Origin of the sequence: Pedobacter sp. ok626, from assembly GCF_900100435.1 — a bacterium.
In the GTDB taxonomy this organism is placed as follows: domain Bacteria; phylum Bacteroidota; class Bacteroidia; order Sphingobacteriales; family Sphingobacteriaceae; genus Pedobacter.
The window spans coordinates 1-57,671 of sequence record NZ_FNEX01000022.1; the positions used below are offsets into that span (position 1 = coordinate 1).

Sequence of the window (57,671 nt, forward strand, 5' to 3'; positions counted from 1 at the left end):
ATTTCTATGTTTTCATTTCAGTTTATACAAAAAACATTTGCTGGTAACCTGCTCATCAATAGTAAAAGCTTCAATCCTGTTGCTGTATTCAGAGCAGTAATCGCGGATGGCACAGTAGATCAGGAACACACCAAAGAATGGGATGATATGTCAGTTGTGAGGGATTCTGAATTTTTTAATAGCCCTAAAATGGCACTTAAAGCGATTGAGCGGGAACATGAAAAAGTAAAAAGCGGAGCAGATTTCCCTAAGTACATTCAAGCGATCAAAAAGTTAGGCGTAGAAGAATTTGTGACCTATGTATCTGATAGCCACACCCAGTACTTTAGAAATAATGGTCCTCAGATAAGCTCCAAGGCAAAGTATGAACCTTTAGTCGTCGCTGCTGTAAGTCATAAGAAAAAGTTTACGAAGTATTTGAATATGCATCAGGCGGGGCAAACAGACTACCTCAGTTTTTGCAGGCATTGTGCAGAAACAGGAATTGATAGGTGGATAGTGAATTTATCATTGAGGACTTGCACTTATTATGATCAGAAAAGTCAGCTCATCCTGACAGAATCGATCCCTAATTCCGAATTCCCATCTGGTGTTCCATTTGCCGAACCTGGTTTATAGCTTTGCGGATGATATTGCTTTGGAGGGTTATATTATTTATTTTAAGCTCAAGGCTTTCTCTTTTTTTAGACGAGGTTTTCACCAGCAATTAGGCTGTTTGATCATCTCCAGGAAATTGATATAGATGAATGATTAATGACACAAAAGATTGATGGCAAATAGTTATTTGCATTAAAATATAAGCGGATCTGGAAAAAGAAAAAGGATAATAACAGTGCATGGGGTCTATCAAATTCTCAGTCAGATAACAGATTATTTAATTCTAATGCTTGTACTTCTGCCACCCCTTCCAAAACTGTTAAAAGCCCGAAAAGTAAGTAATCCCTTTTTGCTGATTGGGAAAGAATACATAGGGCTCTTTAAATCTGGTTCGGTGCCATCCGTAGTATAACGGATTGTGAAACCTGGAAGCTGTATATTAGCCATCACTTTATCAGCAATTACCTTCAGGCCTACAGCAGGAATCCGGTAATTAAAACCACCTGCATAATGATCTAGCCTGGGTAAGTCACGCTGGCCCAGTCGACGAACAAAACTGCCCCATGCCTTCTGGTACAAAGCTTCGCTTTTTTTTGCATCCGTCTCAATATCCCAGTCGGGCCTTGCCGCCCATGCGCGTTCCGCAAAACCCAGTAATTTAGGAAGTAACATATATTCCAGCTCATCGGCTCCATGAATTTTCTCCGACCAGATCTGGGACTGCAGACCAACAATATTAGATTGTCCAAATTCAGTCAGTCGTTCTTTCCCTTTAAGAATTTCTATAAAATCCAGACGGCTGTAAAAACCGCTTCCCGGCGCATTTTCCGGATCTGGACCAGAACCATATGCTGGTCTGAGATGATTATTTTCATCAATGGTATGCCCTCTTTTAGCACCAACAGCAGTAAGCTCCGGCAAGGAAGGTATTTCCAATCTCCATCCCTCATCATCACTGAAATGGAAATGTAAAGTATTCAGTTTATATAAAGCCAAAAGATCAATCAGCTTGAAAATTTCCTTTTTAGTCTGAAAATTTCGGGCTACGTCCAGCATAAACGAACGGTAAGAAAAACGAGGTTGATCTTCCACCTCCGCAAAAGGAACAGCTACACTTGAAACCAGATTGACAAATTAATCTGGAACGATGAAAGACAGGATTTCGTTTCTAAACATTAAATGTAAGTATAAAGAGTACCCTTGCCTGGCTTAGTTAATGTTATGTTACGGATAACAAATCACAAAAATTTAACACCACTTTAACAAGACCACTTTAACTTTATGACATAACTATTTGGTTAGTATTTATAAGTTTAGTTTATAATGAAAAGCTCGTATGGGTTGGAGCTTTTTACATTAATGTTTTTTAATATGAAAATAAACACTCTTTTCATTGTATTTGTTGTGATTGCTTTAATAGCACCTATCATTTATTTGCTTCACACTATCCGGACAGCCAGCCACTATCAGGAAGAGGAGATGCTCTGGATCTAAGTTTCCGAAGCTATCGCTAGCCGGAGCATCGGCTTCTTTAAGCGGATATTCACTTTCTTAGCGAATTGTTAAGGCTTTCGAATTTAACGGGAACAAGCAACTGAACCATTCATTTACGTCGGTCTGTTTTTTATCGAGACTCCAGTTATATTTGAGATCATATTTCGATTGAAAAAATAAACGGGTTAATTAACACTCGTATTGGTGGGCTTTTATTGAGGCAGACTTTTAAGTTCGAACCGAAAGTGAACTGATAAGTTAAATTTCCTTAGGGTTGTTTTCATCAAACATTGCCAGTATTAAAGTCAATTCCTTTCGCACAATCTAAAAATCACGATCATAAAACCGACTTAAACACGGTTTGTATCGTGTTTGTCCGGCTTTAATTCGGACTGTATCGTCTCTTTTTCAAATTTCTTTTTATCTTTCCTGTTCCTGCGGATCAGAAAAATGATCAGTCCGGCTACTGCAACCAGTACCAGCACTGCAATAGGGTAATTGATTTCCTTCATCAAATCATTAATTTACAAACCATTACAAAAATACGCAACAAAATTGAATCGGTAGATTCTACGCTATAATTTAACACAAAAATAATGTAGGGTTTATCATCTTTCTACTACCTCCCATTCAAGTTCAAGGAATCTCAAGCGCTTTCAAGATTTCCCCCAGTACATTCAAGCGATCAAAAAATTAGGAGTGGAAGAATTTGTGACCCACGTATCCGACAGCCATACCCAGTACTATGGGCGTAATGGCCATCAACTCAGCTCCAAGGCAAAGTATGAACCTTTAGTCGTCGCTGCTGTAAGTCATAAGAAAAAGTTTACGAAGTATTTGAATATGCATCAGGCGGGGCAAACAGATTGCCTTAGCTTTTGCAGGCATTGCGCAGAAACAGGAATCGATAGATGGATAGTGAATTTATTATTGATGACCTGCACTTATTATGATCAGAAAGATCAGCTCATCCTGACAGAATTGATCCCCAATTCTGAATGAAAGATCTGTAGTAGTCTAACCAAAAATAATCAGCCACAACTATACAAATAAACAAACTTGTGGCTGAATAAGGTCTTTTGAAATTGATATAAATGAATGATTAGTGACAGAAAAGATTGATGGCAAATAATTGACGATTTAAAGAACAAGGGATTTATATAATTTGTAAGACTATGTTTGGTGATCATCTCCACTTCTATTGGACTATTTTTAACAGCTTGTACCCAAAGTCAAATAATAAAACAACAAGTAAAAGAACACCCCGAAAATTGCTTTTCATATTTTTCATAAACTATAATTTCTTTTTTCTATCTCTGGAAACTTATATCATGCCCCTGTGTGTGCTAAAAACTCATGTTGGCTTCATGATTTGTTATTTTAATATTCTTTTAAATTGCTTAACCAAACTTACCAACCCTTAATCTTATATTTTTAAGCAATGATTGAAAGATGCTTACCAACGAGCGAACAGGTCTCTACAGTGAGTGGACTTCAGCAGCAGCAGGCAGTGCAAAATGAATTGAAATTGAAGCACCAATATCAGCTTTCTGAAAGTGAGTTAAAAGCCATCAGATCACAAATGAATCCTCATTTCATCTTTAATGTACTCAATTCCATTGAGGCCTATGTAATGGATAACGAGAAAAGAAAAGCTTCCCGACTCATCCAAAATTTGCTTCATTGAGTAAAAACATAAAGAGTATTGCGTCCCCATTAAATCCATAACTAAATAATTAAGGCCTTCAGAAATTAATCTGAAGGCCTTAATTTAAATTCTATTATCCGATATAAAAACTTTCAGATAATCTTCCCATGTTTTTCCCACGGTGGAAAGTTATGTGTTTTCGGAGATACAAGACTCGAACAACATCATTGATGACATCCGCAACGCGGCTGGTTTAGAAGACGACTCATTTAACCCGCTTCCACCCGTTTTAACATGGCTTTAGTTCTTACAATCTTTAAAGCCAGCAAGGATTTTGCTGACTTTTTATGTCTTTGCCAACTCGAACGCGAGCCGATATGAACTGATACGAGCTGATAGTGAGCCGATAATTATAACAGATTATAATAGGAGACTGGCAGATGTTCATAGGCATGTGTCGAAGCTGCTAATATTGTATAGTTACTTACTAATATAAAAAACCAAACGCCCATAATGGTAAAGCATCATTAACTGTGAATGCAACATCATCAATAACCCGGTATCCATTTTCGACTCCCTGTAATTGTTTCAAGGTTTTATTTTTACCCCCTATTTCGAATGTCCATTTACCATTTACCACAAAATCACCATTCTTAGTATAACTTAGCCTATACCCCGCCGATAACTGGCTTGCAAAAAAAGTTTCCCGCAAATTACCTTCATTCGGATCAATATTGGTCAGTGCATATGCAAGGTTCGTATTGTTAAGATATATTTTCTCTGGCTTTTGAAGCGTTACAATACTGATCCCGGAGTAATAGAGCTGCCTGATTAGTTGTGCCCGTTCCAGAAATGACAAATAATTATTAATCGTATTTCGGTGAACGCCACTCTTTTTAGCCAACTCAGTAATATTAGGTTTGTAGGGAACATTAGCTGCCAGCACATAGAATAATTGCAACATTTTACGTGCATTACGGATATCGAAATCATGTAATTCAGCCATGTCATATTCTACAATAATACGGATCAATTGCTGTATGCGGTCTGAAAGGCTTTCCTGATCCTCAGCAAAGAAGGGGTAATAACCATGTCTCAGATAGTCGTTAAAATACTGCAATGGCCTAAACTCAACAGGAAACACTTTTTGCCATTCTTTATCCGGATTAAGCAATTCATCAATAGTAAAAGGATCAATCGTTAATATTCCGCTTAATGAAAGGTATTCCCTATAAGAAAGCCCATGCAAATCGTACATAAGTGCCCGCCGGCTCAAGTCTGCTTCTTCCCTGGCAATATCAATGATTGAAGAGCCCGTAAAAACAATTTTAAGATCTGGATAAAAGTCATATAAATTTTTAATATGCCTCGACCAATCCGGATATTTATGAACTTCGTCTAAAAAAAGGAATTTCCCCCCACCTCTATAAAACTCCTCAGCCGTTTCAACCAATGAATTTGTCGTAAAATAGAGATCGTCTAAAGTAAAATATGCAGCTTCGGTAGGCCTTAAATTCAATTCCTTTAAATACTGAAGTAAAATTGTAGTTTTTCCAGTACCCCTTGCGCCCTTTATCCCTATTAAGCGGTTGTTCCATTTTATTTTGCTATACAAATACCTTTTAAATCCAAGTTTTGCCTGATTAACCAATGATTGCGATCTTTGCAGTAGTACTTCCATTAGATTTTTTTATGCTAAAATAAAATTTTCAATCAACATTGCATACTTAAAAGTGCAATATTGATAAAAAACTGCACACGTTAGTATGCAAAACACACAAAACCTCATCCTTTAATACGGGATAGCTCCTATTACGTTCAATAAAATCGAGTAGGAAGGAACCTTCTTGAGAATCAATTCACAGTTCATAAAAAAAAGCCTCCAGAAATTAATCCAAAGGTCTTCTTTTAAATTTGACTATCCATTATAAAATATTCGGATAATCTTCCCATGTTGTTCCCAAGGTGGGAAAGTTATGTGTCCCCGACGAGATTCGAACTCAAAAAAATTCATTGATGATTTGAAGAAAATTGCAAACTTGAATACATTCACAGAATTGCCATATGATAGTCACAGATGCCCCCTTAGCTTATAGTTCAATGTATTATTCTTATTTTTAGCGTTTAAATAAAAACAAGGGAGGTGATAAATGCCAGTTAAGATTCCGAATAATCTGCCAGCGATTGAGCTTTTAAAGAAGGAAAATATATTTGTTATGAGTGATCTGAGAGCAGATACTCAAGATATTCGCCCAATGCGTGTGCTTATCCTTAACCTGATGCCTCTTAAAATATCTGCTGAAACGGATTTTGTTCGTTTATTATCCAACAATCCCCTACAGGTTGAAGTAGAATTTTTAAGACTCGATTCTCACACTTCTAAGAATATATCTGAAGAACATCTGGAAATGTTCTATAAAGGTTTTGGCGAAATAAAGAAAAACTTCTATGACGGTTTGATCATTACCGGCGCTCCTGTAGAAATGCTGGAATTCGAGGAAGTAAGCTATTGGAATGAGATCACACAAATCTTCGACTGGGCCAGAAAACACGTTACCTCAACGCTCTATATTTGCTGGGCGTCTCAGGCTGCACTATATCATTTTTATGGGGTAGAAAAAAAACCATTAAACGAAAAATTATCCGGGGTTTTCAAGCATACTGCCACTGAAAAGGGGCACTCTTTGTTAAGGGGCTTCGACGACGAATTCTTTATTCCTCATAGCAGGCATACCACAATATTGAAATCGGATTTGGCTGATAAGGCAGATCTTCATATCCTGTCAGAATCTTCGGATGCAGGAATAGCCATTGTATTTTCCCGAGGCGGGCGTGAATTTTATCTTACAGGTCACTCAGAATACGCTCCGCTAACCCTTCACGAGGAATATGTCAGAGACCGGGAGAAAGGTCTTGATGTACCTGTACCGAAAAACTATTACCGGGACAATAATCCAGAGAATGCGCCATTGGTATGTTGGACAAGTCATGCGAATTTACTCTTCAATAATTGGCTCAACTACTTTGTGTACCAGGAGACCCCTTATAATCTAGAGGACGTAGGTAAATTGGGAGAGATTGTTCAAAATGGTTAGATTTTCACGATGACTGGATTATATTACTGTTTTGTTCATTTCGGTGTATGCCAGGGGCGATACAAGCGAAAACTGATATGCGCTGGTTTTTGAGTCAATATCTGTTGCTTCTATATAAATACTCGTAGTTATAGAATCATATCATAAGTACATTTTTTTACTTCTACAATTAGCCGTCATACCTAACGAATTTCTTGTCATAAAAATCTGTCAAAGTCTACAGGATATTCGCATCGGATTTATGAAAAAACAATCATTACAGATATACATCCAAAATCCACGAATATTGGCGCATAAGGCGCGAATATAAAGTCACAGTTTTGTGAGTGATTTATAATGCTGAGTATTACAGAAAATAAGGAATATGACATCATCTACCTATGAATACATCCTTATTCATTTAATTCACCAAAAAAAACAAAAACTATGAAAAAATTATGTGCTGCGTTACTATTCTCTTTTATAGGAATAAGCGCTTTTGCAAGTGATTTGACACCTAAAGTTAAGGGTGCAACACTAGAGGTAAAAACAACCTTGAAAAAAGACAAAATTGAAGTATCAACAGCGAAAGAAGCGGTTGGAAAACTTAAACGTGTACAAGTGAGGGTTGACTGGATGGATGAATGTGGCAATACAATGGCTATATATGTATCAGCACCACAGGGTACACCCTATGGTGACTATTGGATGGCAGCTGCCAACCATGCAATAAATATTATGAATAATAATGGTGGTTGTTTATATTAATTCGACCGTTAGATTCCTGGGGTGCTTTTAACCCCCTTATTTTTTATCCCTTATAATAAAACTGATGCGTAATTACATCAAGCTTATTGCAGCTGCACTACTTTTGTGCAGCTGTTATGCTTTTAAATATAAAAACATAACTGAACCACCTACCGGAGTTGCTTATTATCACTTTTTTCATATCCGAGATACAACAAATACAGGTACTTTATGGGAAGAAGATTTCCTAATGCCTTTTAATGCGTACCAAAGCTTTTATACAAGCTCTACCAAGATGACCCAGGATTCAATCCAGATGGCGAAGATAGAAGCAGCTATGAAAACCGGGAGCAGTACAGTAAATATGGGTACTTTATTACGAACGACCAGTGATAACATTTACCTGAACGAAAAGGAAAGCACACTATATATAAACAAGAACTTTAATCGAAACAACTACCTGATAAAAGAAGCTTTAGAAAAAATAAACTGGAAAATTGAACAGGAAACCATAGAAATATTGGGCTATACCTGTCAGAAAGCTACTGGTAAGTGCAAAGGCAGACAATATACAGCCTGGTTTACTACCGATATACCTGCAAGTCTTGGTCCATGGAAATTACACGGACTACCAGGTTTAATTTTAGAAGCGTATGATGCAAGTCAGAGAATAAAATTCACTTGTACAAAAGTGGTTACAAGTGGCAAAATACCAGCTTCAGTATCATTGGAATTACCTTCAGATGCTACAGCAACTACTACCTCAGCATATAATCAAATGGAGAAAGCCAGCAAAAATGGCTTTGGTATGGATGTCATGAATTCAAGTGGTTTAACCATTGATAATGTAGTTGTAGATAAAAACGGACCTGGTACAACACGCAAGAAATTCACAGTGAATTTCCCGTTGGAATTAACCAAATAAGCTTTGTGCAAAAAAAAACTATTTTACTTATCTTTTTAATATTTTCTACTCTTTTACTTTATGCTCAAAATACCATAACCATAAATGGAATCGTAAAAGACAGTATTGGAACCCCTGTTGGCTCTGCCTCTGTAACCCTTATCAATGAAAATGGCGCAGGAATTTCTTTTACAAAAACAGATCAGCAGGGCTTATTTAATACTGAATTCCAAGGAAATAAAGAGCATCTTTCTCTAAAAATCACGGCTATAGGTTATCAGCAACTTGTGGTCCCGCTTTCCACTATCGCTCATTATCCTTATATCGCAACACTAAAAAAAGCTTACAATCAATTATCAGAAGTTACCGTAAAATCAAAAAGTAAGATATCTCTATCCAGCGATACATTAAAATATAATGTCAGTGCATTCAAGGATAAAAACGATAGGGTAATTGCGGATTTGATCGGTAGACTTCCGGGCATTCAGGTAGATGACAATGGTGCCATTAGCTACAATGGGAAACGCATAACCAGTGTGTATGTAGATGGTGATAATCTTTTGGATGGGAAGTATAGAACTGCCACCAATAATGTGCCTGTTGATGCTGTAGAACAGGTTCAGGTGATAGAAAGAGATCAACCAATCAAAGCTTTGAATGGTTATATGGTAGCCAATAACATTTCGTTAAATTTAAAACTTGCCGATCATGCCCGTACTATTACCATCAACACCGGTTTTTTAGGTTTGGGCAACAAGGCCTATGTTGCAGAATTGAATAATCTTATTTTTAAAAAGAAAATTAAGAGCATAAACAATTTAAAAGTAAATAACATTGGTCAGAATCTACAATCAGAGCATGCGAATATCGGGGTATCTTTCAACAGCAGTGAGATTGGTTTAAAAACCCCAAGACCATACCTTTCTATGATGAGTGAGCGAACTCCCACTCTAGCCGAGAAATATCACCTCATAAATAATGATAACGCAGGGAATATCAATGCACTTTATAAACTTAAATCCGACTGGGACTTACGCTTAAATATTGCTGCCATGGAACTAAAAAGAAATTACAATTACAACAATTCGGTTAATTACTTCTTGCCGAATGCTGATACCGTTCGTTACAATGAAATACAGCATACCATTGAAAAACTAAGCCAATGGCAAATTGGTGCCCAAATCGAGAAAAACAGCAATTCGATATATTTAAAATCTAACACAAAACTAAATCTCCCCAAATGGGATCAAAGTGGCGGCACAAGCCAAAATAACGTAGCATTTAAGCAGATACAGCCAACAAATCAACTGTCCCTGAGCAATGAAACTAATCTTACAAAGGCAATGGGTGTAGATCATGTATTACAGTACAACTCCGTGCTACAGTTCTATAAAATGAACGAAAATCTAAAGATTTCTCCGGGAGTTCAGCAAGCCATTGTTAATGATAGCATTGGCTATTTGATGCTTAGTCAGCAAGTCAGAACAAAAAACCTGTTTATAAATCAATCTGCTACTTATAAAACAAAATTTGATCATTTTATCTTTTCTGCATCGTTAGGCGCATATTATGAACACAATACACTTAACAGTGATTTATACAAAACCGACAGCTTAAACATAATCAGCACAGTTGGCAAACACTTTGAAAATGATGTCGTGTTTGAAAATATAGGGCTCTCCGGAAAAGCGGCACTAATTTACAAGCTGCAAAGAGGTTCCTTAAGCCTGGAAACTACTCCTACCTACAGCTTAATAAAGTACAATACACTTGATGCTGTAAACGCTAAAAAAAACACCTATTTTCTGTTTAACCCAATAATAGAATTCCGTAACAAAATAGGAAAATACAGTGAGCTTGATTTTAGATACAGCCGACAAACCAGCTTCGGTGAAATTACTGATATTTATCCTGGTAATATATTGGTAAGTTACAGGCAATTTAGCTCGAATGACATACCCTTGCCTAAAACAGATCTACACGTTATTGGAGCCAGATATGCTTATCGTAAACCCATAAAAATGTTATTTTACTTTATTTCCTTAAACTACGATAGAACCGGGCAGAATTTTATAAATTCTTATGTTATTGATAGTGGTGTTACCAAAGCTATTGCCATAGATTATAAAAATGTCACAAACAAGTATGCCTTTATTGGAAATATTTCGAAATATCTATTTTCAATTGCTACTAGTATTTCAGCAAGCGGGAATATAGGATTGCAACAAGGAAACAGTCTGTACAACAACGAAATTTCCCCTTTCAATGCTTACAGCATGAATTTATCGCTAACAGCGAGAAAAAAAATATTATCTAAAATAACGATTTCACTTACTGGAGATCTGGGAAAATTTATCAATGAACAAAATACATTGGATGATCCGGTGATAAAGAGCATCACCAGGTTAAGCAAACTAAAAACAGAATGGCAACACAATTTAAGCGACCAAGTAGGTTATACAATTGCTTATAATTTTACTTCTTATCAGCAGGCATTAAGACAAATGGTAAATAATAGCTTCTTGGATTTGAATTTAAAGTACAGTCCTGCCAAGTGGAAAAGCTTTTTTGAGCTTCAGTGCATAAATTTGATCAATCAGAACCTTTATCAACAAATCAATTCGGATTCAAATCAATTATCGACATTTCAATTACCCCTAAGACCACGAACACTCTTGTTAAAGTACTCGTTTACCTTTTAAGATGGGAAATATTCATTCTCCATGAGTTTTCGCATTGAATATTTCATTGAAGCGTTCAGTGTTAACACCATTTTCCCCTTTCCAACCACCTAAAGGCAAAATAATGTCTGAACGATGTGATGTTGTCAACTTTTTACTTGCTTCCCATAATTCTTTTATGCTTGAAAATTTTTCATATTTAGGACTGATAAATTTATTGGGCAAAATTCCACATTCTGCAAGTGTTTGTAAAATCCCATAACGCTTATATTTGTCAGTTTGCTCTAGAATTTTTTCTGACGCAATTCTTTTTTCTAGCTTTCCTGGTGTTTCCTTATCATCAGCATTTGAAATAAACTCAACTAATTCGTCCAACTTTTTTCGGTCGGATTTTGTTATTTCTGGTTTTTCAAAAGTCAGAGCTTCTTCAAGTTCAGTTAAAAAATTTAGCGGTGTTTCATTCCACGAGTGTCCCAAATAATAGGTGTAAAGTTGATGTGTTTTGTCTTCTGTCTTAACTTTTGGCAAACCACATATTTCACAATTCGCCTTACCCACAAAGTCGTGCTTACATAAATGCTTTAGATACAAATAACTCATTAAAGTTTGTCTTGCTCTTGGCAATTCTCCTGTCACTCCTTTTATAAACATTGCAGTAACAAAGTCGAGTGTCAATTTTTTATTTTCTCGAAGTTTCAGCAATCTGCCCAAAGTATTATCGTGTTCAAAAGTTTCAAAATTATTTGGTTTCAGTCCATTAATTTCCAATAATTTTAAATCTGCCTGTGTTACAGCCGTTGGAACTTTATGTTCGTGTCTGTCAAGCGATAAATTATAAAATCCATTTTCGTGAAAGTAGATTTTTTTCAATATCGAATATATCTTTTTATCCATATCATTTGTTTCAGTAGGGTCTGTCAAAAATAGCAGGTAACGTTTCGGGGTAAGCTTTGTAACTTTCATAACCGGGTCATAATATTCCATTTCCGGAACACTACCAAATACCTTCTTTAGCTGTTCAATAGTCATTCCAAATTGAATTTCACCCACACTAACATAAGGAACAATCTCAAAATTTTTATTCATCATTTAAATATTTTACAATAACAGATTAAGCATTAATTCTTCAGCTTCTTTTTTAAAACCTGTATCCCAGTTTTATTTTGGAAGATAAAGCTTAAATGCGGAACGAATGGCCACTTTTGGCGAAATACCCAGCTTATCGATGGTGGATTTTTAGCACAAAAGTTTACTCGAAGAACGAATGCTGAACCTTGTTCCCCTTCGAACTGAACTCAAAAAAATTCATTGATGATTTGAAGAAAATTGCAAGGATTAGCGAGTTGGTTACCCAAGAACCCCTTAGTAGAGATTTTACGTTAAAATATAAGCGGACCTAGAAAAAGAAAAAAATTTAAAAGCGGCTATGCCGATATTTTAGTGCCGATTATTATATAGACAACATGACTGGGGACTGACCATAGAAAGAAAGTCATCGACAGATAAAATTCCCAGATGGGTAATAACTGAACGTTCGAATTAGAATTGTCTAAATTTTGTAAGTAAATCTAACAACTAAAAAAAAAATTGTTTTACTGAACAGTGTTCAATACATTTGCTTCCGAAATAGAATTGCAATTCAATCAATGAAAAAATTATTAATTACAGGAGCAAACGGTGGCATTGGATTAGTGTTATGGGTAAGATCAGTCCCCGGGTTAGTATCCAATTTATATCTTTACATCAATTTTTAAAATTATGGGCATAATCGAACGTAAACGAAGGGAGAAACTAAACATGCGCCAACGCATTTTAAACGGTGCGCGCAAAGTCTTTCTTCAAAAAGGCTACGAGCTAGCTAGTATTCGGAATATTGCCACGGAAATAAGTTATAGTCCGGGGGTTATCTATTTTCATTTTAAGGACAAAGGAGAAATCTTCCGTGAGCTCCACAGAGAGGGCTTTCTGCTGCTAATGAACGAACTACGGATCCTGGATTCTGTCAGTGATCCCTTCGAACGGCTAAAAGCTGTAGGTCGTGTTTTTATACAGTTCGCACAGCAAAATAAGGATTATTATAATTTAATGTTCATCGTGGAAGAGTTATCCAAGAGCGCTGAAGATGGTGGTTTTACTATCGCCAGCGAAGCCATCAGTCATCTCCAGAACTTAATAGAGGAGTGTCAGCAGAGCGGGCGGTTTAAAGGTATGGATTCGGAGTATTTTACTTTCATGACATTATCTGCACTTCACGGAATCTGTGCTCTGTTCTGCAAAGACCGTACTACCAGCTTTATCAACAAAACAAATGATGAGCTGATGATCAACGGCTATGCATGTTTTGTTGCACTGCTGGAAAAAGGTTAATCCCTTTTTTTGACCAATAACTGAACACTGTTTAAATTTATCACAATGATTAAAATAAATCAATATCCAAAAACTATTTACCGGATAATTGTCGTGCAAGCGCTCATTGCTTTCCTTCCGATTGCCCTTCATGCGCAGACCCACCTTAGCCAATATATACAGCAGGGCCTGGAATCTAATCAGAGTATCAACCAACAGGGCTTTCTGTTGCAGCGAAACATTGCAGCACTTCAAGAGGCAAAAAGCATGTTTCTTCCCAGCGTTAGCTTTTCTACCACATATACCAAAGCAGACGGTGGCCGGAGCATTGATTTTCCAGCAGGTGACCTGTTCAATGCTGCCTATGCTACACTCAACCAGCTTACCGGCACAAATAATTTCCCACAATTGCAAAATCAAAGCATTTTGCTCAACCCTGACAACTTTTACGATGCAAAGTTCCGCACGAGTTTGCCGATCTTGAATGCAGAACTGATTTACAACAAGCGAATTAAATCACAGCAGATCGATTTGCAGAAAGCGGAGGTATTGCTCTATAAACGTGAATTGGTCAAAGAAATCAAAACCGCCTATTACAGCTACCTCAAATCCATCAACGCAATTAATATATATCATTCTTTTCTTAAGCTTTTGGAAGAAGGAGAACGGGTCAACAGAAAACTCTTCGAAAACAACAAAATCAACCGCACCGCGGTCATAAGAAGCCAGAATGAAGTATCAAAAATAAACGCATCACTGGTATCTGCAAAAAAAACAGAAGAATCTGCACGCTACTATTTCAACTTTCTGTTAAACAGACCCTTGACGGACAGCATTATTACAGATGACGCCCCGTTCGAACCAGCGCAGGATCTGTTACAATCTGATGAAGTAAGCAGACGTGAAGAATTGATAAAATTGGAAATTTCAAAAGACATCAACAAAAACCTGACTGGTCTTGCCAAGTCTTACCTGATACCAAAAGTAGGTACCTCACTTGATTTGGGATCGCAGGCTTTTGACTGGAAGTTCAATAACAACAGCCGCTATTACCTGCTTGGGGTTTCCCTGGAATGGAATCTCTTCTCTTCGGGAAGGAATTCCTATAAAATAAAACAATCTATCGCTTCCCAATATGCTACTGAAGCACAAAGCAGTTACGTCACTCAGCAACTTCTCACCGAGCTTAAGGTTCGAAAAGCCAACCTTCAAAGTGCCGCCGCGCAGTACCAAGCGGCACAATCACAGCTTAAGACCAGCAACATCTATTATAATGATATGACCAAGCTTTATAAAGAGGGAATGGCCATTTATATCGAACTGCTGGATGCCCAGAACCAGTGGGTAGATGCCCAGCTCCAGTCCAACATAGCCCTATTCGACACCTGGATATCCCTTACCGCTATCGAACGTGCCAACGCCAGTTTCAACATACAATAAAGATCATGAACAAGACACAACTCACACTTATTGCGCTTACATCACTATTGTTCGCCTGCAAAGAAAAACCAAAAAATACAAATCCCCTGGGCCAACCGGACATCATCTCGGTGAAGGTTGCCCCCGTTTCCTCATTTGGCGTTACAAGTACCATTCAGACTACTGGGCTGGTAAGCACTGAAAATGAAGCCAATTATTCATTTAAGATTGGCGGTGTAATCAGCAGCATACTGGTAGATGAGGGGCAGTTCTTTAAAAAGGGGCAGTTGCTCGCCACCCTTAACACCACCGAGATTGCGGCTGGATTGGCCCAGGCAGACCTTGGTGTAGATAAGGCCGTACGAGACTATGCCAGGGCAGTAAACCTTTACAAAGACAGTGTATTTACCCTTGAACAGCTTCAGAATACCAAGACGACGCTGGATGTTGCAAAAAAAACAAGTGAGGCTACGGCTTTTAACCAGCGATATGCCAAGATTTATGCGGCTTCTGATGGTTTTGTAACCAAAAAGGTGGCTAGTGAAGGGGAAGTGATTGGCGGGGGAATGGCGGTGCTGATGACCAACTCAACCCAAAAAAGTGATAGCTACCTATTGAAGGTTGGGGTAACCGATCAGGAATGGGCCGGGATCAAGGTGGGGCAACAGGCCATTGTTAACCTTGACGGATACCCTGATCAGCAATTCCAAGCAACGGTACTGCGTAAACTTCAGGCAGCTGATGCCGCCATAGGATCTTTTCAGGTAGAACTGAAGCTCCAACTCGGCAGTTTAAGGCCTGCGATTGGCATGTTTGGGAAAGCAATAATCCAGACCAATGCTTCACAAGATGCTACTGTGATCCCCTTTAGTGCACTGGTAGAAGCAGATGGTGAGACAGGCTACATCTTTACCCCCAAAGGGGCAAATCGCGTTAAAAAAGTGCCGGTAACCATCCTGAAGTTTGACAATAAAAATGTCTACCTGAAAGATAAAATGGAAGGAATAGAGCGCATAGTTATTTCTAATAGCGCCTATCTCAACGAACAGTCCACCGTAAAAATTATCAAGTAAAAACGCCGACATGAAAATTACAAATTTTGCCGTAAAGAACTATCAGTTTACCCTGATCATATTTGTACTGGTTGCGGTGGTGGGTCTGCTGACGCTCTTTACCATGCCCCGCTCGGAAGATCCCACAACCCATCCCCCACAATATCTGGTTACGGTAATCTATCCCGGTACCAGTCCTAAGGATATGGAAGAACAGGTGGTAAAACCCATAGAAAACAAGATTTATGGTCTGGAGAATATAGATAAGATACTGACCACTGTGGAAGATGGTGTAGCGGCTATACAGATCAAATTCAAGTATGGAGTGGATGTGGATAACAAGTACCAGGAAATATCAACCGAGATCAATGCCCTTAAAAATGGCGAACTTCCTAAGGACATCTACCTGATAAAGACAGAAAAAATTGCCTCATCAGATGTAAAGATCATCCAGGTTGCGCTGATCTCAAATACAGCCTCGTCCAAAACATTAAGGGACAATGCAGACAAATTGAAAACCCAGCTGGAAAAGATCACCAACCTGAGAGAGGTGAAATACACTGGAATGCCAGAGCAGGAAATCCGGATCGATATGCAACTGGATAAGCTCGCCCAGTTCAAAATACCCTTAAATCTGGTTATGGGCAGCCTGCAAAGTGAGGCGGCGGACATCCCGGGGGGAAGCATCAACATGGAGAGCAAGGTCTTTAATGTAAAGACCAGTGGCAAATTCAAGAATGTAGAAGATGTGGCCAACACAGTCATCTATAATGCCAATGGAAAAATTATATACCTGAAGGATGTGGCCCAGGTGGGCTATAAAGACGGTACCATTAACCACATCACCAGGATCAACGGGCAACGCTGTATATTGGTTACTTCTTCGATGAAGAACAATGTGGATATCAGCCAGGTCAAAAAAGAGTACACTCCGGTATTAGAACAATTTTCTGAAACACTGCCGGAGACCATCAAAATGGTCAAGAATTTTGACCAGGCAGATATGGTTTCAAAACGCTTGGGACACTTGGGCTTTGATTTTGGATTGGCCATCCTACTCGTGGTGGTTACCCTCTTACCTTTGGGCTTCAGGCCATCGCTGATCGTAATGATTTCCATCCCACTCTCACTGGCCCTGGGCCTGATCGCAATGAACCTGTTGGGCTTCTCGCTAAACCAGCTCAGTATTGTTGGGCTTGTGGTAGCATTAGGGCTATTAGTGGACGACAGTATCGTTGTTGTTGAGAATATCGAAAGGTGGCTTAGGGAAGGTCATACCAGGAAGGATGCTATTTTAAAGGGAACCAAGCAGATTGGGGCAGCGGTTGTAGGTTGTACCGCAACGCTTGTGATTGCTTTTTTACCATTAGCATTTCTGCCTGATACAGCCGGAGAATTTATCCGAAGCCTTCCTATGGCGATTATCACAAGTGTATTGGCCTCCATGATCGTGGCGCTTACGCTGGTACCTTTTATCGGCAGTAAGATCCTAAAAACCCATACCCACGGAGAAGGAAATTATTTCTTGAGAAAATTGCAGGGCTTTTTGACCTGGTCATATCGCGGCATCATGCCATTGGCACTAAAGTCGCCGAAAGTAACTATTGGTATATCCATCGCATTGAGCGTTTTGGCTTTTTTACTGTTTCCGCTGGCAGGCTTTAAGCTTTTCCCTACTTCGGAAAAACCGATGTTCCTCATCAACATTAAAATGCCCTTACAAGCAAATATCCCGGAAAGCGACAGGGCCGCAAAGCTGGTAGAAACAGAACTGAAAAAACATAGCGAAATCATTTATTATACCTCTAACGTAGGAAAAGGCAATCCACAGATCTATTACAACGTACACCAACAGGACATTAAACCGGATTTTGCACAGATTTTCGTGCAATTGGAAGAAGACACCAGTCCGAATGATAAGACTGAACTGATCAAAACGCTCAGACTCAAGTTCGGCGATTTCCCATATGCAAAAATAGAGGTGAAGGATTTTGAACAGGGCACTCCGATTGAAGCCAACATAGTGGTGAGGATCTTTGGAGAGAATCAGGATACCCTCAGATCGCTTTCGTTCAAAGTCGAAGAACTGTTGCGCAAACATCCCGGTACTTTTTTTATCAATAATGAACTCAATACCTATAAATCTGACGTAAAAATCAAGATCGATAAGGAAAAGGCGCGTACATTGGGCGTATTGACCAGCGACATTGACAAAGTGATCAGGATGGCCGTTGCCGGACTGACTGTTGGAGATTATATTGATGACAGGGGCGATTCAAGGAACGTGGTGATTACCATCCCACGTGATAAATTTTCAAATCTGGACGCATTAAAGAACCTTTACGTGAATAATATTCAGGGTTCACCTATACAGATCGATCAGGTTGCAACCATTGGTCTGGAAACCTCCCCTACCGCCATCAATCATTTCAATAAATCACGGTTTGCAAAGGTTACCTCGCTCACCAAGGACAATGTGCTCGCGAACGATATACTCAAGGACATTGTACCAGAACTCAATAAACTGAAAATGCCCAAAGGCTATTATTATAAACTGTCGGGGGAAGCTGAATCGGAAGGTGATGCACTGGGCGGTAATTTCCTTTCGGTCATCATTCTAAGCACCTTCCTGTTTATCGCTGTACTACTGTTACAATTCAAAACATTTAAGGGGATCATCATTGTGTTATCGATTATCCCACTGGGCGTTTTGGGTGGGGTGATATTCCTGTTGATCACGGGCAACCCAATGTCCCTGGTATCCATCATCGGTTTCATCGGTCTATCGGGGATTCAGGTAAAGAACTCTCTGTTGCTTGTTGATTTCACCAATCAGTTGAGGGAAGAAGGAAAAAGTATAGATGAGGCCATCCATATAGCTGGTGAAACCAGGTTCTTACCTGTTGTACTCACCTCAATAACGGCCATCTGTGGACTTATACCCATCGCCCTAAATCCGAATCCACAGATCGCACCACTTGCTATTGTACTGATCGGAGGACTGATTAGCTCGACAATATTGTCAAGGATCGTGACACCCGTAATGTATAAACTTATACCTCCACAATTGCACGAGAAGATATGATGTGTCAAAATAGAGACTCAAATTAAGAATTCGATTATTACTCACTTAACTTTTACTAAAAATGAAAGAATATATTTTACTTACCGGAGCATCATCCGGAATTGGTTATGAAATGGCGAACCAACTAGCAAAGAAAGCTCTTAACCTGATATTGGTTGCTCGTACAGAAAGTAAATTAAAACAAATGCAAGCCGATTTAACAAAAAGGTACGGCATTCTGGTTCAATATTTTGCTGCAGACCTCTCTGATGTAAGTGCTGCTAAAGACTTGTACAAAAGGGTCAAAGATGAAAACTTATTGGTCACCCATCTTGTAAACAATGCAGGCGTGGGCAACTATGGCAATTTTACAGAAACCTCATTGGAAGAGGAACTAAATATGATACAATTGAATATTTCAAGTTTGGTAGCTTTGAGCAAGCTTTTTGCACAAGATATGGTCAAACGCAAGTCTGGCAAAATTATGAACATATCTTCATTGGTCGCTTTTTTACCAATGCCTTATTTTTCTGTTTATTCTGCAACCAAAGCTTTCGTAAAGGCATTTAGTGAAACACTTGCCGCCGAACTGGAAGGAACCGGGGTTATCGTTTCATCTCTTTATCCCGGCACTGTGGATACTGGATTTACCACGCCTGGGATGCAATCTACCAATCTTCACAAAACCAAACCAATGCATGCCAAAGTAGTCGCAGCGCAAGGTGTTGAACATCTCTTGCATGGAAAAGGGAAAAAACTAGTGGGCTTTCAGAACTGGTTTAACTCTAAACTCCCATCTTTTGTGCCCGACAGTATAATGATGAAGATCAAAAAGAACTTGGCCAGTCAGGCCTAAAGACAAATATTAAACTTTTTAATATAATGGAAACAGTAAAACAACTTGAAGTTTTTCAGGAACATATAGGTAAGGAATTTACCGCCAGCCCATCGCCATATATGAATTGGTTAAGACCGATCATATTAAAGGCAGAACGAGGTCAATTGTCGTTTCGGTATATGGTAAGAAAAGAAATGACCAATCCCATGGGAACACTTCATGGAGGAGTTACCTCATCAATTGTAGATGATGTAATTGGAGCGACAATGTTCTCCCTTAATGAAGCCTGTTTTTATACGACACTAAACCTGGTCGTGGATTATTTTGCCTCGGCACGCGAGGGAGATATAATTCTGGCTGATACGACTATCATCAAAAAAGGAAGACAGATCATAAATGCACAATGTGAGATTTGGAACGAAAAAAGAACCAGGCTAATAGCAAGGGGATATTCGAACTTGCTTAAAACAAACATAAAGAAAGGCTAATTATTATTGCTAGCTAGGTTGACTAGTATGTCATACTTCCTTCCAGTTGTTATTTACACACAAAAGTAGTTGAATTCAAATTAACCATTTTCATTAGATTTAGTATTTACTCTGGAGATATATTATTTAGTTCGACTCCCTTTAACTCACCCTCCCTGGAGTTCGAACTTTTCTTTATAACTTCGATCAGAAAAATAAAACCAAACAACTATAAACCAATTACTTAAAACAAAAAAAAACCACAAAAACAGCAATAGGTAGTAAGATTTTTGTGGTCAAAAAACAACCAAACAACAAAAAGAACAAAACACTAAAAATCAAACAATTGAATAAAAAAAAGAGGGAATCTCATTGCTGAAATTCCCCCTTTTTAGAGTGTTCCCTTTCGAACTGAACTCAAAAAATTTTATTGATGATTTAAGGAAAATTGCACGGATTAGTGAGTTGGTTAAGCAAGAACCCCTTAGTAGAGATTTTACATTAAAATATAAGCGGACCTGGAAAAAGAAAAAGGGCAAATAGTAGCTTCTATGGTAGAATTTGGCAGATAATAGTTTAATCTAAGCCCCAAATAATTCAATTCAAATGGTACAATGCAATCTCTAATAGGGAGTTTTTATGTGTATAAAAAATCACAATTATCTCTACTAGAGATATGCCAAAAAAAGAGTTTATCTCTACTAGAGTATTTTGAAGTCTAAAATGGCCCAAAATATTCCATTTCAAAGGCAGATAAACAAAATTAGAATCATTACAAGAAAGCACAGCTAGAGGATCCGCTCTTAGATATCCAAAACTGGAATGGTCTCATTTCCAGTTTTGAAATGATTTTTGACAGTTTCAATTCAGAAAAAACAACTATCAGTGTTCTCTCGTCCCAAAGTGATACTGCTTAGAAATAACACCTGTTCAAGTTTTAACGAAATATTTGTTTTTGCTAATGAGATAGTCTTAATTTTTCTAATATTTCTATCAACTCGCAAGATCTTATCATAATTATCAAGGCCGAAATTCCACTTTTAACCTAAGAGGTATTTATCCAATTGTGACCTAAACACCTAAATATCAAAACATTTAAAAACGTTAGTTTTAAAAAATTCCATTATTTGCCGGTGTTTTGCTGATTCACTAATTTCTCCAGATCAACCCATGCGCCTCCATTATAAACATGTTTAAAACCAAGTTGTTCCAGTATTTTCTGTACTTTAACACTTCGTAGACCATGAGAACAAGTGGTGATGTAAGTTTTTTCTGGATCCAGTTCTATATAACGATCACGTATGGTCCCTAATGAAATATTGATCGAACCGGCGATGTGTCCAGAGCTGTATTCTCGGTCTGTTCTTACGTCTAAAATTATCGCACCCTTCGCAATTTTGGTCTTTAGCTCCTTATCGAGATTTACAAAACGATAGGTACGATATCCCAGATACATTATAATGAGTAAGCCCAAGAGAATGAGCATTGTTTTTATCATGACTGTACTTTAATTATATAAACTTATTTGTTGATTATTTGAGGCTTTTGATGTAGGTCTTGATTAGTTCAACCCCTTCTTTATCAAGCACTGTTGTTCCGAGTTTGGGCATGTGGTATTCACCCATTTCATTCATTCTGATCATGATATTATTCTTGTTTAAGTAAATGCCAGCGCGTACAAGGCTTGTATTATAATCTAAGTCAAGCGTGGTCTGCCCAGCATATCCACCTAATTGATGGCAGTGTGCACAGTTAATATCTAGGTAAGCTCTAGCCCTTTGCTCAATTGCCAATTTACTGTCTTTGAAATCAGGGAGCTGTTGAAAGGTATCTAATCTCGAAGCTTCAATCAACCCTTTTTTCATTAAATATTGCAACTGGTTTATTTGTTTTCCGTCACGTTCCAAAACCCTATTCAAGTTCCTTACTTTTGGTCCTATGGGTAAAATTTCGTTTCCGGAGTGGTGGCAACTCACACATTCCCTATTACTTGGGATATGATAGGCTAGCTGTCTATATTCTCCATTCAGGCCTTTCACTTTTACAGGTACAGTCGCTCCTTTCTCGATTAAAAACGCATCAGTTTGGGCTAAATCCCATTGATAAGTCGCTACATTCCATTTTGAGCCTGCCAAGACAAGTAGCCTCGTTTCAACAATATGTAAGCGCTTGCCAGTTTCAGATGGATAGTAGAAAGTCTTTGCAATTACCGTACCCTCCGGGAAATCAGGAAGCCCATTTCCCTTCAGTCTTAGTTTTTTTCCAGATGGGAGTCTGATCAACCGTTGTTTTTCCGCATAATCGGTAAAAAGGGTCGAGGAGAGTTCTAAAAGTTCAACGCCAACAGATGGTTGGAGCGCTGACATCTTGCCTTGAAAAAGATGGTAATTCGAAAGCTTATTTTCGAAAGTCACTCCATTTTCAATATCCGGGTTGCCTTTAGTATTACAAGAAATTACATAGATCAAAGGCGCACCTAGCACTAAAATAATAATGATGATTTTTTTCCACGGCATACGCTTATTCAGTCTTCTATTTCATGTTGTCCATTCAAAATAGACTCAGGAAGCAAAATATACTTATCGATATAAAAAGTACCGAATGGAACAATGCAGGCCAGCAGCACTCTCCACGTAGTTTTAGAAAAAGACCATCTGTGAGCAACCCCTACACTTAGCGTAATGAATACAAAGAGGCAGAAAAGTAAGCCATGTACTGGTCCGACCATCTTTACCAAGTCTGGATAATTAAAAAAGTATTTTAACGGCACTGCGACAAATATCAAAAGGATAAGTGAAATCCCTTCTAGAAAACCAACGATGCGTAGCCTTCCTATCGGTGTTTTGAATAAATATATCATAATGTTTATTTAATTAAAAAGATCTAAAAAATGGACGGTTAGCAACTGGAGAAAATGGCCAGGGAATTGCAATGAATATCACAAAGAGCGCAAGCGAAAACCAAAGCAACATGGTTTTGAATTTTTCCCCATCGGTCTGCATCCGTCTAGCCCTTGCAGAGCCGATGGTGATCAGTATGACTGAGATTATCATCAGGCTAATATGCACATACCTGAAAAAATTATGCTCATCTATCCATAAGTGTGTCTCAGCTATAGCCGAATTAAACTTCACTGTCGGACTGATCAAATAAAGACCAAGTCCCAGCATCAGCTGAACATGTGAAATTGTTGCGGTGAAGTGGCGGATGAAATTATCATGTTTGCCAAACGCTCGGGATCTCAAGATTCCCCTTGCCGACAGGAAAATAGCATAAATTAAAAAAATAAGTACCAGCCACCTGTTGGCTGAATGCAGTGTTAAAAGGATTTGATGCATAAAACAAAATTAAAAAATACTACTTGGTATGTTTCTGGATAAAAAAATTTAAAGTTGCATAAGGTAGCTTTTTAAGCCGCTCAAGTAGGCCTTGTAGGCACCCCTTCCCATAACCTTTCCAAGGGTTCTTACCCCTCCATATCCCGAGATCAGCATTACCGCAACTTCTTCCGGAGCAATGTTAGTTTTAATAAGCCCTGATGACTGAGCGGAATTAAGTGCGGTTACTATAGCATTATGCCATAGTAACACCAATTTCGAAAGCTCTCTTTTAAAGGTAGTACTGACGGCAGACATTTCTTCGATCAGATTGATTGCCGGGCATCCATAGTCTACGTTGAAAAAGCTGGTATCGTTAAGTAGCATTTCCATCATTTTATAAATATCTGTTTTCGGATCCTGGCTATCTTCCAGTGGTCTTACCATCATGTTGCGCAGATTTGGATAAAGCAGCTCACCGATCAGCCCCAAACCCATTTCTTCCTTATTTTTAAAGTGATAGAAAAAAGCGCCCTTTGTTACATGCGTGGTGGCAATAATATCATCAATACTAGTCGACTGATAACCTTTTTGGTAGATCAGATCAAAAGATTTTTGCAAGATGTAATCGCGTGTTTGCTCCGACTTTGACATAAGATACTAGTTAGTATGTTTTACAAAAGTATAAAAAAAAATCATTTCGATTATTTTCTACAGTCATCAATAAGTAATACCTTAATATAACTCGACCACCCCTATTCTCCATTATGGCTTTAAAGGATATTTAAAAGCCAAATTGCGTGTTTCTGATCGACAATGAGTCCGCCTATTTTTTCCCGGGCAAGGCCAGGTAAATGTTAGGCTTTGCCACTTTTTTCATTCCCTTGCCAATGTAAAAACTGGTGTGAGGCGGCTGGTTATAGCCATCATTTTGCCAGGCAATGCTCAGCCTATACTGTGAATCGTGCATCAGCGTATACATCCTGTGTTCGGTTGGGATAGTAGTGGAATAAATCCTCAAACTTTTATTATCTGATGTCCTGAAAACTACTTCCTCCCTCCAGCCAGCAAATCTGCTACAGATGTGAACCTGGTCTTTTTATTATCGACAGACACAAACCATTCCTCTCATTACCAAATAGATACAAACAAATCTTATCAGTATTATTTTGCTTACACGTTGCCTATAACTGTAAAAAAGATCCTGGGTAAGGTCTTCTGCCAAATCATGATCTTTTGATGTTATTGTAAGTCTTCTGCCAATACTTATTATAAAGTACCATGTAAGCAGTCTGATCTCCTTTTCTCAACAAGATGATTAAATCCTGGTCTGTATATTTGTTATAAGCAGTCAGGAATGTACCTGTCAAGATACAATTAATTACGATAATAATTTTATTGCAGAGGTGTATTCAACTATATTACATTACTGATCATTGGCATTTAATCCAAATTAAATCCAGGTGCTGTAGCTAACGATATTGGAAAAATTTAGGCCACATTATTTAAGGAATGGGTACCTTTACATAAAGGTATCGGTATAATGATCAAATACAATAATCTTTCGGACTATGAACTGACTGCGCTGATCAAGCAGGAAGATCGTTCTGCGTATGAAGAAATCTATGAGCGGTACTGGGTTTTGCTATATCGGCATGCACGCAAAATGCTTCAAAATGAGGACGAATCTAAAGATGTGGTACAAGATGTATTTGTGATGCTTTGGAATATCCGATTGAAGCTTGATGTTAAACTATCTGTTTCCTCGTTATTGTATACCGCAGTAAAAAACCAAATACTGAACAAAATCAAACATGAAAAGGTTGCCAGCAACCATCTGCAATCGCTGAGTAACTTTGAGCTCCGGGAAAGTACATCTACTGATTACAAGATCAGGGAACAGGAACTCGCATTGATTATTGAGGCCGAAATCGCTTTACTTCCAGACCGGATGAGAGAAGTATTTGAGCTTAAACGTAAATCGGATCTCAGCTATAAAGAAATCGCGGCAGAAATGAATATATCAGAACTCACTGTAAAAACGCAGATGAATAAAGCTATAAAAGCCCTTAAAAAAAAGCTTGATGCTAACACTTTTATCTCGGCCTTTCCATTTTTATAAAATAATTTTCACTTTGGCATACAACACCGGGGCCTCCAAGTTGTATTATCCATATCATCACCTAAAATGTGTATATGGAGTACTTAAAAGAAAAAGAGTTAATCAGTAGCTACCTTGATGGAACTTGTAGTCCACAGGAAAAAGAAAGACTGGAGCAATGGTACATACTGAGGAATATTGAAATTCGTGACGAGTTGCCTGATCCGGAATACCAGGTGGTTAAAAGCGACATTTGGGAATCTATACAAACCAAAACTGAACCGGCTAAAAAACGTTACCCTTTCTTTAGGATTGCAAGTGCGGCCGCCATTCTAATGGTGCTGGGGATTGGTTTTTATTTTTACAATGTCAGAAATACTACTCCTGACAAAACCACATACTACGCCAGTAAAATCAATCCCGGAAAAACGGGAGCAACATTGACCCTTGCGAATGGCAATCGCATTGCGCTGGATAAAATTCAAAATGGGAAACTAATAGCACAAGCTGGTATTGAAATTACTAAAACAGCCGAGGGCAGACTTTCCTATGAAGTAAAAGGTACTTCTGGCACAGCTGATGCATCAAACACTTTATCCACATCCAGAGGGCAGACTTATCAGGTGCGTTTGCCCGATGGCTCTCTGGTGTGGCTAAATTCTGCTTCAAGCTTAACGTACACTACAGCTCTCCTTAATCAGGGTAAGCGAAAAGTAAAACTTACGGGGGAGGGATATTTTGAAGTAACCAAAAATAAGAACCACCCCTTTATTGTTGAAACCAATGGGCAGGAAGTAGAAGTTCTTGGAACTCATTTTAACATTAACAGTTATCAAGAAGAAGGCAAAATAGTCACTACTTTGCAGGAAGGAAGCGTCCGCGTATCTGCTACAGATGGTAAAAAAATCTCCTCCATCCTAAAGCCTGGTCAGCAATCCCTTCTATCTTCCAGTGGTATTCAGGTTCTGCCTGCAGACCTGGAAACTGCTTTGGCCTGGAAAAATGGAAGACTGGAATTCAGAGATGCCGATTTGCCTTCAATTATGAGAGAGATATCCAGATGGTATGATATAGATGTGACTTACGAAGGAAGATTACCCAACAGACGATTTGAAGCAAGCGTATCCAGACAAGCGAACTTATCAACCCTACTGGAACTTCTAAAATTAAGCAAAGTAAAATTCAATATAAAAGAACAGCCATCAGGTAAAAAGCTATTGGTATTATCAGACAATTAACCCCAAAAGTTCAATTAAAAACTATAACATATGAGATAAAAACAGACCCATTCATTTAAGCCGATTAATTTGAATATCCTGAAATAAAAAACCAGCAGCGATCTCTAGTCGCTACTGGCCAATTGCTTGAGGAAGTCATTTTAACATTATTGACTAAACATATCATCAACTAACCCAAACTTTACAAAAGTATGAAATTTTACACACGCTGTCACCATGGTGTTTCTATGGTGCAACAGCAAATTACGGAAATGGAAAGCCCGGAATCTTCAAGAGATAACTGGCAGCTAACTAAAAAAATAATTATGCGAATTAACCTAACCGCCTTAATTATAGCGCTCGCTTTTATCAACGTATGGGCCTCAGTAAATGGACAGGTGATCAGCCTTAAAGCCAATAACATGCCTATTGAAAAATTCTTTGATGCCATTAAGGCACAAAGTGGCTACGGATTCTGGTATGAAAAGAATAACGTAAGGAACATTACCATCAGTGTAAACGCCGATCAAAAAAATCTCAGAGATTTACTGGATACTTATTTGCCCGACAAAAATCTTGATTACAAAATTGTCGACCGCACCATTTTCATCAAGAAAAAAGACCAGTCTGTTTTAGAAAAAATAGGAAACCTGTTTAAAGATATAATCATCTCCGGAAAAGTGCTTGACGAAACCGGTCTTCCGCTTATAGGGGCAAGTGTAAGCCTAAAAGGGACAAATAAATCGGTAGCAACCGATAAAAACGGGTTCTTTAGTCTGGAAGTTCCGGAAACAGGTGCAGTACTCAGCATCAGGTATATTGGTTATGAAAATTACGAATATAAGGTAACCGGTACGACAGACATTACCGTTACGATGAAACAAGCCACTTCAACGCTTCAGGAAGTGGGCGTGGTGAGTGATGGATATCAGACTATCAGTAAAGAAAGAGCCACCGGCTCATATGGTGTAATAAGTGCAAAAGATTTGAAGGAGGTACAATCTAACAACATTTTGGAGCGTCTTGAAGGAAAAATTCCAGGAGTACGTGTTGATGTGAGAAACAATAACATTCAAATCAGAAGTCTAAATACATATACCAACAACACGCCTCCATTAATTGTGGTAGACGGTTTCCCAATGATAAACACTGGTGACAATCAAGGCCTTACGAAAGTTCAAAATTCAACACTGGCGAATGGCTCTGTTTTAAGCAATTTCAATCCAGAAGATATCGAACAGATTACTTTTCTGAAAGACGCAGTAGCAACGTCAATCTGGGGTAGTAAGGCTGCAAATGGTGTGATCGTCATCACTACTAAACGGGGTAAAAAAGGTGCTCCGGTAATTAACCTATCCTCTATATTTTCCACTTCAAAACCAGTTTCTTTTTCTGACCTCAACTGGATGACAAGCGCACAATATGCCGACCTGGAAACTGAAATGGTGAATAAAAATTTCATTAGAGACGCCGCGGCGTCATTAAATACCAAAAACCCTAGCGAGGTTCAGGAATGGCTGTTCAAGGTGAAACGTGGTACAGCAACTCAGGACCAGGCCAACCAGGCAATTGCCGAGATATCTTCAAGAGATAACGCTGACCAGATCACCAAATATTTACTTCAAAATGCCATTACCCAACAGCAAAACTTATCTATTTCGGGAGGAGGAGAAGACAATACCTATTACATTGCAGCAAACTACAATAAAGACCGTCCTGTTTATAAAGGTAATAGCGCAAATAACACCATTGTAACTGCAAATTTCACAAATTCATTCTTCAAAAACCGGGTAACTCTTAACACCGGCATCAATTACCAGTACGCAAAAACACAAATCAATCAGGCTGCCACGGATGCACTGGGACTAACCACAACGTCCTTACGCCCCTATGACCTCCTAGTGGATGGAAATGGAAATCATATCTTAAGAAACATACAGTTTCGCCCGGAATTTGAAACCACCCAGGTTGCGAAGGGTTATCTCCCTTCTACTTATAACGCTATTGATGAGTTAAATTACTCTAATACGAAGGGCAGCTCTAATCAATTTAGGTTCAATACAGGGCTGAATGTCAAAATTGTTAAATGGCTGGAAGCAAATGTTTCTGGATCTTACCAAAGAAACATTAACAATACCTTGTCTATAAACGAAGCCAACAGCTATATTGGCCGTACCACCATCAATACCTACACGACCATTTCTCCGACTACAAATCGTCCGGTATACAATCTCCCTTATGGAGGTATCTATACTTTATCAGATGCCAATAGCTATGTTTACAACCTTCGTGGCCAGTTAAACATGAACAAAAACTTCGGTTCTGATCACACAGTAACGGCACTTATTGGTTCAGAAATCAGTGAAGCTTATTCCAAGTCATATTCAAACACACAATATGGATATGACGGAGATTCCAATACATTTGGGCTTGTTGATGCTAAAACGCAATATCCTACAATGTATGGCTATAGCCAGAATATTCCTAACCCAAACTCTGGTGTTTCTGAGCAAAAAACAAGAAATCTTTCCTATTATGGAAATGTGGCCTACAGCTATAGAGGAAAATATGATTTTAGTGCCAGTGCCCGTTTTGATGATTATACCCAGGTGGGATTACAAAGAAGCCAAAGGGCTAAACCTTTCTGGTCAGCAGGTGTAAAATGGGTTGCTAAACAAGAAGATTTTTTACAAAATGTGAATTGGTTGAACCGTGCCAATCTGAGATTGACCTACGGAACAGCTGGCCGGTCTCCGGTTGGCGGAAGTAATCAGTCTATAATTACAGTAACTGCTACTGATCCTACAACGCAACAGCCAATAGCAACAATTATTACCCCAGGTGATCAGCAATTGGGTTGGGAAACGACAAAAACAATTAATTTAGGAACCGATATTTCGGTCTTGGACAATCGCCTGTCTGCAACTTTTGACATATACGATAAGAGAAGTAACGGAATTTTGGCGAACCTGCCTTACAATCCAACATACGGATGGTCTTTCCTACAGTTTAATACCGGTAAAATGAAAAGTAATGGTTACGAGTTTAGTGTTTCTGGCAAGATAGCCGATCATCAAGACTGGAGTATTAACTCTACTTTTAACTTTTCGTATAGCAAAAATAAAGTAACCGACAACCGGTACAATACAACACTGGGCACGACCATTGCCCAAGGTGGAACAACGCTTGATGGCTATCCTGTAGGTGCCACATTTGTTTACCGATCCGCCGGTTTAGATCCAACTACGGGTCAGACACAGATTTATGACCGTAACAATAACATTATTAAAAACACGACCAACTTAACCTCTGCTTTTACAATAGAAGACCTTAAGTATGTTGGGGTAAAAGCTGCACCGTACTTTGGCGGATTTATGAATACTTTCCGTTACAAGAGCCTGGAACTGGGGGTACAAACCTCCTTTTATTTTGGACACGTTTTCCTAAAACCGACCATTACGAATTACCCAACTGCCGCTTCTTATTCCGGCGTAATTGGCAAGCAAGAAGACCTGGCATACAGATGGCGCCAAACGGGTGACGAGAGTTTTACGAATGTACCTGGACTAACTGGTGTAAACAACAACAGCATTATACGGTATCGTTATTCTGACGACTTAGTCCGCAGTGCAGATAACATCCGCTTGCAACAAATTTCTTTGAATTACAGGGTACCGCAATCGTTATTGCCTAAAAATGTATTCAAAAGCCTTTCTGTTGGTGCCAGTGCGAGAAACTTGGGTATGATATGGGTAAAAAACAAAGAAAAACTTGATCCCGAATACCTAAACGCCAATGCTAATTATTATAGCATGCCGCCAACAAAAACGTTCCTGTTTAGTATTAATGCATCATTCTAATTTTTAATCAGATGAAAAGAATAACTTATTTAATTGCGGGAATACTGTTGTTTACAGGTTGTCGCAAATATGTAGAAATAGATCAGATTGGTCAGCGTACACTAAAATATACCAAAGATTACCGTGCCTTACTGGATAACAATGCAGATTTGGAAGGTGCATTTGGTTTACCTATCTATTCCAATGACGATACCCGCATCTTAGACGCAAGTAAACAAACGTCAATTTTAGACATTAACCAGAGAGCTTATACCTGGCAAACTCAATACTGGTCGGATACCCAATCTGATGGTGATTGGGAAAAAATGTACAAAGCAATCTACATCTGCAATAACGCAATTGCAGGAGCAATGAGTAGTGTGGACGGAACAGACGCATTAAAAAAACAGTTATATGCCGAGGCACTGGTTCACCGGGCTTACAATTACTGGTGTCTAGTAAATATTTATGGTAAACAATATGATCCAGCTACGGCTGCAACGGATCTCGGAGTACCATTACTGCTCAGCCCTGATCTTTATGCCAATTTAAAGCGCGCCACGGTAGCTGCAGTTTACATGCAGGTCATCAATGACCTAATTGAAGCTATACCTGCGTTACCTAACTTGCCGGATTATAACACCCGCCCGTCTAAAGCTGCGGCTTATGCTTTGCTGGCGCGGACATATTTGTTTACAAGAGATTTCACCAATGCAGCTAAGTATGCAGATATGGCTCTTTCATTACAAAGTAACTTATTGGATCTTCGTACTTACTCCACTAGCATTACGGGCTTTCCACGTCGCCTCGCCGATCCACAAATTATCTTTTCTAAAGTAAATAACGGTTTTTACGATGGTATAGAATTAGATGCGGATTTACTGAATATCCTGGGAACCAAAGATCTTCGTTACAAACTTTTTGTTAAATCAGGAACCGGTGGTGATTTTTCACCAGCCTTTACGGGATTTGGTTACTGGAGATATAAAATAACTGGCGAAGGTATTTACCAGGGCCCATCTGTACCTGAAGTAATGCTCATTAAAGCGGAATGCTTAGCAAGAGCCAACAACCCTTCAGCTGCGATAGGAATATTAAATACGTTACGCGAGAAACGTTTTAATGCTATTGACTATACACCTCTTGTATCAGGAACTGCTGAACAAGCACTTACAAGCGTGGTAGAGGAAAAAAGGCGTGAATTTTTTGGTACTGGTCTGAGATGGTTTGATCAGAAAAGATTAAACAAGGATTCTGCTTTTCAAAAAAATATAACCCGTGTATTTAAAAGTGTTACTTATACACTAGAGCCCAATAGCACACATTATGTATTTCCAATTGGCACTAAATATATTTTGCTAAATCCGGAACTTGAACAGAACCTCTATTAAGACAAAGACGAGCTGTTTGTTTTAAATTGAAAAATCATTTACATCAATACACCTTAACCTCGCTTTAGCTGTGGGTTAGGGTGTATTTTATCTAAACACATACAAATGAAAAGAAATTGGATTGTCATTTGGGGATTGCTATTGCTGTCGCTGAATTTAAATAGTTATGGGCAACAAACCTCAAGGCTAAAAGATTGGGGAATTCCTGTTGCGGGTGAGAAAGTAGAAATCAGTTACAACCCCAAGGGCGGACCATTAGAGAAATATCAGCAGCTATCCGGCATCATCTACATGTATAACAATTACCGATGGTCGATAGATGATCTTACCCTTAAAGAAAGGGAAGGAAAATGGGAAACGACTTATACCCTACCTGCCAATTGCGCTTTTATTGCGGTTAAATTTATTGCTACAGAAGACGGCAAACAGGTTGCATCGGATGTGAACAATGACCAGGGATATGTTGCAACCACAGTCTCTCCAAAAAAAATGCGCCTGCCAGGTGGAGCACTTGCCTGGGGAATATTCAGGAAACCCTCGCTGAATAAAGCGCCTCAGGGCTATTTTGATAAATTCGATATCAGCGGTATGGCCCTGGAAATGTGGGTTAGAAAAGAAATGGATTTTAACCCTGATCAGTTCAATAAATACTTCGACATTTATCTGGCGATGCTGAAATTAAAAACAGCAGACAGCTTTCCTAAGATAGCCTTACCCAATGTCGAACGTTTTTCAAAAGATCCGAAGATCAATGAACAGGGGTACCAGAGTGTATGGGATGCCTACAGCTTCGCTTTGAAGGAAAAAGGGAAGGCCGATTCGATCGCAAAAATTATACTTCAGAAATACCCTAAAGGCAATATGGCTCGTCTACGCGCTTATAATGCAGCCTATAATATGCCTTTAGATGAAAAAAAACTCCTGGCACAAGAGCAGTTTCTAAAAGACTTTCCGATTGCGGAATATAAAAAAGACACTGCGGCCACACAAAACTTCACCTATTACAATACTTACAGGCAACTGGCTTCTGCCTATTTTGCCTCTTTTCAAAATGAAAAACTATTTGCGCTGGTACCAGATATGAACTTCGCAACATTAAATGAAATTTATCGCTGGAACATCGATCGCATTTTCGCACTCAGCAAACTTCCGATTGAGAAAATCTACCCCGTATCCAAAGTACTGATTGAAGAAATGCTAAAAAAAAGCAATGATTATTCTTACATGGAAGGACTACGTTACACGCCCGCCCAAGCACTATCGGTAGTAGCTCCTCAGTTGGATAATAAACTGTCCATACACATTAGAATTTTAACTAAAATGGGCAAATATGAAGAGGCATTGCCTTTTTTCAGTTATCGATCGGAAAAAGGAATGTACACAGACGCAGCGCTAAATGAAGCGAAGATGACCATCCTCGACAATACTAGTGGGGAAAACAATGTATTGCCTTTGCTGGAAATGAGTGTTAAAGCAAATGCCACGACACCGTCGATGCTGGATAGACTTAAAAAAATATATGCTGAAAGTCATCCCGACCTGCAAGGCTTTGATGCCTATGTTGAATCGCTAAAATCCGCAGTTGATGTACAAAAATTAAAAGTAGCACTAAAGGCTAAACTGATACGTGTACCTTACACCGCTTTCGGACTTAAAAACATGGATGGCAAAATGGTAAACTCGGCGGACTGGAAAGGCAAAATTGTCGTATTGGATTTTTGGGCGACTTGGTGTTTCCCATGCAAAGCTGCCTTTCCGGGAATGCAGCTACTGGTAGATCGCTATACTAAGGATCCGAAAGTGGGTATATTTTTTATCTCTACAATGGAGCGCAGTCCCTCTTACCAGGCTGATGTAAAAAAATACATCAGTACTTCCGGCTATCGCTTTGATGTGCTGTTTGACGGCAAAAACCCCAAAGGTGGACAGAACGACCGTGTTTTCAAAAGTATGGTACCGATATTTAATTCTTCTGCAATTCCACGTAAAGTGGTATTGAAAGATGGACTGATCCGTTATACTGCTGAAGGCTATAGTGGCAGTCCAAGTAAGCTTCTGGACGAATTATCTTATGTGGTTGAACTCTTAAAAGCGGAATAATATGCAGAAAATAATGAATCCTATTCCATATGGATGGAGAGATGTATTACGCACGACGATGTATGTGGGGATTTCGATCGGGATATCAATTAATCCGGTCTTGGCACAAAAGAAAACGTTGGATACGGTCGATTATAAAAGCTGGAAAAGACTGGGAATACCGGTACTTTCTGCCGATGGTAAAATGGCTATGTATAGCTTTTCCAACTCGGCTGAAAAGCATCTGGTAAATATACAAACTGGAAAGGAAATCCCCTTAACAGGGGTAAATACGGATGTTTTTTTTCAAAGAAAAATAGCTTTCCAGCCATCGGAGACAGGGAAGCCAATGCAAACCTTTGACCCTTCCAATCTGACACCCCCTGCGGGTTATCAAATCCTGCAAAGGAAATATAACTTATCTGCTGACGCAAAGCAGGTATTAATTGACCTGGCCCCCACAAAATCTGAAACAGGTCAGCATATAAATATAAAAGCAAAACCAGCTGTTGGAAATAAAGCTGTAGATCTTGAATTATGGGTATGGAATGATGAAATTTCTGAGCGCAAAAAGAAAAAAGGTAGGGCTGGCAAAATGCCTCCAGGCAACGCTAAGTTTGTATACCACATTGACACTAAAAACTGGACAAATGTTACGCCCGGTAAAGCCGAAGTACTGATTGCTCCGCAGAATGCTGACGCTGATGTGCTGTTTATTACGGATCCCAAACCTTATTACTATAGCCTCGACTGGAAGTATTATAACAATCTCGACATTTATGCGGTTAATGTGCATACCGGGCAGCGTAAACTGGTAGCTAAAGATAGTTATACGCAACCGCAGTTTAGCCCCAATGGTAAACACGCGGTGATATATGATCAATTGAATAAGGAATGGAAGGTATATGATCCAAAAATGGAGGTTTTTGTCGGCTTTTCAGCCCAGATTAACTATCCCGTTCATGACGAAGATTACGATATGCCAAGACCTGCCCCGGCTTATGGAATTGCGGGCTGGATAAACGAAGGCAACAGTGTACTGATTTACGATCGTTATGACCTCTGGGTAATCGACTTGAGTGGAAAAGGAAAACCTTATACGCTGACACAGAATTATGGTCGTAAACATCAGATTTCCTTTAAATTTCTCGGAGCAGATTACCTGGATCATATAGATTTGAACAAACCGATGCTATTTAGAAGTTTCAATGAAAACACCAAATCTGCAGGTCTATACCGCCTTGTTCCAGGTAAGCGGATAGAAAAGCTAATTGACGACCCTGCTTATTCAGTAAAAATACTTGACCGGGCGTCGGAGGATCAGAGTTTTCTTTTCAGCAAAGAGAGTTTTCAAAAATTCCCCGATATATGGTGGGCTAATGCTGATTTTTCTGTACAAAAAAAACTAACTGACGCCAACCCTCAGCAAGAAAAATTCCTTTGGGGAACTGCAAAAGTGATCGAATGGAAAAACTTCAAAGGAAGTAAAAACCAAGGTCTGCTTTATCTTCCGGAAAACTATGATCCGAAGAAATCCTATCCTATGATTGTCGATTTCTACGAAACACATAGCCACGAACTTCATGAATACTTCCATCCGGAGTACAGCACTGCCACGATCAACATCCCCAGTTATCTTAGCAAAGGCTACATTGTATTCAGGCCTGATACTCACTTTACCATTGGTGAACCCGGCGAAAGCTACTACAATTCGGTAGTTAGCGGCACAGAAGAATTGATCAGAAGAGGGATTGCCGATAAAAAACGTATTGGCTTACAAGGGCATAGCTGGTCGGGCTATGCGGTTGCTTACCTTGTTACACGCAGCAACCTCTTCACATGTGCAAATGCGGGGGCTTCAGTAGTCAATATGACCTATAATTATTTTGCTGTGAGGGAAAATGGCGCACCTTGTTTATTTAAATACGAGATTGAACAATCGCGCATGGGTAAAACTCTGTGGGAAGATAAGGATGGTTATATCAAAAACTCACCAATCTTTGCTGCGGATAAGATAAAAACACCGCTATTGATTTTCCACAATGATAAAGATGGAGCAGTAGCCTTTACCCAAGGATTAGATCTATTTCTAGCTATGCGCAGATTACAAAAACCAGCCTGGTTATTGAATTATAAAGGAGAGGGCCATACTTTATCAGAGCAGCCAGCACAACAAGACTGGACACAACGAATGGAACAATTCTTTGATCATTACCTCAATGGAAAAGCCATGCCGGAATGGATGAAACCGGACATAAAAGACTAATTAAATCAAAAGTGATTATAGCCCCCGAACTAGTTCGGGGGCTATTGTTGTAGATCAAACTGAGGTTTTAGGTTTGTATATCATCCAGGTATACGGACGGTACAAATCGTACCTTTCCCTACCTTACTTTCAACATCAATTTCCCCACCGTTAAGTTCAAGCAGTGAGGTTTATTATTCGTCGAGTTTAGGTAAATCATATTTAACGGATATCTTTTTTAACCTGAAGCGAATTCGAACCTAAAATTTCCTTAAGTTTATTGCTTAACTCATCACCCATCAAGTCTTTCTAAATCAGAATACCGTTCGGGTCGATAAGAAAATTCATCGTTAAATGTGCCCAGTCTGGATTTTCAACGGATCTGGAAAAGCTGAAATCCTTTTTCTTAATTATACAGGAATCTATCTGAGTTTTTTCAGTAACAACAATAAACCCTCCCCCACCAGTAACCCAATGGAGACAGCTATTTTCAGATCAGCTCAAGCGCAAGATTTCCTTAAAAAAAACGAGCCCAAAGGTTTATCTTCCAGCCCTTACTCCACCCAGCGGCCCTGTATTCCTATGCTTACCAATGTGCATAGGAGTCATGAGTTTCCTCGTCGCTTTAAGTTCTCTGACGTAATCATTATCTACACCCAAGGCTTCAGCTGCGCGGATGGTATTGAAAAAAAGATCAAAAACAATCTGATTGTCCATCTTAACACTGATTTTTCCACTTATCTGTTATAAAATAGCCTCGGTTTTTGTTGACCTAGTTTAATCAATCTAGTTGCCTATACCAGCATTTAACCCTTCGATTTTAAAGGAATAAGCATATTTCCCAGGTCTGATCTGTGGAAGCGTGATAAATAATCCCTGGTCATTCTGCTTATAAATAATTTCCCCACTATAACCGAGCAAGCTTACACTTGAAACTCTTCCTATATTTTGTGGAAGCGACGGAAGCACCAATACCTTCTCTTCAGGCCACTGAAGAGATATCGCGTACAAGGAACCGGCTTTTGTTGTGAAAAATACCGCACCGTCTGAGTCCCTGCGATAGGCTCGTGTTCCGTAAATAGCCTCTCCGTTCATTTTAAACCAGTCACCAATATCGAGTAGAACTTTCCGCTGATCATCAGGAATAGTTCCATCAGCCTTCGGAGAAATATTAAGGAGATAGTTACCATTACGACTCACATTGGCTACCAGTCTGTGAATAATCGTCTCAGCTGTGAGCAATCCCATATTTTCCACATAACCGAACTTGTCGCCAATCGGATCGTCGACCTGCCAAAGCTCCTGTGTTTTGACAAATGGCGCATTCCATTGTCTTTCATAATCTTTTAGGCTACCAGCAAGAAAAGCGTCGCTTTTTGTAGAGATGGTTACCTGCTTTCCCCATTTCGCTGCGCTGTTGTAGTAATAGGAAGCAAATCGAAGTTTAACAGAATCCAGATTCCTGCTGTTCACACCGTTATCAAACCAGAACATATCGGGCTTATAGTTGTCCACCAGCTCCTCACAACGGGCTAGCCATTCTTCCAGGAAGGCTTTGCTTTGAGGGGCGGAAGTCTGATCAGCCAATACATCTCCAGCAGTGTGGCCTTGTGCGCGGCTAGCCGGCAATTGAGGAGGGCCGTAAAAGTCAGCATATTTCGGGTCGAAAAGATCGCTTTTTACTAATGTACTGTATAAAAAGTCCCAGTTTTCCATCCGATGGTTAGAGACGCCAAACTTTAGTCCACGTTTGCGAACAGCCACTGCCAGATCACCGATCAGGTCGCGTTTAGGCCCCATATCTTTTGCGTCCCATTTTGTTAGTTTGCTGTCATACATAGCAAAACCGTCATGGTGTTCGGCCGTGGGTACAATGTATTTCGCCCCAGCTTTTACAAACAGGTCAGCCCAGTCATCGGGATTATATTTTGCCGCCGTAAGCAGCGGGATAAAATCTTTATATCCAAATTTATCCGGGGCGCCGAATTTTTCCGTGTGCCACTTGATCATCTCGGCACTGCTATACATTCTTTTTGGATACCATTCGCTACCATGAGCGGCAACGGAATAGAGTCCCCAATGAAGAAATATGCCAAATTTCCCGTCTTTATACCAATCAGGAATCTGGTAATTCGATCGGATAGATTCCCAGTTAGGCAGTACAGGTCCTGGCGGCGATGCAGGCGCTTTCCCGCCAGGCAGAGCAATGGTTTTCCTCCCGGGAGTGGTCTGTTGGCTAATTGACTGGCTGAACGCATCGCACGAGAGCAGCCCCATCAAGACAAAACTTATAAATATCTTTTTCATATGCTATTGTTTCAGATCTAAGCCTTCAATTTTAAACGCCCAGGCAATACTACCTGAGTTAACTGCCGAAAGGTCTATTTTTAAGCCCTTCTCATTTTGAACAAAAGTTAAATTCTCTTTCTGCCCGAGCAAGCTCACGCGGCTCACTTTTCCGAAAGAAGCAGGCAACGATTCCAGGATAGCAGTTTCCTCAGGCGATTTCAAACTTATCGCGTAAAGAATATTCCCTTTAGTAGTGAACCTAAAATTGCCTTCGCCGAATTTTTTCCAGGCTCGGGTGGCATAGATCGCCTCACCATTGACATCCAGCCAGCCCCCTATTTGGAGCAACAGCTTTTGCTGATCATCAGGGATCGTTCCATCCGCTTTAGGCGAAATATTCAGTAGGAGCGCGCCATTACGGCTAACATTTTCGATCAGACGGGTCACTACAGTGTTGACATCTACAATCAATGAGTTTTCCGTATAACCGAATCGGCTAAGTACGGGGTCATCAACCTGCCATCCATAATCTGTTAATTCTTTCGGTGCACGCCCCTGCCGCTCAAAGTCTTTAATACTGCCATATAAGTAAGCATCACTTTTAGTGCTGATGGATACCTGCTTCTTCCATTTGGACGCACTATTGTAGTAATAGGCTGCAAACCTTAGCTTAATGGGATCAAATGCCCTTCCATTGACGCCATTGTCGAACCAGAACATGTCCGGTTGGTATTTATCCACCAGTTCCTGGCAGCGCCTGAGCCATTCTTCGAGGAAGGCCTGGCTTTGAGGAGCATCTAACCCATTCATCACTTCATCGCCAGCAGCAATTCCAGCTGCAGGTTCACGTTTGCGCGTTGGTTGGGGCGGGCCGTAAAAATCTGCATATGCAGGGTCAAACAGATCGCTTTTTGTAGCCAGAGCTGGGTACATAAAGTTCCAGTTCTCCATACGGTGGTTTGACACGCCAAACTTCAGCCCCTCGTTTCTTACCGCTTTAGCCAGTTCACCAATGAGGTCGCGGTGCGGCCCCATGTCTTTAGCGTCCCATTTTGTCAGATCGCTTTCATACATCGCGAACCCATCGTGATGTTCGGCAGTAGGTACGATATACCTTGCGCCAGCTTTTCGGAACAGCTCGGCCCACGCCTTCGGTTTAAATTTATCAGCAGTGAACATAGGGATAAAATCCTTATAGCCAAATTTATCCACAGGACCGTATTTTTCAACATGGCGTTTCTGGATACCCTCGTTACCATACATGTGTTTGCTATACCATTCGCTTTGGTAGGCTGGTACTGCATATAGCCCCCAATGTATAAAGATGCCAAACTTTCCATCTTTCCACCATTCGGGAACCTGATAATTTTCCTTGACCGATTCCCAGGTTGGCTTATAAGGTCCCTCGGGAATATCCTTTGCCTTACCGCCTGGAAGCTTGATGGTCTTTCGCTCCGGTACCTCTTCACCAGCGGGCGATCTGCGGGTTTGCGCATACATATGAAGGCTTGTCAGCCAAAATACACAAATAAAAGTGAGCATTCTTGTCATAGTTAATTATGGGTTATTGGAGCGTTCAATTGGTTAAAAAAAATTAGTATTCAGCGTATTAACTAGTAAATTCTGTTTATACAAGTATAACAAATCTACCTTTTTAAGCCCAGATGCCTTTTCTTCAAAATAGACATTGTGCTATGCAAATCCGATCTTAATGATCTTTTCTGATTCCTCATTGCCTGGTCCGCTCAAGCCATGATTTAGGTACGGGAACGATACAAATATTCATCGACCGATTGTCTTCTGAAAGCATGGCCGACTGGATTTGGATTTTAGTACCGTCGGGACTAAAAGTAGGATGAAGATGATCTGCAGCAGTTTCTTTATGCCCCCCGGTAAGCTTCATCATCTCGCCCGTATTGCGGTCGATCAGGTATAGGTCTCGTTTGAAATCATCACCAACAGCAAACCTCCCGTCAGCAGAACCGCTTACATGCCACAAGCCACTTCCCGATTTTGTTTGGCCAGCTATCTGAACTTCCCGTGTCCGAATGTTTACAATGGCCAATCCCGTGGGTTTTTCTCGCGTGCCAGATACTCCCCAATCAGTTTCCTGTCCAGGGTTAGCACCTACCACTGGTGTCCCGGGAGCATGCAAACCTGCAGTTCCTATTATTTTTCGGTGACCCATTATAGCGAAGGCCACTTCATCTTTCGTGATCACAGCTTCATGAGTCACCCATTCAAAAGAGGCCTCGGGATAGAGTGGTCTTAAACCTGTTCCATCGGCGTTCACTATCCAGGTACGCTGAGGCGATTTGCCCCCCGTCTCCCAGCAAAAAATAATTTCCCCGGCCACCCAAGGATTGGTTTGAATATGCCCAACCTGAAAGGGTACGGCAATAACATGCTTGATCTGACCGGTTTCGAGATTCATTGCTCCAATACCCGACGGGCCTGCCCCCATTCTACGAGGACCAAAGGCCACCTCTATTTTGGTGCCAGCGGCTATTCGGCGGGATGCTTCATCGCGTCCGACTCTAAAATAGGCCCAATCCTCTTCGCCGTCTAGCGCCATGTCTCCCCCAGCTCCCAGCTCCTTTGGCGTAGTGCCACATACACGCTGGTACGTAGAGGCCGCTTGCATTTTTCCTGATTTGCTATCGGCAAAGAGTCGTGCCAAGTCAACTTCTACTACCTCCAAGGATCCTTTGGAAAGTCTTTCGTTGTTCCGCATAAAATATAACTTCATAGATTTTCGGGCAATGTTAAGCATACCAGTATACCCACCTTCGGTTACCTGCACCATATCTCCAGTTCTTTCATGGACAGCAATGGCCTCTCCTTTAGCTCTCCCCGAACGAAAAATCAACCACTCACCGTCGGAGGTCCACTGATTATGTGTCTGGTATATCTTGGAATCGCCAGTAGGTGTGCTGGTAAGGAAGGTGAGCGTTACACCTGTGACCGGATCCACAACTAATTTACGCTCAGAAGGAAAGCGCCTACCTATCTGCGATTTCGCAGAAAGCTGAGCTGCAAGAATAATGGCGAAGACTGCCATACATTTCATAAAATTTTTCATAATCGCTTGTTAAAACTGTACAGAACTGTCGTTAATTACAAAAGGATGGCGCTGCAACAGACGATATATTTCTGCTCCAGCTAGTAAAACCGGCCCATAACCATGTGCTGCAAAATTATTTACCGGCCTATAATAATAGAAAGCCGGATCGAATCCCATCCCGGTGCCCACACATACGCCTTCAACTTGCCCTTTTTCAGTGACTTTGGTGCTTACCGCATTCCATGCCAGCAGAGCGGCGGGCCCATATGCTTTGGCATCCAGCCAGCCCTTGTTGATTGCTCGTGCCAGACAGTAGGCGTAGATTGCCGTAGCTGAGGTTTCCAGATAAGAATCGTTTCTGTCAATCAACTGATGCCAGAAGCCTGTACGGTCCTGGTATTTAACCAGTCCTGAAGCATGCTTTTTCAGCATATCGAGAATTTCCGCTCTGCCGGGATGATTTGTCGGCAGCTCGTCAAGCAACTCGATCTTCGTTAATATCGCCCAGCCATTCGCCCGTGCCCAGTGAAACTGCGGATGTGGCTCCATATCCTGGATCCAGCCATGCATATAAAGGCCTCGTTCATTGTTAAACATGCGCCCGGAAAATAATTTGTACTGTTTTACCGCTTCATCGAAGTATTTGGGGTCCTCGGTCAGTGTTCCCATTTGAGAAAGAGCGGGAAGGCTCATGTACAGATCATCAAGCCACAAGCTATTTGGCTGTGGACGATTACGCGCAAGCGTTCCATCCTTAAGGCGAAACTCTTTAGTCATGATATAGTTGATATAGTTATCAATCATAGGTCGCAAATCGGCTTTCGTTCCGACTGTTCTTGCCGTTTTAATCATCGCTGCAGCCATGGACCCCGCGTCATCCAGTGCATGCGGATCAATGACAGACCTGACCAGAGTAACAGCATTCGGCGAAGTTTTGAGATAATTCTGTGCCTCGGAAACCACATCAGCAATAAATTGCATCCTCTGGGTTGTGTAATCTATGTATTTCTTGTCTCCCATAGCCACCCCTGCCTCCAGCATTCCTGTATAGGTAACGCCCCACTCATAACTGATCAACCTGAAATCACCTTGCTTAAATATAGTATTCGCGTTCAAGGAGCCAAGGTTATTAAAAGCTTGGTTGCTGATCTTATCCACCAGCTGATATGGGGTTACCGCGTCAAGGTAATTATATACTCTGTCCAAGACTTTTTTCACATCTGCCAGTTTGGTTTGCCCATATGGAGTAACGTAATCAGGCTTAAGCAAATGCAGTGGAGTGGTCACATCATTTCCTTTACTCGTTGTATACTGAGCATTTGCAAGCCCCAAGGGTAGTGTGCATACCAGCAGCAAAGCCGGCTTAAGATTTCTTTTGAAATGGATCATGTTGGTAAAAATTAATATTATACTTTATGAAATTATATCTGATTCTATCCTTCAAGCCTGATAAAATCCCGCTTTTAAGATCTATCTTACTGCTACCTCCCAAATGTTAACCTTCCTAGACCTCCCTGCTGGCCCTTCAATATAGAGCGTGACGACATACTTACCCGGATTTTTGTACTGATGTACAGGATTTGGTTCCCCCGAAAAGGTATGGTCGCCGAAATCCCATTTCCAACTGGTAATCTCCCCTACACTCTCATCTTTAAAAGTGACCTGCCGTCGTTCCATATTGGTTACGATAAAAGACCATTTTGCCTCAAAATTTTTGAGATATTTCTTATCGAGCGGAAGCAATGTAAAAATCGTACCTAGACTGGAATTACCGTACATCTTATGATTTTTCGACAGGTTCCAAAACCCCTTCTTTGTTCCGTCATTCACATCATCATAGTCGATTACAGCCCAGGTTAGGCCAATCTTCTTATTGTCGGAAAGACTGGACTCTACAGCCCTTACCGGCCCTTCAGCACCGGCATAATCAAATGGTGTGATCCAAAACTCAGCAACGAGTTTGCCAGACTGCCCAGGTTTAAAATCATAAGAGTAGGAAATATTGGCGTAGGGAAGTTCTTTGATCCATGACTGGGAGCCCCATACTAAAGCCCAGTCCTTTCCCACAGCCGGTGTAAAAATGTGATAGTTCTGGGCATGTACGCCATGAAAAGCGTAATAAGTATCCCATCGCGGAAGCGTTTGATTAGGATGCTGTTCCTCAATGAATGGCCCTCCTGATAGATCTCCGTCTATCACAATTTCAAAAATATCGTTGTGTAAACCATTCAAACTAAAATCCCAATAATCGTCGTAGGCCTCATAGAGAAAATATAATCTATTAAGGCCCTTTACCCAGGCCACACGAACTTTTACATCGAGATTTTTAGGATCTGATTTCGGGTATTTACCCGAATCGTCCCAAAGTTGGTCGATACCCACAATGTACTCAGAAGGAAAGGTATCCCAATCCTCAGTCTTCCCATCAATACGTGGGATCATATTTGCGGGGAACTGGTAAACCTTATATCCCCGGTCTTCCTGCGCAATCCCCCGAACAGAAAACAGGCTAAACGCAATTATGATACAAAAATACTTATACCTCATATCTTAATCCGTATTGATTTTAGTTATAGCAACCACACTGAACACCGATGTGTCAACCTTGCCCGCAATGGTTTCACCTTCTTTCAATTGAGCACGGCCAGCTATGACCAGTCTCTGCATCCGAAGGTCAGGACGCTCCCTGCTAAATTTACCACCTGCAAAGCTGCTTGGATATTTACCTTCGTCGATGATCCATAGACGCATATCGCGTTTTTTAAGTTCTTCTACAATGATTTTTACATTATCGAACCAACCTACCGAAAGATATGGTACGGCCATTTTGTAAGCCGCTTCCATACTTACTACTCGGATTCCCTGTTTGTGAATTGCATCCAAATCACGAATAACGGATTCGCGTTTGAGCGGACCTTCCAAACCAAACGTGACAGTTTCAGTATACTCCGGAGGAGGGCTTTTAAAGCCGGCAACAAGCTTCTCGACCTTAGGTGAAGTCATACACTGCCAGTTCTTTTGAGCGAAGACTGGCAAGAATAACACTATGATAGAAAATAAAACCAATATTTTTTTCATGCGATTTTTTGTAACATTTTTTATTGCCTATTCAGCTCTGCCCGCGCCGAGGTACAGGATCGGGCACAGTAGCCGGTGTAGGTTCTTTCTGAACTTTATTTTTGGGAATTGAGCCAACAGGGAAAATAGTGATATCTCTAGATCCTCGTTGAATAATTACAGGGGTTCCTGCTGGTGATTGTGCTTTAAAGTTGTTCAGTATTAAACCTTTTACATCTTCAAGCATTATGGCCGGCCTGGTCTCCTTTCCCATGTAGCTCACCTCCACATTATTCATCTCGATGTTTCGCGCATGACGAATGAAGAATCCATACGAAGGCATCACACCAAAGCGTTGAGGTTCCGGATAGTCTTTCGAATATTCTGGCACAACCGATTGGATCTTCACCAATGGAGAATCAATAGGTCGATAGTAAATCCGGATATTACTCAATTTAATATCCTCTATGTCATTTCCCGTCAGTCCAGCAATGATCGACGAAAAATGTGAATCTGCGTTATAGGCGACCAAGTTATTGATACTAACCCGGCGCAGTTTTCCAGGGGCTGTCCCCTCCGGCCCTCGCATGCGTGCACCGAGTCGTAAAAAAATTGGTGAATTCGTAAGATCTTTCATCACAATATTGCTGATTACGACGTCTTCCAACACACCCCCATCTACAGTTTCCAAAGCGAGCCCACGGCAGTATTCGAACAGACAATTATTAATCGTAATATTTCTGAATCCACCATTCGCTTCTGTCCCGAATTTAATCCTCCCGGTCGGCCCTTGTTTGTCGGGTACCATACCTGATTCATTTTTCTGATAAGTTCCGTTAATGAACGTGCCATGATCGAATCCACTTACTTGGCAATTGGCTATTGTCACATTCTCAGTAGCACGTGCAAAACCAAGTGCATAAGAACTTTTCAGACAAATCCCATCATCCCAGGGTGAGTTTACCGTACAGTTGGAAACTCGAACATTTCGGCAGCAATCAATATCTATCCCATCACGGTTTGTATCGATCTTCAAATTATCGATTGTGAAGTTATCCACACCAGTCGCTAGGATGCCGAAATGTCCACCGTATAAAATCGTAAAATCTCTCAGAATCACGTTGCGACAAAGCTTTAAAGCGATAGCCTTATTTCCCTGGCCAGGGCGCGCCACATTTTTAGTAAGCCCTTTTCCATAAATGGTTCCTGGACCAAGGATCGACACATTCACCAGTCCAACACCCCAGATCAGGCTATTATGCCAGTGGCTGTGACCGAAATCCTGGAACTTATCATGCTCATTGGGTTCCGCAGCATCATAACCATTACCGTCAGAAAGCGGCTCGGCCGCCAAAATGGTCGCTCCTTGGTCCAGATAAAGGCTAATATTGCTCTTTAGATGAATAGAATACGCAGCATAGGTGCCGGCGGGAAAGTAAACTGTGCCCCCGCCAGTAGCAGCAGCAGCATCGATGGCTTTATTGATTGATTCCGTGTCAAGTGTTATACCGTCGCCTTTGGCGCCGAAATCACGAATATTTACACCGTTTTGAAAATGCCCCATGCGGGCACGCAATGCAACCGATGAGCACATCAATATTGCTAACAAACACATTCTTATAACTAAATTCATACATTTTCTTTTCATTTCCACTAATTGCCTTCGGGTTTTAATGCACCAACCTGAGGGCTAAGTGGCCAGACGAAACTGTCGGGCAAATCAGGTTTCGACGGGTCAAAGTGTCTGAATTTTTCTTTTAAGTATTTCGAGATTCCCAAATGCTGATCTGTAATACCTGAAGCGACACACCTAGCCAGCATATAGGCCCCATAGGGATTAAAGTGGGTATCATCCTTTAATTCACGGGCGACACCCGGAAATGTATTTGCCGGGTAATGCACAAAAGCCTTCAACGATTCTTTGGGGCCCCAGGTCTCATAAAGTACCCGGCTCATTGCATTCAGGTCAATGACTGTCACGCCCATCTCTTTACCGCAGCGGCGCATGGCCTCAGGATAGTCTCCTAGTGTGTTGACAATTTTACCCTGGTCATCAAAATTTCTCCGAAGCATAGAAGTCACCAACACAGGATGTATACCCCGCTTCCTGGCTTCAGCAATGTATTCTTTCAACATAGCGGTATAGCTGGTAAACGGATCAACGAAATTGATCCCCGATTTCTGATCATTATGGGCAAATTCAATAAATAGATAATCACCTTTTTTTGCCATACTCCATATTTTATCCAATCTCTTCTCCCGTTGAAAAGCTTTTAAAGTTTCACCTGATTCTCCGTAATTGGCTACTACCACTTTACCGGGAACAAAAAAAGAAGGGATCATTTGCCCCCAAGCCGCCCAGGGTTCGCGGACCTGGTCTACGACGGTAGAATTTCCTGCGAGAAAAACTGTAATGGGCTTGGCCGTCTTCTCGATCACTAAACCACAGATTTTGGGATTAGTTCCGTTAAATTCGAAGGTGAGCTGGTTGTCCCAGTGCAAATAATCTTTTTCACTCTCTTTGATTAACACCTTTTCCTTACCATTAATCACAACCGAGCGTTTATGTACGGTAAACTGTTTTGCCACAACCATTTTCTCTGGGGTAGCCAGCTGATGAACCATCAACCTCCTACACTCTACACGAATCGTTTGGGATGAAGTCCCTTCTTCATCTCCAAGGTAAACGGTGACATTATAGTCTCCATCTGGAATGTCTACCGAAAAATAAAAAGGTTGTTTGGAAGTAATATAATCTGTTCTTAAAATATCTTTTCCATGACGGGTAACGCTTACCAATTCTGTTCCGGAAATAAATCCGAAACCCTTTTCTGATGTATACTTGTCTTCTGGCAAAATTTTCAAATATCCTTTTGCTGGCACACCTTCGCCGAAGTCGAACCGATAATTTACTGGCTGCGCGAGCAAGGAACTCAAGGATAACATGCATAAACTGAAAACACTTATAAATTGTCTAATTTTCATAATTCATTATTTAGCAACGATTTCATAAATTTCCCCTGCTTTTGTGGGAAAAGACAACTCATATTGGGTTTGTCCATTGACAGTAAGCTCGGTTGCTTTTGCCCGCCCCCCCTTTACCTCGACAGGCAAACCGGTTCTTAGCACGCAATGTATACCCAAAATGGACAGTAAGCGGGCATTCTTTAGCTGCCCCCCACTCCAATCCATATCAACTTCAAAATCACCCCTAGCCTTTAAACCGCGAATATATCCTTTCTGCCACGCTGATGGTAAAGCCGGAAGCAAGTGGACTGCTCCTGCATGGCTTTGTAAGAGCATTTCAGAGATTCCCGCAGTCGCCCCAAAATTTCCATCAATTTGAAATGGCGGATGTGTGTCAAACAAGTTGTACAGGGTAGACTTACGTAATAGGGCCAATATATTCTGATAGGCCGCTTCACCATCCTGCAACCGAGCAAAAAAGTTAATGATCCAAGCCCTGCTCCATCCGGTATGGCCCCCTCCGCTTTCCAGTCGTTTATCGATGGTCTTCCTGGCTGCCGCAAACAGCTCCGGGGTATTCGCCGTAATTTCATTACCGGGATGTAACCCGAATAAATGGGAAATATGGCGATGTCCCGGTTCAGGTTCTTCAAATTCCTCAGTCCATTCCATAATACGACCATCAGATCCAATCCTGGTAGGGGCTAAATGCTTTAATGCGGCTTCGAGTTTAGTACGGAAGGATTGATCCTTGCCTAATATAATACTTGCCTGAACGGTATTTTTGAGCAAATCTCGGATAATCATGTGGTCCATCGTTGGCCCCATGACCATGGTTGCCACACCGTCTTTGGTTCTGAATGTATTTTCTGGAGAGATAGATGGCCCTGATACCAATTGCCTGGTCTCGGGATTCTCCACCAACCAATCTAAACAAAATTCCGCTGCGTCTTTCATCAGGGGGTAGGCTTTTTGAGCCAAAAAAACTTTGTCTAGGCTAAACAAATAATGCTCCCAAAAATGTTGTGCGCTCCAATTGATGCCCATCGGCCACATAGCATACTGGGTCCTGCCACCTGTTTCCGTCTGATGCCAAGCATTAGTCGTGTAATGGGCAACAATACCTTTCATCCCGTACATCTCCTTGGCCGTCTTTCGCCCGTCGGGCCGCAGATCGCTGATAAACTGAAAAAAGGGGGCCTGCAATTCCGAAAGGTTCGTTACCTCCGAAAGCCAGTAGTTCATCTGGATGTTGATGTTGATATGATAGTCAGCACCCCAGGGCGGATTTAGACCATCAGCCCAGATTCCCTGCAAATTTGCAGGCAATCCCCCTGGCCTGGAGCTGCTGATCAGCAGATACCTGCCAAACTGATAATATAGTTTTATCAACTGGGGATCAATATTTCCATTTTGCATAGCTGCAACACGAGTGTCAGTCGGGAAATAAACTGCATCAGTTGTTCCTAGGTCCAGATCTACCCTTTTAAAAAATCCCTGGTAATCTTTGAGATGTGCCGACAATATCGCTTTATAGTCTTTCGGTTCGACTGCATTAAGCTGTTCCAATGAAAGCACTTCAGGATTTTTACCCCAATAATCAGTGGCAGCAGTCAATAACAAAACCACCGTATCCGCTTTGTCAACCTGAATGCCAGTTTGACCCGAATACACAGTTCCTCCCTTATTCAAAATCTTCAATCTTGAATACATAACCACACCGGTGTCATTGCCTACATGCTCGGTCATTTTAACGGTACGCTGGTAATAAGTTATAGCCGCTTTATTTCCAGGTCGCGTCAATTTCAAGGAAAAGGTCAATGCCCCGGGCTTACTCGCAGTGAGCCTAACAACCAGAGCTTCATCTGGCTTGGAAGAAAATACCTCCCGCTTGTAAGTAATCCCTGCAATCTGGAAACTTGTCGTGGCCACGGCAGTTTCCAGATCCAGTTCCCGCTTATAGTTAGTCACTTCTTTTTTCGGTAGATCGAAGTCCATTTGTATGTCCCCAAGAGTTTGATAGGAACCGACTGCTTTTTTAACGCCCATCATCCTATCTTGTGCCAGCTTCTGTGCCTCGACATATTTACCTTTAAAAAGCAATTGACGAACTATAGGCAAAGTCTCTCTTGAGCGAGCATTTACAAAGTCAACCGGCTGCCCCGACCAGACCGTTTGCTCGTTGAGCTGTAATCGTTCGGTCGATATTCCACCAAAAACCATAGCTCCCAACCTCCCGTTACCTACCGGCAATGCTTCGTTCCAGGTAGCGGCAGGTTGCCTGAACCAAATAGAAAGGCTACTTTCCTGGGCGATCCCCAGGTTTACGCACACTGCCAGCAGTAAAAAACAGATCGTTTTTTTCATGATCAATACAAGGGATTTTGAAGCGACGGATCGTTAAGAATATTGATCTCTGTTTGCGGAAGCGGCCATAAATAATGTTTATCCAAGAACTTTCTGGTTACCCCGCCTGGGTTGACAATCTGAGTGATTACCTCCTTGGCAATCTTCCACCGCTTCAGATCAAAATAACGACTGCCCTCCAATGCCAGCTCTACCCTTCGCTCGTGTCGGATTCGTGCTCTCATTTGTATCTGGGTTAAACCTGCCGGGACATCTGGCATATTTACCCCCGGCCGCTGCCGAACTTTATTAATCGCTGAACGGACACTTTCGTCAGCACCAAAAGCTTCATTCTGAGCCTCAGCATACATTAACAAGAGATCTGCGTAACGTATGATGACGATATCCTGGTCACTTTGTGTTGGATAACCCGCAGGCGCCTTGGTTTCATCAATATATTTTCTAGGCATAAATCCGGTCCTTATCGTGCCCTCCTGCGCGGGGTTAAAAATGCCGGCAGCACCATACTTCCATGGCATCCCAGGAACATAAACCGTATACTTTAAGCGCGGATCCCTGTTATTGTAAGGATTAGCAGGATCTACTGGCTGGCCGTTAAGTGTTTCATATTCACTCACAAGACTCTGAATAGGCTGTATCGTGGCAAATTGCGGCCATCCCAACCGGTAGTCTAGGGTATGAAACATATTTGGCAACTGATAACGTGCCGAAAATAGTATTTCCTTATTAGTAGAACTGCGCTGGCCGGGTTTCACAAATAATCCCATAAAATCGGAAGAAATGCCAAACTTATTGTCTACACTATTGATAACCAGCGCAGCAGCTGCCGCTGATTCCGGAAACCTGTCATTATATAACAAAACTTTTGCTTTGAGCGCTATTGCGGCAGCCTTCACTACCCTACCGGTGTAAGCATCATTAGGAAGAATACCTATGGCAAAATCCAGATCATTCAAAATAACGGAAACAACTTCCACCTTTGTTTTCTTGACTGGCTTTGGAGCAGTAACCCCTTCAGGCTCCAAAGATATGATCAGTCCGCCATATACCTCGCTGAGCATAAAGTAATAATAAGCCCTTATAAACCGAACTTCTGCCTTATACTGATTGAGCACAGCTTCTGTAAGCGGAGCTTTATCTACATTTGCCAAAAAGTAATTGCATACGGCTATCGACCTATAATTACTTATATAATAATCACTTACAATACCACCAGACGTAGATTCTATCTGCCCTTGTTCTATCGAGTTCCAGACGCCACCGCTGGTAAATGCATCATCGGATATGGAGTCCCACCACATGGTAAATGAACCAAATCCCTCTGCTTGACGACTTAAATTGCTGTAAACTCCGGCTAACGCCGTTTTTACATCGTCCTCATTCTTCCAGAATATTTCAGTGGAATACTGGGATAGTGGATTTTTATCTAAGAAATCCTTCTTACATGCTCCAACAAAGGTCATTAAAAGAAGAAGGCAATATAGCTTAAAATGGAAGCTTGTTTTCATGATTGTTGAGTTAAGTGGTTAAAATTTTACCCGTGCGCCGAACGTAAAAATTCGGTTCTGTGGATAAGCCGCAAATGTTGAATTCTGTCCGGTAACCGGCGTACGCTCTGGATCGAGGTCTGGATACTTAGTAAAAACTGCCAAATTATCCCCGGTAAAAAATACCCTTAGATCACTAATACCTGCAACTTTCAGAAAACTCGTAGGTACGTTATATCCAAGGGTGACATTCTTGATTCTGAAAAACGAGGCATCCTGTAAGAAATAGGTAGAAACCGTATTGGTTATTGGTGCATAACCCCATACGTAAAGGGCCGGCAGAGCATTCGTTTTATTCTCTGGCGTCCATGCGTTCCTCCACCGCTCCGTTGGAGCGGTGCCTTGGGTAAATGGTTCACTTCCCCAGCGCTGAACATATTGTTTCTGCCCTTCCACTCCGTAAAAGAAAGCAGTCAAATCAAACCGTTTGTAACCAACATTGAGGTTAAACGAATAGTTAAACTTCGCATACGCACCGTCAACTACAGTACGGTCATAGGTATCGATAATTCCATCCGGCTGACCGTTTGGCCCACTGATATCTCTAAACTTTAGATCACCGGGTTTTGGATTAAAAGGCTGTTTGGCAGAACTGTTGATCTCATCCTGTGATTGAAAAATACCATCCCATTGCCAGATATAAAAGGATTTATAAGGTAGTCCTTCACGAATAATCGTCGTTGAATTAGAGATATCTTCAGCACCGAACTTTAGCAACTTATTATTAACCGCCTGAAACATCCCTCCTAATCCGTAAGTAATGTCACCTATCTTATTGTTGTACTGAATACTCGTTTCCCAGCCCTTGTTCTGTAACACACCACCATTTATCGTAGGCGCATTGACACCGGCATATCCAGCAATTTGTGACACACGAAGAATATCGGATGTTCTCTTTTCGAACCAATCAGCCGTAATAGCTAGTTTGTTACTGAACAAATTAAGATCTATTCCCAAATCAAGGATACGCGTAGTTTCCCATTTGATATTCCGATCTACCAAGCTAGGCCGTGTCGCCCCGCTGACAACGCTGCCACTATTATCAAGTGGATAAGTTGATGACACATCCAGAATATCCTGGTAAGGATATATACCGATATTCTGATTTCCCAGCTTCCCCCATGATGCCCTGAGTTTTAAATCGCTTAACCAAGTCACATTTTGAAGGAACTTTTCCTGCGAAATTCGCCAGCCACCTGAAAAGGAAGGAAAAAATCCCCACCTGTTACTTTCGTCAAAACGTGAAGAACCGTCATACCGAAAATTCGCCTCCAGTAAATATTTACCTTTATAGTCATACCCTACGCGTCCGTAGTACGATAATAAACTAAACTCCGTCGCCGTCCCATTCACCGTTTGGCCATCAGCACCACCACCTGCCAGTTCCCTTATTTCATTACCGATAAACCCTCTTCTAAAACCAGTAAGAAATTCTGTGCGGTTGTATTCTGCCTGCGTTCCGGCTAATCCGTTCACAGAATGATTGCCAAAAGTTTTATTATAGGTAAGTTGGGTGTAGATCAGCGGATTGATCCGGTTATTATCGCTTATAGTTAATCCGTTTGCTCCGACATCCAGGTTTCCAGTGAACTGGTTGGAATAGTAATCGTAAGTCGGTACAACAGGCCTAAAATCATTCGTTTTGGCAAAACCGTAAGTCAATCCACCACGCGTATCCCAAACCAATGCGTCAGTCAATTTCACCTTTAAAAACACGCTTCCAATTAGATCCAGAGGCTTCTCATTTGCCACTACATATTGTGCAACCGCTTCTGGATTTTTATTGTGAAAAATACCTGTAGGATCTGATTTGTTGGTGTTGGTCAGCTTACCCGAACCGTCAGAGGTAAAGGGCCCATACATCGGAGCTTGAGTAAGAGCACCGATGTACTGCTCTGCACCACCCTGCCGCGGATACCTTCTGTCGCCAATGGTAATATTCATATTGGTTCCGAAAGATATATGCTTGTTTACAGCAGAATTCAATCCTGCCTGAAAAGTGTATTTGGTATACTCGAATCCCTTCATCGTACCGGGTTGGTCGATATAGCCTAATCCTATATTATATGTAGTACCACCAGCTCCTCCACTTGCACTTAAATAATGGTTCTGTGAAACGACAGTAGTTAACAAATTCTTCTGCCAGTCATAGTTTACATATTTCGGATCAGTGGGATTACGATAGAGCGCAATATAATCTGCGGGATAACTTGTTGACAATCCAGAATGCTGGGCCGCCTTATTATACATCTCCATATATTCCACCGAGTTTGTAACTAGGTTTATCGTCCTGGAGGCAGAAGTAATGCCTGCATTATAGCTATACTCAAGTTTAAACTTACCTTCAGCCCCCTTTTTGGTTGTCACCAGGATGACACCATTCGCCGCTCTTACCCCGTATATAGAGGCAGATGCTGCATCTTTCAGCACCGAAATGGACTCAATATCGTTGGCGTTCACATTACTCAAGCTCCCCGGTATACCGTCAATAATTACAAAAGGCTCATTGCCGGCTGCACTGAAAGTACCGCTACCTCTGATTTTCAACGAAACCCCCTCATTCCCAGGCTCGCCCGAATTTTCGACGACAGACAAACCGGGAAGCTTACCTTGTAATAATGACGCAGGGTTAGTTACTACCCTTTTATTTAAATCAGCACCAGACACCGTGGCAACCGATCCTGTCAAGTTCACTTTCTTTTTGGTGCCGTAGCCTACTACTATTACGTCGGAAAGCTGCGGAGGAGATTCCTTTAAAGAAATCGATACTGAAATTCGATTATTAAGAGGATACTCAACGGTTTCAAATCCGACATAGCTTATGATTAGTACAGCCTCTGGAAGTGCTGCAATTGAGAATTTACCATTGATATCGGTGGAGACTTTGGAAGTGCCGCCCTTTACCGATATTGTAGCGCCCATAACAGGCTCACCTCCCGATACGACTTTACCTGTAATTCTCTGCTGTGCATAGGTTATAGTAGAATATAACAACAGGCATAAAATAATTGCAAGACGAAACAGAGAGCCCTCTGTTCTTTTGTAAAAACATTTCATACGTTTAATTTGGTTAATTGGTTAGTTGGTAATAGCAAATAATAAGCTATAGACAAGAAAAATTCTCCTTGAAATCGATTTCAATAAAATTGCGTAGTTGTTTTATATGTTCATAGAAGTATTTATTATTTGGTTTACAATAACAAATCTATAGCCTAACCCAAGGGTTTATAGCATACAAACTAGACAACTTAATATACAAATCCGACTATTATTATAATCGGGATATTTTTTTTCTAATATTTACACGGTGATAATCTTATAGAACCAAGATAGTCACATGAGGTTATTCTGGGAATTATGGAAAAAAAGGAAATCCAACACCTGTTTTCGTTGCTACACGTAGATCGTGTAGAATTAGATCATCATTGGAACTATCGAAATATAGTTAGTCCCTATTACAGGCTATATTTTATCGAAGCTGGTGAGGGTACAATTTCTGATGTTTCGCAGGTAGTAAATCTAGAAGCTGGCGGGATGTACCTTATTCCCAGCTTTACTCTTTGTAACCTTTCCTGTGATCAGCGGTTAACACAGTATTTCATCCAGTTCTTTGAAGAATCTGCTGATGGTATCTCATTGTTCTCCCAACACCGAAGTATAATGGGAATACAAGCATCAGAACATGATATTGCAAATTTTAAACGGATTCTGAAAATCAATCCCAACAGGGGCATTAACCGCTCTGATGATCCGGCAGTTTATGAAAAAAGTGCCTATTATAAGCAATACCGGGATCTAAACAATTTTCAACACCTATCTTGTTCGATGGAAACTCAGGGAATCATTTTGCAACTTCTCTCCCGCTTTCTTGACCCATATGTTTTTAAAAGTAGTTCATCGCCTCAAATTCCTTCAAAAGTACTTGATACAATAAGTTATATCCAACTGAACCTGGACAAGCCATTATCGGTTGCCTTATTAGCAGACCATGTAAACCTAAACCCGGATTATTTTTCGAGGGTGTTCATGCAGCATACTGGTGAACGGCCGATTGACTTCATTCATTATAAGCGTATTGAAAGAGCTCGTTATCTTTTAACAAGCACATCAATGTCTACATATGAAATCGCATTGCGGACCGGATTTGAGACGATGCCTTACTTCTTTAAAATATTCAAGAGGGTAACCACAATGAACCCGGCAGACTATAGAACCAAGTTTAAACACTCATCCTAGCACAACCAAAGTGTGTATATATCGTTTTTATTGTTCAACAAACCTAAACCAACATGACACAAAACAAGTACTTGTTCCCATTCATTCTCGTAACTTCCCTTTTCTTTTTTTGGGGATTTGCACACAATTTGGATCCCATCCTGATACCACATTTGCGGAAGGCTTTCCAGCTTAGCTATCTGGAGTCATCACTGATAGACTCATCGGTATTTGTCGCTTACTTTGTAATGGCGCTGCCTGCGGGATTTGTGATGCGTAAGTATGGCTTCAAAGCAGGTATCATTATCGGCCTTGCCCTATTCGGTATCGGCTGCTTATTGTTCCTACCTGCAGCAGGAACAAATCAATACATTTTCTTTTTGGGTGCATTGTTTGTTGTCGCTAGCGGACTTACCTTCTTAGAAACGGCAGCCAATCCCTATGCGACCATACTGGGACCACCAGAAACCTCCACTCAACGTTTAAATTTTGCACAATCCTTCAATGGTCTGGCCGTATTAATGGCACCGATCATCGGCGGCAAGCTGATTCTCTCGGGGACAGAATATACACAGTTGCAATTAGATAACATGACTGCAACGGATCTGGCAATCTACCTTCAGTCAGAAGCTGACCGGGTGAAAATGCCCTACCTAACATTGGGCATCATTATCCTGGTTATCGCAGCAATTTTCTTTTTCGCCAAACTGCCAGACAGCAAAGACAACGCTGAAGCTGGGAGTGGTTTTAGAAGTATTTTAAAATTTACGCACCTGCGTGGTGCTATAATAGCCCAGTTCTTTTACGTCGGTGCCCAGGTCTGCGTAGCCAGCTTCTTTATAAACGTTGCAAGGAAGGCTGTAAATATGGATGAGCGGACGGCATCAGAATACCTGGGGTATGGCTATGGTGCGGCCTTCGTCTTAGGCCGCTTTGTGGGCACATTCCTGATGAAATATTACGCACCCGCAAAGCTATTAGGTGTATATGCACTAATCAACGTAGCGCTTTCGGCCTTTGTTATTTTCTCCTCTGGATTTATCGTGATTGTTGCCCTAATTGGCATATCGTTTTTCATGTCGATCATGTTCCCAACGATTTTTGCACTGGGAATAAAAGATTTAAATAGTACCGACACTAAAATGGGGGCTAGCCTGATCATTATGGCAATTGTCGGCGGCGCGGTGCTCCCCCCAGTCCTGGGTAAAATAGCCGATGCTTCAAATATTCAGTTCGGTTATATTATTCCATTGATATGCTTTATCGTTGTTGCTTGGTTTGGCTTTAGCGGCTCCAAAGTGCTCTTCGGCGATAAAGTGAAAGCTACTTTAATTTAAAATATGAAAAAATATTGCTTGGCGCTCGATTTAGTTAACGACGCGGCTCTCATCGCCGAATATGAAAAACACCACGCTTCAGGTAACGCCTGGCCCGAAATTACGGAAAGTATAAAAAATGCCGGCATTACCGACATGCAGATTTATCGTACCGGAAACCGACTGTTTATGATCATGGAAACGAATGACAATTTCAGCTTTGAGCGTAAAGCCGCAATGGATGCTTCCAATCCTAAAGTCCAGGAGTGGGAACAGCTCATGTGGAAATTCCAAAGCTCCATCCCCTGGGCAAAAGATAACGAAAAATG

43 protein-coding genes and 1 pseudogene (1 of these 44 running past the window's edge) are annotated in these 57,671 nt (G+C 40.8%); 22 read left to right on the forward strand and 22 right to left on the reverse strand.

All coding sequences use genetic code 11. The features are described 5' to 3' along the window. The coding region (locus tag BLS35_RS24275) for a DUF1398 domain-containing protein (protein ID WP_254779120.1) at positions 1–618 on the forward strand (618 nt) is incomplete at its 5' end. 252 nt (positions 619–870) lie between these two features. On the opposite strand, the gene BLS35_RS24280 is transcribed toward BLS35_RS24275, so the two are convergent. After that, entirely contained in the window at positions 871–1,689 is an 819-nt protein-coding gene (locus BLS35_RS24280) for a family 20 glycosylhydrolase (RefSeq protein ID WP_256375317.1), read from the reverse strand. 752 nt (positions 1,690–2,441) lie between these two features. Next, positions 2,442–2,603, reverse strand: coding sequence for a FeoB-associated Cys-rich membrane protein (locus BLS35_RS27945; protein WP_165973411.1), 162 nt, complete (start codon positions 2,601–2,603; stop codon positions 2,442–2,444). Between the two features lie 145 nt (positions 2,604–2,748). Between BLS35_RS27945 and BLS35_RS24285 the strand changes: the two are divergent. Continuing rightward, positions 2,749–3,093: pseudogene (locus BLS35_RS24285) on the forward strand (DUF1398 domain-containing protein); the annotation flags it as partial. Between the two features lie 439 nt (positions 3,094–3,532). Continuing rightward, positions 3,533–3,778, forward strand: a complete 246-nt coding sequence (locus tag BLS35_RS24290) for a histidine kinase (protein WP_090786272.1) — start codon at positions 3,533–3,535, stop codon at positions 3,776–3,778. Between the two features lie 448 nt (positions 3,779–4,226). Here BLS35_RS24290 and BLS35_RS24295 read toward each other — a convergent pair whose 3' ends face one another. Beyond that, positions 4,227–5,420, reverse strand: coding sequence for an ATP-binding protein (locus BLS35_RS24295; protein ID WP_090786274.1), 1,194 nt, complete (start codon positions 5,418–5,420; stop codon positions 4,227–4,229). Between the two features lie 469 nt (positions 5,421–5,889). Here BLS35_RS24295 and metA point away from each other — a divergent pair, with 469 nt between their 5' ends. From metA to BLS35_RS24315, 4 genes are all read left to right on the forward strand, one after another. Beyond that, positions 5,890–6,834, forward strand: coding sequence for a homoserine O-acetyltransferase MetA (gene metA, locus BLS35_RS24300; protein ID WP_090786276.1), 945 nt, complete (start codon positions 5,890–5,892; stop codon positions 6,832–6,834). A 426-nt stretch (positions 6,835–7,260) separates the two neighbouring features. Beyond that, positions 7,261–7,581, forward strand: coding sequence for a hypothetical protein (locus BLS35_RS24305; protein ID WP_090786277.1), 321 nt, complete (start codon positions 7,261–7,263; stop codon positions 7,579–7,581). Between the two features lie 64 nt (positions 7,582–7,645). Then, a complete protein-coding gene (locus BLS35_RS24310) occupies positions 7,646–8,485 on the forward strand; it encodes a GLPGLI family protein (RefSeq protein ID WP_090786279.1) in 840 nt (279 codons plus the stop codon). Positions 8,486–8,490: 5 nt separating this feature from the next. Next, on the forward strand, positions 8,491–11,166 hold the full coding sequence (locus BLS35_RS24315) for a Plug and carboxypeptidase regulatory-like domain-containing protein (RefSeq protein WP_090786281.1): 2,676 nt from the start codon (positions 8,491–8,493) through the stop codon (positions 11,164–11,166). A 12-nt stretch (positions 11,167–11,178) separates the two neighbouring features. Here the strand turns inward: BLS35_RS24315 and BLS35_RS24320 are convergent, their stop codons facing one another. Next, positions 11,179–12,234 (reverse strand): hypothetical protein, encoded by a 1,056-nt coding sequence (locus BLS35_RS24320; protein ID WP_132226067.1) that lies wholly within the window; start codon positions 12,232–12,234, stop codon positions 11,179–11,181. Between the two features lie 669 nt (positions 12,235–12,903). Here BLS35_RS24320 and BLS35_RS24325 point away from each other — a divergent pair. The 6 genes from BLS35_RS24325 (at position 12,904) to BLS35_RS24350 (ending at position 20,352) form a co-directional block, all read left to right on the forward strand. After that, positions 12,904–13,512, forward strand: coding sequence for a TetR/AcrR family transcriptional regulator (locus BLS35_RS24325; RefSeq protein ID WP_090786285.1), 609 nt, complete (start codon positions 12,904–12,906; stop codon positions 13,510–13,512). A 45-nt stretch (positions 13,513–13,557) separates the two neighbouring features. Next, entirely contained in the window at positions 13,558–14,931 is a 1,374-nt protein-coding gene (locus tag BLS35_RS24330) for a TolC family protein (RefSeq protein WP_090786287.1), read from the forward strand. A gap of 5 nt (positions 14,932–14,936) precedes the next feature. After that, on the forward strand, positions 14,937–15,983 hold the full coding sequence (locus BLS35_RS24335; RefSeq protein WP_090786290.1) for an efflux RND transporter periplasmic adaptor subunit: 1,047 nt from the start codon (positions 14,937–14,939) through the stop codon (positions 15,981–15,983). Positions 15,984–15,993: 10 nt separating this feature from the next. After that, positions 15,994–19,047 (forward strand): efflux RND transporter permease subunit, encoded by a 3,054-nt coding sequence (locus BLS35_RS24340; protein ID WP_090786293.1) that lies wholly within the window; start codon positions 15,994–15,996, stop codon positions 19,045–19,047. A 61-nt stretch (positions 19,048–19,108) separates the two neighbouring features. Further along, positions 19,109–19,882, forward strand: a complete 774-nt coding sequence (locus tag BLS35_RS24345; RefSeq protein WP_090786295.1) for an SDR family NAD(P)-dependent oxidoreductase — start codon at positions 19,109–19,111, stop codon at positions 19,880–19,882. 26 nt (positions 19,883–19,908) lie between these two features. After that, entirely contained in the window at positions 19,909–20,352 is a 444-nt protein-coding gene (locus BLS35_RS24350) for a PaaI family thioesterase (RefSeq protein WP_207909186.1), read from the forward strand. Positions 20,353–21,454: 1,102 nt separating this feature from the next. Here the strand turns inward: BLS35_RS24350 and BLS35_RS24355 are convergent. The 6 genes from BLS35_RS24355 to BLS35_RS28420 form a co-directional block, all read right to left on the reverse strand. Further along, positions 21,455–21,829 (reverse strand): rhodanese-like domain-containing protein, encoded by a 375-nt coding sequence (locus BLS35_RS24355; protein ID WP_090786297.1) that lies wholly within the window; start codon positions 21,827–21,829, stop codon positions 21,455–21,457. Between the two features lie 34 nt (positions 21,830–21,863). Beyond that, positions 21,864–22,847, reverse strand: a complete 984-nt coding sequence (locus BLS35_RS24360) for a hypothetical protein (RefSeq protein ID WP_090786299.1) — start codon at positions 22,845–22,847, stop codon at positions 21,864–21,866. An 8-nt stretch (positions 22,848–22,855) separates the two neighbouring features. Further along, the gene (locus BLS35_RS24365) at positions 22,856–23,191 is read right to left on the reverse strand and encodes a DUF3817 domain-containing protein (RefSeq protein ID WP_090786301.1); all 336 of its coding nucleotides are present in this window, start codon (positions 23,189–23,191) and stop codon (positions 22,856–22,858) included. A 13-nt stretch (positions 23,192–23,204) separates the two neighbouring features. Further along, positions 23,205–23,669 carry a hypothetical protein gene (locus BLS35_RS24370; RefSeq protein ID WP_165973410.1) on the reverse strand — a complete coding sequence of 155 codons (465 nt, stop codon included), beginning with the start codon at positions 23,667–23,669 and terminating at the stop codon, positions 23,205–23,207. A gap of 48 nt (positions 23,670–23,717) precedes the next feature. Next, on the reverse strand, positions 23,718–24,302 hold the full coding sequence (locus BLS35_RS24375; RefSeq protein WP_090786303.1) for a TetR/AcrR family transcriptional regulator: 585 nt from the start codon (positions 24,300–24,302) through the stop codon (positions 23,718–23,720). Positions 24,303–24,474: 172 nt separating this feature from the next. After that, entirely contained in the window at positions 24,475–24,732 is a 258-nt protein-coding gene (locus BLS35_RS28420) for a rhamnogalacturonan lyase family protein (RefSeq protein WP_371328261.1), read from the reverse strand. Positions 24,733–25,191: 459 nt separating this feature from the next. Here BLS35_RS28420 and BLS35_RS24385 point away from each other — a divergent pair, with 459 nt between their 5' ends. From BLS35_RS24385 to BLS35_RS24410, 6 genes are all read left to right on the forward strand, one after another. Then, on the forward strand, positions 25,192–25,770 hold the full coding sequence (locus tag BLS35_RS24385) for an RNA polymerase sigma factor (protein WP_090786305.1): 579 nt from the start codon (positions 25,192–25,194) through the stop codon (positions 25,768–25,770). Positions 25,771–25,844: 74 nt separating this feature from the next. Next, positions 25,845–26,987: a FecR family protein gene (locus BLS35_RS24390; protein WP_090786307.1), complete on the forward strand. Its 1,143-nt coding sequence runs from the start codon at positions 25,845–25,847 to the stop codon at positions 26,985–26,987. A 191-nt stretch (positions 26,988–27,178) separates the two neighbouring features. Then, on the forward strand, positions 27,179–30,826 hold the full coding sequence (locus tag BLS35_RS24395; protein ID WP_090786309.1) for a SusC/RagA family TonB-linked outer membrane protein: 3,648 nt from the start codon (positions 27,179–27,181) through the stop codon (positions 30,824–30,826). A gap of 11 nt (positions 30,827–30,837) precedes the next feature. Further along, positions 30,838–32,196 (forward strand): RagB/SusD family nutrient uptake outer membrane protein, encoded by a 1,359-nt coding sequence (locus tag BLS35_RS24400; protein ID WP_090786311.1) that lies wholly within the window; start codon positions 30,838–30,840, stop codon positions 32,194–32,196. A 105-nt stretch (positions 32,197–32,301) separates the two neighbouring features. Beyond that, on the forward strand, positions 32,302–34,296 hold the full coding sequence (locus BLS35_RS24405; protein WP_090786313.1) for a TlpA family protein disulfide reductase: 1,995 nt from the start codon (positions 32,302–32,304) through the stop codon (positions 34,294–34,296). Between the two features lies 1 nt (position 34,297). Continuing rightward, complete coding sequence (locus tag BLS35_RS24410; protein ID WP_090786315.1) at positions 34,298–36,541, forward strand: alpha/beta hydrolase family protein; 2,244 nt, start codon at positions 34,298–34,300, stop codon at positions 36,539–36,541. Positions 36,542–37,060: 519 nt separating this feature from the next. On the opposite strand, the gene BLS35_RS27950 is transcribed toward BLS35_RS24410, so the two are convergent. The 12 genes from BLS35_RS27950 to BLS35_RS24465 form a co-directional block, all read right to left on the reverse strand. Next, complete coding sequence (locus BLS35_RS27950; protein ID WP_371328262.1) at positions 37,061–37,261, reverse strand: glycosyl hydrolase family 95 catalytic domain-containing protein; 201 nt, start codon at positions 37,259–37,261, stop codon at positions 37,061–37,063. A gap of 45 nt (positions 37,262–37,306) precedes the next feature. Continuing rightward, positions 37,307–38,827, reverse strand: a complete 1,521-nt coding sequence (locus tag BLS35_RS24415; RefSeq protein WP_090786316.1) for an alpha-L-fucosidase — start codon at positions 38,825–38,827, stop codon at positions 37,307–37,309. A 3-nt stretch (positions 38,828–38,830) separates the two neighbouring features. Next, positions 38,831–40,360: an alpha-L-fucosidase gene (locus BLS35_RS24420; protein WP_207909185.1), complete on the reverse strand. Its 1,530-nt coding sequence runs from the start codon at positions 40,358–40,360 to the stop codon at positions 38,831–38,833. A 178-nt stretch (positions 40,361–40,538) separates the two neighbouring features. Further along, positions 40,539–41,891: a TolB-like translocation protein gene (locus BLS35_RS24425; RefSeq protein ID WP_207909184.1), complete on the reverse strand. Its 1,353-nt coding sequence runs from the start codon at positions 41,889–41,891 to the stop codon at positions 40,539–40,541. Positions 41,892–41,900: 9 nt separating this feature from the next. After that, positions 41,901–43,262: a glycoside hydrolase family 88/105 protein gene (locus BLS35_RS24430; protein ID WP_090786318.1), complete on the reverse strand. Its 1,362-nt coding sequence runs from the start codon at positions 43,260–43,262 to the stop codon at positions 41,901–41,903. Positions 43,263–43,343: 81 nt separating this feature from the next. Further along, complete coding sequence (locus tag BLS35_RS24435) at positions 43,344–44,420, reverse strand: PKD domain-containing protein (RefSeq protein WP_090786320.1); 1,077 nt, start codon at positions 44,418–44,420, stop codon at positions 43,344–43,346. Between the two features lie 3 nt (positions 44,421–44,423). Beyond that, positions 44,424–44,909, reverse strand: coding sequence for a hypothetical protein (locus tag BLS35_RS24440; RefSeq protein ID WP_132226066.1), 486 nt, complete (start codon positions 44,907–44,909; stop codon positions 44,424–44,426). 73 nt (positions 44,910–44,982) lie between these two features. Beyond that, entirely contained in the window at positions 44,983–46,524 is a 1,542-nt protein-coding gene (locus BLS35_RS24445) for a rhamnogalacturonidase (RefSeq protein WP_090786325.1), read from the reverse strand. Positions 46,525–46,583: 59 nt separating this feature from the next. Continuing rightward, entirely contained in the window at positions 46,584–47,915 is a 1,332-nt protein-coding gene (locus BLS35_RS24450) for a rhamnogalacturonan acetylesterase (protein ID WP_090786327.1), read from the reverse strand. Positions 47,916–47,921: 6 nt separating this feature from the next. Then, entirely contained in the window at positions 47,922–50,264 is a 2,343-nt protein-coding gene (locus tag BLS35_RS24455) for a glycoside hydrolase family 95 protein (RefSeq protein WP_090786329.1), read from the reverse strand. A gap of 2 nt (positions 50,265–50,266) precedes the next feature. Further along, the gene (locus BLS35_RS24460) at positions 50,267–51,772 is read right to left on the reverse strand and encodes a RagB/SusD family nutrient uptake outer membrane protein (protein ID WP_090786331.1); all 1,506 of its coding nucleotides are present in this window, start codon (positions 51,770–51,772) and stop codon (positions 50,267–50,269) included. A gap of 18 nt (positions 51,773–51,790) precedes the next feature. Beyond that, complete coding sequence (locus tag BLS35_RS24465; protein ID WP_090786334.1) at positions 51,791–54,868, reverse strand: SusC/RagA family TonB-linked outer membrane protein; 3,078 nt, start codon at positions 54,866–54,868, stop codon at positions 51,791–51,793. A gap of 300 nt (positions 54,869–55,168) precedes the next feature. Here BLS35_RS24465 and BLS35_RS24470 point away from each other — a divergent pair, with 300 nt between their 5' ends. The 3 genes in view from BLS35_RS24470 to BLS35_RS24480 are tightly spaced (at most 53 nt apart) and all read left to right on the forward strand, a layout consistent with a single transcriptional unit that may run on beyond the window. Next, the gene (locus BLS35_RS24470; protein WP_090786335.1) at positions 55,169–56,047 is read left to right on the forward strand and encodes a helix-turn-helix domain-containing protein; all 879 of its coding nucleotides are present in this window, start codon (positions 55,169–55,171) and stop codon (positions 56,045–56,047) included. 53 nt (positions 56,048–56,100) lie between these two features. After that, positions 56,101–57,363 carry an L-fucose:H+ symporter permease gene (gene fucP / locus BLS35_RS24475; protein ID WP_090786337.1) on the forward strand — a complete coding sequence of 421 codons (1,263 nt, stop codon included), beginning with the start codon at positions 56,101–56,103 and terminating at the stop codon, positions 57,361–57,363. 3 nt (positions 57,364–57,366) lie between these two features. Beyond that, on the forward strand, positions 57,367–57,671 hold the 5' portion of the coding sequence (locus BLS35_RS24480) for an L-rhamnose mutarotase (RefSeq protein ID WP_090786340.1). Its footprint extends 31 nt past the window's final position; the window shows 305 of its 336 coding nt (coding positions 1–305); its start codon is at positions 57,367–57,369; the stop codon falls past the right edge of the window.

Coding starts and splice junctions, on each gene's coding strand:
- BLS35_RS27945 (WP_165973411.1), bottom strand. CDS start 2,603: ATGAAGGAAATCAATTACCCTATTGCAGTGCTGGTACTGGTTGCAGTA.
- BLS35_RS24290 (WP_090786272.1), top strand. CDS start 3,533: ATGATTGAAAGATGCTTACCAACGAGCGAACAGGTCTCTACAGTGAGT.
- BLS35_RS24295 (WP_090786274.1), bottom strand. CDS start 5,420: ATGGAAGTACTACTGCAAAGATCGCAATCATTGGTTAATCAGGCAAAA.
- metA (WP_090786276.1), top strand. CDS start 5,890: ATGCCAGTTAAGATTCCGAATAATCTGCCAGCGATTGAGCTTTTAAAG.
- BLS35_RS24305 (WP_090786277.1), top strand. CDS start 7,261: ATGAAAAAATTATGTGCTGCGTTACTATTCTCTTTTATAGGAATAAGC.
- BLS35_RS24310 (WP_090786279.1), top strand. CDS start 7,646: ATGCGTAATTACATCAAGCTTATTGCAGCTGCACTACTTTTGTGCAGC.
- BLS35_RS24320 (WP_132226067.1), bottom strand. CDS start 12,234: ATGATGAATAAAAATTTTGAGATTGTTCCTTATGTTAGTGTGGGTGAA.
- BLS35_RS24325 (WP_090786285.1), top strand. CDS start 12,904: ATGGGCATAATCGAACGTAAACGAAGGGAGAAACTAAACATGCGCCAA.
- BLS35_RS24330 (WP_090786287.1), top strand. CDS start 13,558: ATGATTAAAATAAATCAATATCCAAAAACTATTTACCGGATAATTGTC.
- BLS35_RS24335 (WP_090786290.1), top strand. CDS start 14,937: ATGAACAAGACACAACTCACACTTATTGCGCTTACATCACTATTGTTC.
- BLS35_RS24340 (WP_090786293.1), top strand. CDS start 15,994: ATGAAAATTACAAATTTTGCCGTAAAGAACTATCAGTTTACCCTGATC.
- BLS35_RS24345 (WP_090786295.1), top strand. CDS start 19,109: ATGAAAGAATATATTTTACTTACCGGAGCATCATCCGGAATTGGTTAT.
- BLS35_RS24350 (WP_207909186.1), top strand. CDS start 19,909: ATGGAAACAGTAAAACAACTTGAAGTTTTTCAGGAACATATAGGTAAG.
- BLS35_RS24355 (WP_090786297.1), bottom strand. CDS start 21,829: ATGATAAAAACAATGCTCATTCTCTTGGGCTTACTCATTATAATGTAT.
- BLS35_RS24360 (WP_090786299.1), bottom strand. CDS start 22,847: ATGCCGTGGAAAAAAATCATCATTATTATTTTAGTGCTAGGTGCGCCT.
- BLS35_RS24365 (WP_090786301.1), bottom strand. CDS start 23,191: ATGATATATTTATTCAAAACACCGATAGGAAGGCTACGCATCGTTGGT.
- BLS35_RS24370 (WP_165973410.1), bottom strand. CDS start 23,669: ATGCATCAAATCCTTTTAACACTGCATTCAGCCAACAGGTGGCTGGTA.
- BLS35_RS24375 (WP_090786303.1), bottom strand. CDS start 24,302: ATGTCAAAGTCGGAGCAAACACGCGATTACATCTTGCAAAAATCTTTT.
- BLS35_RS24385 (WP_090786305.1), top strand. CDS start 25,192: ATGATCAAATACAATAATCTTTCGGACTATGAACTGACTGCGCTGATC.
- BLS35_RS24390 (WP_090786307.1), top strand. CDS start 25,845: ATGGAGTACTTAAAAGAAAAAGAGTTAATCAGTAGCTACCTTGATGGA.
- BLS35_RS24395 (WP_090786309.1), top strand. CDS start 27,179: ATGAAATTTTACACACGCTGTCACCATGGTGTTTCTATGGTGCAACAG.
- BLS35_RS24400 (WP_090786311.1), top strand. CDS start 30,838: ATGAAAAGAATAACTTATTTAATTGCGGGAATACTGTTGTTTACAGGT.
- BLS35_RS24405 (WP_090786313.1), top strand. CDS start 32,302: ATGAAAAGAAATTGGATTGTCATTTGGGGATTGCTATTGCTGTCGCTG.
- BLS35_RS24410 (WP_090786315.1), top strand. CDS start 34,298: ATGCAGAAAATAATGAATCCTATTCCATATGGATGGAGAGATGTATTA.
- BLS35_RS24415 (WP_090786316.1), bottom strand. CDS start 38,827: ATGAAAAAGATATTTATAAGTTTTGTCTTGATGGGGCTGCTCTCGTGC.
- BLS35_RS24420 (WP_207909185.1), bottom strand. CDS start 40,360: ATGACAAGAATGCTCACTTTTATTTGTGTATTTTGGCTGACAAGCCTT.
- BLS35_RS24425 (WP_207909184.1), bottom strand. CDS start 41,891: ATGAAAAATTTTATGAAATGTATGGCAGTCTTCGCCATTATTCTTGCA.
- BLS35_RS24430 (WP_090786318.1), bottom strand. CDS start 43,262: ATGATCCATTTCAAAAGAAATCTTAAGCCGGCTTTGCTGCTGGTATGC.
- BLS35_RS24435 (WP_090786320.1), bottom strand. CDS start 44,420: ATGAGGTATAAGTATTTTTGTATCATAATTGCGTTTAGCCTGTTTTCT.
- BLS35_RS24445 (WP_090786325.1), bottom strand. CDS start 46,524: ATGTGCTCATCGGTTGCATTGCGTGCCCGCATGGGGCATTTTCAAAAC.
- BLS35_RS24450 (WP_090786327.1), bottom strand. CDS start 47,915: ATGAAAATTAGACAATTTATAAGTGTTTTCAGTTTATGCATGTTATCC.
- BLS35_RS24455 (WP_090786329.1), bottom strand. CDS start 50,264: ATGAAAAAAACGATCTGTTTTTTACTGCTGGCAGTGTGCGTAAACCTG.
- BLS35_RS24460 (WP_090786331.1), bottom strand. CDS start 51,772: ATGAAAACAAGCTTCCATTTTAAGCTATATTGCCTTCTTCTTTTAATG.
- BLS35_RS24465 (WP_090786334.1), bottom strand. CDS start 54,868: ATGAAATGTTTTTACAAAAGAACAGAGGGCTCTCTGTTTCGTCTTGCA.
- BLS35_RS24470 (WP_090786335.1), top strand. CDS start 55,169: ATGGAAAAAAAGGAAATCCAACACCTGTTTTCGTTGCTACACGTAGAT.
- fucP (WP_090786337.1), top strand. CDS start 56,101: ATGACACAAAACAAGTACTTGTTCCCATTCATTCTCGTAACTTCCCTT.